This is a genomic window from Sphingomonas sp. GW822-FHT03G08 (assembly GCF_058801135.1).
The window spans coordinates 1-54,075 of record NZ_JBXAMZ010000002.1 but is presented as its reverse complement, the minus strand read 5'-3'; the positions used below and the strand labels follow the sequence as shown (position 1 = coordinate 54,075).

At 66.6% G+C, this 54,075-nt stretch carries 57 protein-coding genes; 23 read left to right on the top strand and 34 right to left on the bottom strand.

Annotated features, from left to right (window positions below):
- Window positions 1–181 precede the first annotated feature (181 nt).
- Together AC1RJ5_RS17710 and hslU are read left to right on the top strand one after the other, a co-directional pair.
- Window positions 182–1,306 carry an FAD-dependent oxidoreductase gene (locus tag AC1RJ5_RS17710; RefSeq protein WP_493114808.1) on the top strand — a complete coding sequence of 375 codons (1,125 nt, stop codon included), beginning with the start codon at window positions 182–184 and terminating at the stop codon, window positions 1,304–1,306.
- A 61-nt stretch (window positions 1,307–1,367) separates the two neighbouring features.
- Window positions 1,368–2,660 carry an ATP-dependent protease ATPase subunit HslU gene (gene hslU, locus AC1RJ5_RS17705; RefSeq protein ID WP_269572816.1) on the top strand — a complete coding sequence of 431 codons (1,293 nt, stop codon included), beginning with the start codon at window positions 1,368–1,370 and terminating at the stop codon, window positions 2,658–2,660.
- A gap of 45 nt (window positions 2,661–2,705) precedes the next feature.
- Here the strand turns inward: hslU and AC1RJ5_RS17700 are convergent, their stop codons facing one another.
- From AC1RJ5_RS17700 to ypfJ, 8 genes are all read right to left on the bottom strand, one after another.
- A complete protein-coding gene (locus AC1RJ5_RS17700; protein WP_493114805.1) occupies window positions 2,706–3,107 on the bottom strand; it encodes a DUF6491 family protein in 402 nt (133 codons plus the stop codon).
- 11 nt (window positions 3,108–3,118) lie between these two features.
- On the bottom strand, window positions 3,119–3,508 hold the full coding sequence (locus AC1RJ5_RS17695; protein ID WP_269572818.1) for a hypothetical protein: 390 nt from the start codon (window positions 3,506–3,508) through the stop codon (window positions 3,119–3,121).
- 51 nt (window positions 3,509–3,559) lie between these two features.
- Window positions 3,560–4,285 carry a hydroxyacylglutathione hydrolase gene (gloB, locus tag AC1RJ5_RS17690; RefSeq protein WP_269572819.1) on the bottom strand — a complete coding sequence of 242 codons (726 nt, stop codon included), beginning with the start codon at window positions 4,283–4,285 and terminating at the stop codon, window positions 3,560–3,562.
- A gap of 81 nt (window positions 4,286–4,366) precedes the next feature.
- Window positions 4,367–5,395, bottom strand: coding sequence for an NAD(P)H-dependent flavin oxidoreductase (locus AC1RJ5_RS17685; protein WP_493114802.1), 1,029 nt, complete (start codon window positions 5,393–5,395; stop codon window positions 4,367–4,369).
- Entirely contained in the window at window positions 5,389–5,844 is a 456-nt protein-coding gene (locus AC1RJ5_RS17680; protein ID WP_493114800.1) for a VOC family protein, read from the bottom strand. The genes AC1RJ5_RS17685 and AC1RJ5_RS17680 overlap by 7 nt, the downstream gene beginning before the upstream one ends.
- A 158-nt stretch (window positions 5,845–6,002) precedes the next feature.
- Window positions 6,003–6,758, bottom strand: a complete 756-nt coding sequence (locus AC1RJ5_RS17675) for a tetratricopeptide repeat protein (RefSeq protein ID WP_269572821.1) — start codon at window positions 6,756–6,758, stop codon at window positions 6,003–6,005.
- Window positions 6,743–7,483 carry an alpha/beta hydrolase gene (locus AC1RJ5_RS17670; RefSeq protein WP_493114798.1) on the bottom strand — a complete coding sequence of 247 codons (741 nt, stop codon included), beginning with the start codon at window positions 7,481–7,483 and terminating at the stop codon, window positions 6,743–6,745. The genes AC1RJ5_RS17675 and AC1RJ5_RS17670 overlap by 16 nt, the downstream gene beginning before the upstream one ends.
- Window positions 7,484–7,544: 61 nt before the next feature.
- The gene (gene ypfJ / locus AC1RJ5_RS17665; RefSeq protein WP_493115805.1) at window positions 7,545–8,441 is read right to left on the bottom strand and encodes a KPN_02809 family neutral zinc metallopeptidase; all 897 of its coding nucleotides are present in this window, start codon (window positions 8,439–8,441) and stop codon (window positions 7,545–7,547) included.
- 118 nt (window positions 8,442–8,559) lie between these two features.
- Between ypfJ and AC1RJ5_RS17660 the strand changes: the two genes are divergently transcribed.
- The 3 genes from AC1RJ5_RS17660 to AC1RJ5_RS17650 are packed head-to-tail and all read left to right on the top strand — an operon-like array spanning window position 8,560 to window position 11,155.
- On the top strand, window positions 8,560–9,699 hold the full coding sequence (locus AC1RJ5_RS17660; RefSeq protein ID WP_269572824.1) for a patatin-like phospholipase family protein: 1,140 nt from the start codon (window positions 8,560–8,562) through the stop codon (window positions 9,697–9,699).
- A 9-nt stretch (window positions 9,700–9,708) separates the two neighbouring features.
- Window positions 9,709–10,494, top strand: a complete 786-nt coding sequence (locus AC1RJ5_RS17655) for a 3-hydroxybutyrate dehydrogenase (RefSeq protein WP_493114795.1) — start codon at window positions 9,709–9,711, stop codon at window positions 10,492–10,494.
- Window positions 10,495–10,525: 31 nt separating this feature from the next.
- Complete coding sequence (locus AC1RJ5_RS17650) at window positions 10,526–11,155, top strand: DUF4893 domain-containing protein (protein ID WP_269572826.1); 630 nt, start codon at window positions 10,526–10,528, stop codon at window positions 11,153–11,155.
- Here the strand turns inward: AC1RJ5_RS17650 and AC1RJ5_RS17645 are convergent.
- Window positions 11,152–11,742, bottom strand: coding sequence for a hypothetical protein (locus AC1RJ5_RS17645; protein WP_493114793.1), 591 nt, complete (start codon window positions 11,740–11,742; stop codon window positions 11,152–11,154). The two genes, AC1RJ5_RS17650 and AC1RJ5_RS17645, sit on opposite strands and share 4 nt — an antisense overlap.
- A gap of 36 nt (window positions 11,743–11,778) precedes the next feature.
- Between AC1RJ5_RS17645 and AC1RJ5_RS17640 the strand changes: the two genes are divergently transcribed.
- From AC1RJ5_RS17640 to AC1RJ5_RS17630, 3 genes are all read left to right on the top strand, one after another.
- Entirely contained in the window at window positions 11,779–13,086 is a 1,308-nt protein-coding gene (locus AC1RJ5_RS17640) for an amidohydrolase (protein WP_493114791.1), read from the top strand.
- Window positions 13,087–13,341: 255 nt separating this feature from the next.
- Window positions 13,342–13,728: an NAD(+)--rifampin ADP-ribosyltransferase gene (gene arr, locus AC1RJ5_RS17635; protein ID WP_493114789.1), complete on the top strand. Its 387-nt coding sequence runs from the start codon at window positions 13,342–13,344 to the stop codon at window positions 13,726–13,728.
- Between the two features lie 116 nt (window positions 13,729–13,844).
- On the top strand, window positions 13,845–14,165 hold the full coding sequence (locus AC1RJ5_RS17630; protein ID WP_342250697.1) for a DMT family transporter: 321 nt from the start codon (window positions 13,845–13,847) through the stop codon (window positions 14,163–14,165).
- A 7-nt stretch (window positions 14,166–14,172) separates the two neighbouring features.
- Here the strand turns inward: AC1RJ5_RS17630 and dmeF are convergent, their stop codons facing one another.
- Genes dmeF through AC1RJ5_RS17610 form a run of 4 tightly spaced genes read right to left on the bottom strand, consistent with a single transcriptional unit; the run spans window position 14,173 to window position 16,161 of the window.
- Window positions 14,173–15,093: a CDF family Co(II)/Ni(II) efflux transporter DmeF gene (gene dmeF / locus AC1RJ5_RS17625; RefSeq protein ID WP_269572830.1), complete on the bottom strand. Its 921-nt coding sequence runs from the start codon at window positions 15,091–15,093 to the stop codon at window positions 14,173–14,175.
- Window positions 15,094–15,101: 8 nt separating this feature from the next.
- Entirely contained in the window at window positions 15,102–15,377 is a 276-nt protein-coding gene (locus AC1RJ5_RS17620) for a metal/formaldehyde-sensitive transcriptional repressor (RefSeq protein ID WP_342250699.1), read from the bottom strand.
- Window positions 15,378–15,425: 48 nt separating this feature from the next.
- The gene (locus AC1RJ5_RS17615; RefSeq protein ID WP_269572832.1) at window positions 15,426–15,827 is read right to left on the bottom strand and encodes a hemerythrin domain-containing protein; all 402 of its coding nucleotides are present in this window, start codon (window positions 15,825–15,827) and stop codon (window positions 15,426–15,428) included.
- A 55-nt stretch (window positions 15,828–15,882) separates the two neighbouring features.
- On the bottom strand, window positions 15,883–16,161 hold the full coding sequence (locus AC1RJ5_RS17610; protein ID WP_184169138.1) for a DUF1294 domain-containing protein: 279 nt from the start codon (window positions 16,159–16,161) through the stop codon (window positions 15,883–15,885).
- Between the two features lie 66 nt (window positions 16,162–16,227).
- On the opposite strand from AC1RJ5_RS17610, the gene AC1RJ5_RS17605 reads away from it, so the two are divergent.
- The gene (locus tag AC1RJ5_RS17605; RefSeq protein WP_184169139.1) at window positions 16,228–17,103 is read left to right on the top strand and encodes a LysR family transcriptional regulator; all 876 of its coding nucleotides are present in this window, start codon (window positions 16,228–16,230) and stop codon (window positions 17,101–17,103) included.
- Here AC1RJ5_RS17605 and AC1RJ5_RS17600 read toward each other — a convergent pair.
- From AC1RJ5_RS17600 to AC1RJ5_RS17570, 7 genes are all read right to left on the bottom strand, one after another.
- Window positions 17,018–17,611 (bottom strand): hypothetical protein, encoded by a 594-nt coding sequence (locus AC1RJ5_RS17600; RefSeq protein ID WP_184169140.1) that lies wholly within the window; start codon window positions 17,609–17,611, stop codon window positions 17,018–17,020. The two genes, AC1RJ5_RS17605 and AC1RJ5_RS17600, sit on opposite strands and share 86 nt — an antisense overlap.
- Window positions 17,608–17,817, bottom strand: a complete 210-nt coding sequence (locus AC1RJ5_RS17595; RefSeq protein WP_184169141.1) for a cold-shock protein — start codon at window positions 17,815–17,817, stop codon at window positions 17,608–17,610. Before AC1RJ5_RS17595 ends, AC1RJ5_RS17600 begins: the two co-directional genes overlap by 4 nt.
- Window positions 17,811–18,095, bottom strand: coding sequence for an antitoxin Xre/MbcA/ParS toxin-binding domain-containing protein (locus AC1RJ5_RS17590; protein ID WP_184169142.1), 285 nt, complete (start codon window positions 18,093–18,095; stop codon window positions 17,811–17,813). The genes AC1RJ5_RS17595 and AC1RJ5_RS17590 overlap by 7 nt, the downstream gene beginning before the upstream one ends.
- Complete coding sequence (locus AC1RJ5_RS17585; protein WP_184169143.1) at window positions 18,092–18,265, bottom strand: hypothetical protein; 174 nt, start codon at window positions 18,263–18,265, stop codon at window positions 18,092–18,094. Before AC1RJ5_RS17585 ends, AC1RJ5_RS17590 begins: the two co-directional genes overlap by 4 nt.
- 172 nt (window positions 18,266–18,437) lie before the next feature.
- Entirely contained in the window at window positions 18,438–19,388 is a 951-nt protein-coding gene (locus tag AC1RJ5_RS17580; protein WP_184169144.1) for a cation diffusion facilitator family transporter, read from the bottom strand.
- Between the two features lie 9 nt (window positions 19,389–19,397).
- Window positions 19,398–19,748: a hypothetical protein gene (locus tag AC1RJ5_RS17575; RefSeq protein ID WP_184169145.1), complete on the bottom strand. Its 351-nt coding sequence runs from the start codon at window positions 19,746–19,748 to the stop codon at window positions 19,398–19,400.
- A gap of 141 nt (window positions 19,749–19,889) precedes the next feature.
- Window positions 19,890–20,648 carry a Bax inhibitor-1/YccA family protein gene (locus tag AC1RJ5_RS17570; protein WP_269572834.1) on the bottom strand — a complete coding sequence of 253 codons (759 nt, stop codon included), beginning with the start codon at window positions 20,646–20,648 and terminating at the stop codon, window positions 19,890–19,892.
- Between the two features lie 95 nt (window positions 20,649–20,743).
- Between AC1RJ5_RS17570 and thpR the strand changes: the two genes are divergently transcribed.
- Window positions 20,744–21,280: an RNA 2',3'-cyclic phosphodiesterase gene (gene thpR, locus AC1RJ5_RS17565; RefSeq protein ID WP_269572835.1), complete on the top strand. Its 537-nt coding sequence runs from the start codon at window positions 20,744–20,746 to the stop codon at window positions 21,278–21,280.
- A 142-nt stretch (window positions 21,281–21,422) separates the two neighbouring features.
- Here the strand turns inward: thpR and AC1RJ5_RS17560 are convergent, their stop codons facing one another.
- Entirely contained in the window at window positions 21,423–23,672 is a 2,250-nt protein-coding gene (locus tag AC1RJ5_RS17560; RefSeq protein ID WP_493114782.1) for an ATP-binding protein, read from the bottom strand.
- A 200-nt stretch (window positions 23,673–23,872) separates the two neighbouring features.
- On the opposite strand from AC1RJ5_RS17560, the gene AC1RJ5_RS17555 reads away from it, so the two are divergent.
- Entirely contained in the window at window positions 23,873–24,727 is an 855-nt protein-coding gene (locus AC1RJ5_RS17555) for a DUF2306 domain-containing protein (protein ID WP_493114780.1), read from the top strand.
- On the opposite strand, the gene AC1RJ5_RS17550 is transcribed toward AC1RJ5_RS17555, so the two are convergent.
- The gene (locus AC1RJ5_RS17550) at window positions 24,724–26,103 is read right to left on the bottom strand and encodes a hypothetical protein (protein WP_342250705.1); all 1,380 of its coding nucleotides are present in this window, start codon (window positions 26,101–26,103) and stop codon (window positions 24,724–24,726) included. The genes AC1RJ5_RS17555 and AC1RJ5_RS17550 overlap by 4 nt on opposite strands.
- 397 nt (window positions 26,104–26,500) lie before the next feature.
- Here AC1RJ5_RS17550 and AC1RJ5_RS17545 point away from each other — a divergent pair, with 397 nt between their 5' ends.
- A complete protein-coding gene (locus tag AC1RJ5_RS17545) occupies window positions 26,501–27,232 on the top strand; it encodes a DUF6683 family protein (protein ID WP_493114778.1) in 732 nt (243 codons plus the stop codon).
- A 3-nt stretch (window positions 27,233–27,235) separates the two neighbouring features.
- Here AC1RJ5_RS17545 and AC1RJ5_RS17540 read toward each other — a convergent pair whose 3' ends face one another.
- The 3 genes from AC1RJ5_RS17540 to AC1RJ5_RS17530 form a co-directional block, all read right to left on the bottom strand.
- The gene (locus tag AC1RJ5_RS17540) at window positions 27,236–27,697 is read right to left on the bottom strand and encodes a low molecular weight protein-tyrosine-phosphatase (RefSeq protein WP_269572840.1); all 462 of its coding nucleotides are present in this window, start codon (window positions 27,695–27,697) and stop codon (window positions 27,236–27,238) included.
- Window positions 27,698–27,714: 17 nt separating this feature from the next.
- Entirely contained in the window at window positions 27,715–28,212 is a 498-nt protein-coding gene (locus AC1RJ5_RS17535; protein WP_260396214.1) for a superoxide dismutase family protein, read from the bottom strand.
- A gap of 91 nt (window positions 28,213–28,303) precedes the next feature.
- Window positions 28,304–29,365 (bottom strand): hypothetical protein, encoded by a 1,062-nt coding sequence (locus AC1RJ5_RS17530; protein ID WP_493114776.1) that lies wholly within the window; start codon window positions 29,363–29,365, stop codon window positions 28,304–28,306.
- A gap of 284 nt (window positions 29,366–29,649) precedes the next feature.
- On the opposite strand from AC1RJ5_RS17530, the gene AC1RJ5_RS17525 reads away from it, so the two are divergent.
- The 3 genes from AC1RJ5_RS17525 to AC1RJ5_RS17515 all read left to right on the top strand — a co-directional run bounded on the left by AC1RJ5_RS17525 (window position 29,650) and on the right by AC1RJ5_RS17515 (window position 32,958).
- Complete coding sequence (locus AC1RJ5_RS17525) at window positions 29,650–30,528, top strand: hypothetical protein (protein WP_184169154.1); 879 nt, start codon at window positions 29,650–29,652, stop codon at window positions 30,526–30,528.
- A gap of 346 nt (window positions 30,529–30,874) precedes the next feature.
- On the top strand, window positions 30,875–31,930 hold the full coding sequence (locus AC1RJ5_RS17520; protein ID WP_493115802.1) for a DUF47 family protein: 1,056 nt from the start codon (window positions 30,875–30,877) through the stop codon (window positions 31,928–31,930).
- 14 nt (window positions 31,931–31,944) lie between these two features.
- Window positions 31,945–32,958, top strand: coding sequence for an inorganic phosphate transporter (locus tag AC1RJ5_RS17515; protein ID WP_184169155.1), 1,014 nt, complete (start codon window positions 31,945–31,947; stop codon window positions 32,956–32,958).
- A 44-nt stretch (window positions 32,959–33,002) separates the two neighbouring features.
- On the opposite strand, the gene AC1RJ5_RS17510 is transcribed toward AC1RJ5_RS17515, so the two are convergent.
- Complete coding sequence (locus tag AC1RJ5_RS17510; RefSeq protein ID WP_493114773.1) at window positions 33,003–33,275, bottom strand: hypothetical protein; 273 nt, start codon at window positions 33,273–33,275, stop codon at window positions 33,003–33,005.
- 113 nt (window positions 33,276–33,388) lie between these two features.
- Between AC1RJ5_RS17510 and AC1RJ5_RS17505 the strand changes: the two genes are divergently transcribed.
- From AC1RJ5_RS17505 to AC1RJ5_RS17475, 7 genes are all read left to right on the top strand, one after another.
- Entirely contained in the window at window positions 33,389–33,541 is a 153-nt protein-coding gene (locus AC1RJ5_RS17505; protein ID WP_493114771.1) for a hypothetical protein, read from the top strand.
- 544 nt (window positions 33,542–34,085) lie between these two features.
- Window positions 34,086–34,502, top strand: coding sequence for a very short patch repair endonuclease (locus AC1RJ5_RS17500; RefSeq protein ID WP_342250709.1), 417 nt, complete (start codon window positions 34,086–34,088; stop codon window positions 34,500–34,502).
- 8 nt (window positions 34,503–34,510) lie between these two features.
- On the top strand, window positions 34,511–35,695 hold the full coding sequence (locus tag AC1RJ5_RS17495; protein ID WP_342250710.1) for a DNA cytosine methyltransferase: 1,185 nt from the start codon (window positions 34,511–34,513) through the stop codon (window positions 35,693–35,695).
- Window positions 35,688–36,464 (top strand): GIY-YIG nuclease family protein, encoded by a 777-nt coding sequence (locus AC1RJ5_RS17490; protein WP_342250711.1) that lies wholly within the window; start codon window positions 35,688–35,690, stop codon window positions 36,462–36,464. Before AC1RJ5_RS17495 ends, AC1RJ5_RS17490 begins: the two co-directional genes overlap by 8 nt.
- 151 nt (window positions 36,465–36,615) lie before the next feature.
- On the top strand, window positions 36,616–39,288 hold the full coding sequence (gene acnA, locus AC1RJ5_RS17485) for an aconitate hydratase AcnA (protein ID WP_342250712.1): 2,673 nt from the start codon (window positions 36,616–36,618) through the stop codon (window positions 39,286–39,288).
- Between the two features lie 289 nt (window positions 39,289–39,577).
- Entirely contained in the window at window positions 39,578–42,607 is a 3,030-nt protein-coding gene (locus AC1RJ5_RS17480) for a TonB-dependent receptor plug domain-containing protein (RefSeq protein ID WP_493114768.1), read from the top strand.
- Window positions 42,608–42,772: 165 nt separating this feature from the next.
- A complete protein-coding gene (locus AC1RJ5_RS17475) occupies window positions 42,773–43,360 on the top strand; it encodes an outer membrane protein (RefSeq protein WP_493114766.1) in 588 nt (195 codons plus the stop codon).
- A gap of 58 nt (window positions 43,361–43,418) precedes the next feature.
- On the opposite strand, the gene AC1RJ5_RS17470 is transcribed toward AC1RJ5_RS17475, so the two are convergent.
- From AC1RJ5_RS17470 to AC1RJ5_RS17455, 4 genes are all read right to left on the bottom strand, one after another.
- Window positions 43,419–46,475: a TonB-dependent receptor plug domain-containing protein gene (locus tag AC1RJ5_RS17470; protein ID WP_493114764.1), complete on the bottom strand. Its 3,057-nt coding sequence runs from the start codon at window positions 46,473–46,475 to the stop codon at window positions 43,419–43,421.
- A 313-nt stretch (window positions 46,476–46,788) separates the two neighbouring features.
- Window positions 46,789–47,253, bottom strand: coding sequence for an FKBP-type peptidyl-prolyl cis-trans isomerase (locus tag AC1RJ5_RS17465; RefSeq protein WP_493114762.1), 465 nt, complete (start codon window positions 47,251–47,253; stop codon window positions 46,789–46,791).
- Window positions 47,254–47,262: 9 nt separating this feature from the next.
- Entirely contained in the window at window positions 47,263–48,132 is an 870-nt protein-coding gene (gene mtnP / locus AC1RJ5_RS17460; protein ID WP_269572848.1) for an S-methyl-5'-thioadenosine phosphorylase, read from the bottom strand.
- A 3-nt stretch (window positions 48,133–48,135) separates the two neighbouring features.
- Window positions 48,136–49,551: an amino acid permease gene (locus AC1RJ5_RS17455; RefSeq protein WP_493114760.1), complete on the bottom strand. Its 1,416-nt coding sequence runs from the start codon at window positions 49,549–49,551 to the stop codon at window positions 48,136–48,138.
- Window positions 49,552–49,678: 127 nt separating this feature from the next.
- Here AC1RJ5_RS17455 and AC1RJ5_RS17450 point away from each other — a divergent pair, with 127 nt between their 5' ends.
- Window positions 49,679–50,167, top strand: coding sequence for a rhodanese-like domain-containing protein (locus AC1RJ5_RS17450; protein ID WP_269572850.1), 489 nt, complete (start codon window positions 49,679–49,681; stop codon window positions 50,165–50,167).
- Here AC1RJ5_RS17450 and AC1RJ5_RS17445 read toward each other — a convergent pair.
- The 4 genes from AC1RJ5_RS17445 to AC1RJ5_RS17430 form a co-directional block, all read right to left on the bottom strand.
- The gene (locus tag AC1RJ5_RS17445) at window positions 50,164–50,988 is read right to left on the bottom strand and encodes a nuclear transport factor 2 family protein (RefSeq protein WP_269572851.1); all 825 of its coding nucleotides are present in this window, start codon (window positions 50,986–50,988) and stop codon (window positions 50,164–50,166) included. The genes AC1RJ5_RS17450 and AC1RJ5_RS17445 overlap by 4 nt on opposite strands.
- Window positions 50,989–51,096: 108 nt before the next feature.
- Window positions 51,097–51,867 (bottom strand): LytR/AlgR family response regulator transcription factor, encoded by a 771-nt coding sequence (locus AC1RJ5_RS17440; protein ID WP_269572852.1) that lies wholly within the window; start codon window positions 51,865–51,867, stop codon window positions 51,097–51,099.
- Entirely contained in the window at window positions 51,867–52,970 is a 1,104-nt protein-coding gene (locus tag AC1RJ5_RS17435; RefSeq protein WP_269572853.1) for a sensor histidine kinase, read from the bottom strand. Before AC1RJ5_RS17435 ends, AC1RJ5_RS17440 begins: the two co-directional genes overlap by 1 nt.
- A gap of 83 nt (window positions 52,971–53,053) precedes the next feature.
- Window positions 53,054–53,869 carry a glutaminyl-peptide cyclotransferase gene (locus tag AC1RJ5_RS17430; RefSeq protein WP_493114756.1) on the bottom strand — a complete coding sequence of 272 codons (816 nt, stop codon included), beginning with the start codon at window positions 53,867–53,869 and terminating at the stop codon, window positions 53,054–53,056.
- Between the last annotated feature and the right edge of the window lie 206 nt (window positions 53,870–54,075).

The following is a 54,075-nucleotide window of genomic DNA, read 5'->3' as shown; positions in this document are numbered from 1 at the left end:
GTCGTTCGAGAGGTTCACGCGCCTAACCAACTGCGTTGAGACTGGGCCCCGGCCTTCGCCGGGGAACCAGGAAGTGGCCGAATGTCGATACGACCTAAGCCCCTCCACCCATGAGCCCAGCTCATGGCTCTCCCAACCAAAACCAGGTTGAGCGCGGCCCCGCGCGCCCTACCCTGCGGCCATGCAGATCGCCCGCCGCCCGCTGATCGCCTCCGCCGCGCTCGCCCTCCCCGCCTGCACGACGACCGCGCCGCGCCCCCGGCTGGCGAGCGCCAGCACCACCCGCGGCCCGAAATGCCTGCCGATCGTCAATGTCGCGCCAAGCCGCGTCATCCGCACCGTCGCGGGCCTGCGCCCCTACCGGTCGCAAGGCTTCGTCGTCCGCGCCGAGGCGCTGGGCGACAAGCGCCTCGTCCATAATTACGGCCATGGCGGCGCCGGCATCACGCTGAGCTGGGGCACCTCGCGCCTCGCGGTCGATCTCGGCCTGCCCGGCCATAGCGGCCCGGTCGCGGTGCTCGGCTGCGGCATTGTCGGGCTCACCACCGCGCGGCTGCTCCAGGAGGCCGGCCGCCAGGTCACGCTCTACGCCGCCCAGCTGCCGCCCCACACCACGTCGAACATCGCCGGCGGCCAGTGGCATCCGGCCAGCCTCTACGATCCCGGCCAGGTCACCCCCGAATGGATCGCCCAGTTCAAGCTGGCGATGGACTATAGCTGGCGGCGCTTCCAGATCATGGTCGGCGAGGAATATGGCATCCGCTGGGTGCCGACCTATCTCCAGATGCGCGACGATCCGGCCGAGGATTCCGCCGAGCCCGATCTCTCCAGCGCCTATGAGGCCGACCGGGTGATCCTCGGCCCCGGCGAGCATCCCTTCCCGGTCCGGCGCGTCCGCCGCTTCAGCACCATGTATGCCGAGAGCGGTCATCTCCTCCGCCAGTTGATGCGCGACATCCAGATCGCCGGCGGCAGGTTCGTGATCCGCGACTTCGCCACCCCGGCCGACATCCTCGCCCTGCCGGAAACTTTGGTCTTCAACTGCACCGGCCTCGGCGCCGGCAAGCTGTTCGGCGATACCGGCATCGAGCCGGTGCGCGGCCAGCTCGCGGTGCTGCTCCCACAGAGCGAGGTCCAATATGCCTTTGCCGGCCGCATGGGCTATATGTTCCCCCGCGCCGATGGGATCATCTGCGGCGGCACCTTCGAGCATGGCGAATGGGATGCCACGCCCCAGCCCGATCGGATCGCGAAGATCCTCGAGCGCCAGCGGGACTTCTTCTCGGGCTTTCACTGCACGGCTTGAAGCGGACGGGGCGGCCCCCAACATCGGGGTCCGAAACGAAGCCAGAGTATCCAATCCCCCAATGAACGAGAATCTCACGCCCAAGGCGATCGTCGCCGCTCTCGATGCGCACATCATCGGCCAGAAGGATGCCAAGCGCGCCGTGTCGGTGGCGCTGCGCAACCGCTGGCGCCGCCAGCAGCTCTCGGCCGATCTCCGCGACGAGGTCACGCCGAAGAACATCCTGATGATCGGGCCGACCGGCTGCGGCAAGACCGAGATCAGCCGCCGCCTCGCCAAGCTCGCCGACGCGCCCTTCGTGAAGGTCGAAGCGACCAAGTTCACCGAAGTCGGCTATGTCGGCCGCGACGTCGAGCAGATCGCCCGCGACCTGGTCGAGGAAGCGATCCGGCTCGAGAAGGAGCGCCGCCGCGCCGCGGTGAAGGACAAGGCCGAGGAAGCGGCGATGGGCCGGTTGCTCGACGCGCTGACCGGCAAGGACAGCTCCACCGCCACCCGCGAAGCCTTCAAGCAGCGCTTCGCCGAGGGCACGCTCGACAATGCCGAGATCGAGATCGAAGTCGAGCAGGCCCCGGCCATGCCCTTCGACATCCCGGGCGGCGCGCCGCAGATGATCAACCTGGGCGAGATGATGAAGGGCCTTGCCGGCACCCCGCTCAAGCGCCGCAAGATGAGCGTCCGCGCCGCCTGGACCAAGCTGGTCGAGGAAGAGGCCGACAAGCGGCTCGACCAGGACGAGGTGAGTCGGGTTGCCTTGGCCGATGCCGAGGCGAACGGCATCGTCTTCCTCGACGAGATCGACAAGATCGCGGTGAGCGACGTGCGCGGCGGCTCCGTCTCGCGCGAAGGCGTGCAGCGCGACCTGCTGCCGCTGATCGAGGGCACCACCGTCGCCACCAAGTACGGGCCGATGAAGACCGATCACATCCTCTTCATTGCCTCGGGTGCCTTCCATGTCGCCAAGCCGAGCGACCTGCTCCCCGAGCTGCAGGGCCGCCTGCCGATCCGCGTCGAGCTGAAGGGCCTGACCGAGGAGGATTTCGTCGCGATCCTGTCGGACACCAAGGCGAGCCTGGTGCAGCAATACGCCGCGCTGCTCGGCACCGAGGGCGTCAGCATCGACTTCACCCAGGACGGCATCCGCGCGGTCGCGCGCATTGCCGCCGAGGTGAATGGCGAGGTCGAGAATATCGGCGCCCGCCGTCTGCAGACGGTGATGGAGAAGCTGCTCGAGGACATCAGCTTCGGCGCCGAGGACCGCAAGGGCGAGACGCTGGTGATCGACGGCGCCTATGTCGACAAGCAGCTCGCCGCGGTGGCGCGGAACACCGATCTGAGCCGCTACGTGCTGTGAAGTTCGAATCCCTCCCCCGCGGCGCCGGGGGAGGATTTTTTGGAGTTATTTGGCCTTCTCGTACGGCGTGAACTTGCCGAACATGCAATAGGCGCTCGGGATGCTCGATCCCGGATCCAGCACCCGGAACCGGTCGTTCCGGCAGATCTGCGATCCATGCACCTCGACGATCAGCGTGGTGTAGGGTCTCAGCCCAGGGCAGGAACTGCCCAGGTCGTTGCGCCACAAGGTCCGGCCCAGCGGCTTGTAGAGGATCGTATGGTCATCGATGATCTGCGGTCCGTCGCTGTCGGTCACCGAGATGCAGTCCCGCGGCGCCCCCGCCACCCGGTCGCCCAGCGCCGAAGCCAGGTCCTTCTGCGCCTCGGCCTGTTGCGAGGCCATCATCTCGCTGCTCGCGGTACAACCCGCCAGCACGATCGCGGCGATCAGCATCACAGCACGCATCGCCGCTCTCCTCACTTGCTGTAGGGCACGAACGGCCCCAGCGCGCAGGATCCGGTCCACATGCCGCCGATCCGCGCCCGCGTCTGAACCGTATCGCCCCGGCAGACCCGACCGCTGACGCTGGTGATCACCGGCAGGTCGCCGCGCGACAGCCCCGGACAGGAGCCGATCAGGTCGCTGCGCCAGACCTTGTTGCGTCCGCCGATATAGAGGATCGTATTGGCATAGCCCTGCATCTCGCTCGTCCGCTGCGGCGGCAGGCAATCCACCGGCGCACCGGGGGTAAGCCCGGCAAGGCGCTTGGCAATCCTGGCGTCGTCGCTGTTCGCGCCCTTCTGGGGCAGCGCGGTATTGGCCGCGCAGGCAGCGAGGATCAGAAGCGGTGTGGCGAAGCGGATCATCATCTGTCTCCCGTCGCCCCCGACACTGTCCGGACTATACGCCCGCGTCGATCAAAAAACATCCTTTGCAGCACGCCGCTCGGCGAGCTGCTCGACGCTTTCCGCGCGCAGGAACGGGTTGGTCGCCAGCTCGGCGCCAATCGTCGTCGGCACGGTCGGCTCGCCGGCTTCGCGCAGTGCATCGACCTCGGTCATGCGCGCCTGCAACGCCGCATTGTCCGGCTCCACGCTGAGCGCGAAACGGCCGTTCGCCTGGGTATATTCGTGAGCGCAATAGACCTTTGTCTCGGGCGGCAGCGTCGCAAAGTACCGCATGTTGCGGAACATCTGCTCCGCCGTCCCCTCGAACAGCCGGCCGCAGCCCATCGCGAACAGCGTGTCGCCGACGAAGATGATGCCCTCGGACGCGAAATGGAAGGCGATGTGCCCGGCGGTATGCCCCGGCACGTCGACCACCTGCGCGACATGCTGGCCGACCTTGATCTTGTTGTTCGACCCCGCCAGCCAGTCGGCGCCCGGGATGCGCGTGCCCTCACCCGAAGGCGCGATGATCACCGCGCCGGTCTCCGCCTTCAGCTGCGCATTGCCGCCGGTATGATCGGGATGCCAATGGGTGTTGAGGATCGCGTTGAGCTTCCACCCGCGTAGCTTGAGCTCCTCGAGCACCGGCGCGGCATCGCCCGGATCGACTACGGCGGTCTTGTCCGCGCGCTTGTCGTGGATCAGCCAGATGTAGTTGTCGCTGAGCGCTGGAATGCGGACGATCTCGAGTGCCATGATACCCTTCCGCTTTCCTTTTAGGCCTTTAACCAGACTTTACACCAATTCCGCGCAATTTTGCTGCGCGGTCGTGCAGCTTCAACGCCGCGCGGCGCGGAGCTCCTCGGCCAGCCGGCGCACCAGCGCCTCCGCCCCCATTGCCCGCACCCGCGCCACGTTCGTCCCCGCCCAGAGCGGCGAATAATCGCCCCGGCCATCGGCCTCCGCATGCGCGCGCAACGGCGCGAGCGCATTGGAGCCATAAGGGAAGGCCGGCACCTCCGTGCGGATCGGCCCCAGCTCGCGCATCAGCCGGTTGCGGATACCTTGCGCCTCCCGGCCCGAGAACAGGTTGGTGAACTGCGTCGTGACCTCGGTGCCGAGCAGCGCGCGGAACGGTGCCGAGATACTGCTCTCTTCCGCCGCCAGGAAGGCGGTGCCGAGCTGCACCGCGCTCGCCCCCGCCGCCAGCGTCCGGGCGATGTCCGCGCCGTCGGTGATCCCGCCCGCGGCGATCAACGGCACGGCGATCTTCTCGGCCAGCAGCTCGGCAAGCGGCACCGGCGCATGCGCATCGCCCAGGAACCAGCCGGCATGCCCGCCCGCTTCCGCCCCCTGCCCGATCACGGCATCCACACCGCGCTCGGCGAGCCAGCGCATCTCCGCGCGCGTCGTCGCATTGCCGAAAACCAGCGCCCCGGCTGAGCGCACCCGCGCGAGCAGCGCTTCGTCCGGCAGCCCGAAATGGAAGCTGACGACCTCCGGCCGCGCCGCCTCGACCGCCGCGCACAGCGCCGCATCGAACGGCCGGCGCAGCGGCGGCGACGTACCCGGCGCCACGCCTTCCCGCGCGTAATAGGGCGCGAGCAAGGCACGCCAGGCGCTTTCGTCCGGCGCCGGATCGGGCAAATGATGGCAGAAGAAATTGAGGTTGAGCGGCCCAGCCGCGCCGGCGCGAACCTCGGCGACCTGCGCGGCGAGCTGTTCGGGGGTCAGCAGCGCGCAGGGCAGCGATCCCACTGCCCCGCCCCGCATCGCCGCGATCGCGAGCCCGGGCCCGCCGGCACCGGCCATCGGCGCCTGGATGATCGGGGCGCGGGCCCCGATCGTCTCGAGAAAGCCTACCACTGCCCCGTGTTCGGCATCGATGCCCAAGGCTCGGCCGGCGGCAGCGGATCGCCCGCCTGGAGCAGCTCGATCGAGATGTTGTCGGGGGTGCGGACGAACGCCATGTTGCCGTCGCGCGGCGGGCGGTTGATCGTCACGCCGCCATCGAGCAGCCGCTGGCAGGTCTCGTAGATATTATCGACGCGGTAGGCCAGGTGCCCGAAATTGCGGCCGCCGGTATAGACCTCGGCCGGGCTGCCGTCCTCGGCCGGCCAGTTATAGGTCAGCTCGACCTCGGCATCGGCGCGCTTGCCCTCACCCTTGCTGTCCTCGTCGGCGGCCAGGAAGATCAGCGAGAACCGCCCCGCCTCGCTCTCCATCCGCCGGACCTGCTTGAGGCCCAGCAGCTCGAAAAAGGCGATCGTGGCGTCGGGATCCGTCACGCGGATCATCGTGTGGAGATAGCGCATGCGGCGGGAGATAGGGGCGGGCGGAGGGAAGCGCCAGTCCTGCCGGAGCCCCTCCCTGGAAGGGAGGGGTTGGGGGTAGGGAAAAGTTCCACCGAGACCGACGCCCGCCGATAGGCCCCACCACAAACCCCTCCCCCGAGGAGGAGGGGCTTAAGGGATCACTTCTCCGTCGCCGAGAACTGCTCCAGCGCCTTGCGCGCCGCGCTGGCCAGGCCGGTGCCCGGCGCCAGCTCGATCACGCGCGCCCAGGCGGTGCGTGCATCCGCTTCGTTGCCGCTTGCCGCCGCGATATTGCCTGCCTCGAGTTGGACCGAGGGATCGTCGCCCGAGCGCCGCAGCGCTTCGGTGATGTCGTGTGCCGCGCGCGGCAGGTCGCCTGCGCGCCGCGCCAGCGTCGCCGAGAGCAGCCAGGCGAGCGGATCCTTGTCGGCATAGGTCAGCGCCCGGTCGATGTCGCTGCGCGCCGCTTCCATGTCGCCCAGGGCGACCATCGCCCGTGCCCGGTCGAGATGCGCCTCGCCCAGGTCGAGCCCGGCCAGCGCGCCGGTCGCCAGCGCCGCATCGATCGCCGCGCGTGCCTTGGCGGGCTGCTGCGCCGCGATCCAGGCGTTGCCGGCAGAAGCCCAATATTGCGGGGCGCGCGGGTCCTTCGCGGTCTCCGCCTCGCGCGCCGCATCCTCGAACGCGCCGGCCGCCGCCGCCCATTTGCCGCCATTGGCATAGGCCACGCCCAGGCACTGGCGCGCTAGCACGCCGCCGCCCTCGGTGCGCCACTGCCCCGCATCGACCACTCCCTTGGCGGGGTCGGTCGTCGCCAGGTCCATGCACTGGGTGAAGCGCGGCGGTTCCTTGGGCGCCGCCGTCGCCTCCTGCACCGGAACGGTCTGGAGGGCGAGGATCAGGATGGGGAGCATAGGGTGAGCACTTCCTCGAGCGCGCGCACGATCAGGGCCAGGTCCTGCTCGCGCGAAAAACGATGTTCCGCGTCCTTGACCAGCAGAGTCTGCACCATGTCTGAACGGATCATCGCCGCCAGCCGCGGGGCATATTCCCAGGGCACTTCCCTGTCCTTCTGCCCCTGGAGCAGCCGCACCGGGCCACCCCAGGCGATCGGCTGGACGAGCACGCGATTGGCCTCGCCCGAAGCCCAGAAGCCCCGCGTCGTCACGGTCGGCTGGTCGCCATAGTCGTTCGGCGTCTCGAGCCGGCCCTGCTGGAGCAGGATCATCTTCTGCTCCATGGTGAAGCCCCAGTCGGTGAAGTCCGGCGCCGCAGCGATGCCGACCAGGCCTGCGACCACTTCCGGCCGCGCCTTGGCGATCATCGCCATGATCCAGCCGCCCATCGACGAGCCGACCAGCACCACCGGGCCCTTCACCACCTCGTCGATCATCCGCAGCGCGTCATCGCGCCACGCCGCCAGCGTCCCGTCCTCGAAATTGCCTTCGCTCGCCCCGCAGCCCGAATAGTCGAAGCGCAGGAACGCCCGGCCGTTGGCCCTGGCCCATTCCTCGAGGTGCAGCGCCTTGGTGCCGTTCATGTCGGACGCATAGCCACACAGGAACATCACCGTCGGCCCGGCGCCGGGGGTGTGGTGATAGGCGAGGTTGGGAGGTGGAGGGGTAGTTTCTTTGGTCATGCCGGAGGCTTAGCGCCTCACCCCAAACCCGTCATCCCCGCCCTCGCAGGGATGACGACTATTAGATCCCGCCCGAAAACGTATCGCACTGGCCAGGATCGCCGGTCTCCAGCCCCTTCTTGAGCCAGGCCATGCGCTGCGCCGAGGTGCCGTGGGTGAAGCTCTCCGGCACCACCGTGCCCTGCATCTGGCGCTGGAGCGTATCGTCGCCGATCGCGTTCGCCGCGGTCATGCCTTCCTCGATGTCGCCCGGTTCGATCCGGTCCTTGTTGCGCGCCGCCCAGACGCCGGCGAAGCAATCCGCCTGCAGCTCCAGCCGCACCGACAGGGCATTGCCCTCGGCCTGGCTCGCCCGCGCCTGCAGCCGCGAGACCTTGTCCGAGGTGCCGAGCAGGTTCTGGATATGGTGGCCCATCTCGTGCGCGATCACATAGTCGCGGGCGAAGTCGCCCTTGGCGCCGAAGCGCTGCTCCAGTTCCTGGAAGAAGCTGGTGTCGAGATACACGCCGTCATCCGCCGGGCAGTAGAACGGCCCGACCGCCGAGCTCGCCGCGCCGCAGCCCGACTGGACATTGCCCTGGTAGAACTTGATCGTCGCCGGGCGATATTGCGCGTTCGATTCCTTGAAGATCGTCGCCCAGGTATCGTCGGCCAGCTTCATCACCCGGCACGATTCGAGCCGCAGGTCGCCCTGGCACACCTGCCGCCCGCTCTGTCCCGCGGTCGGCGACTGGCCGGTCGAGCCGCCGCCGGTGCTGCCCAGCATCCCGCCTCCGCCGCCGCTCATCGCGAAATAGGCGATGGCGATCAGGCCGATGATCGCGATGCTGCCACAGCCCATGCCGCGGCCGAGCAGCAGGGGCAGCAGCCCCAGCAGTCCGAAACCACCGCCACCTCCGCCACCACCGCTCCCCAGGTCCTGGGCGTGGTCGGTTGGGTCGATATCGTCGAGCCGCATGGCGATCCTCATTGTTAGGCCATCGCAACAATGCCCCAAGCGGCGTTGCGTTGCACGTGCCAAGCCATACCAAAAGATGCACTTCCCTCGGCCCCGGCTTTCGGCCACAGCAACCGCCATGGCAGACGCCGAGTCACGTCCCCGCCGCCAAGCCACGGGGCTTCCGCTTCCGGACACGGTCGCGCTGGTATTGCAGGGCGGCGGTGCCCTTGGCGCCTATCAGGCCGGCGTCATCGACGAGCTCCACACCGCCGGGATCGAAGTCGACTGGGTCGCCGGCATCTCGATCGGCGCGGTCAACGCGGCCCTTTTCGCCGGCAACCTGCCCGGGAAGCGCCTCGCCGCGATCCGCACCTTCTGGGAAGACGCCACCGCCGCGCTGCCCGATTTCTCGCTGCCGATGCACGATGCCGCACGCGAGTTGAGCCATGAATGGGCCGCCGGCATGGTCATGCTCGGCGGCGTGCCCGGCTTCTTCCGCCCGCGCCTGCTGCCGCCCGCCTTCGCCGTCCCCGGCACGCCCGAGGCGCTGAGCTTCTACGATACCTCGCCCCTGCGCGAGACGCTCGACCGACTCATCGACTGGGAGCTGCTCAACAATGGTCCCGTCCGCCTCTCGGTCGGCGCGGTCGATATCCAGAGCGGCAATTTCCGCTATTTCGACACGCATGACGAGAAGCTCGATGCGCGCCACATCATGGCATCGGGGGCGCTGCCACCGGGCCTGCCCCCGATCGAGATCGACGGCTGCTGGTATTGGGACGGCGGCCTCGTCTCCAACACCCCGCTCACCCATGTCCTCGACCGGCAATATGCCGAGACGCTGATCTTCCAGGTCGATCTCTTCCCGTCGATCGACGAGCTGCCCCGCACGATGACCGACGTGATCGCGCGCGAGAAGGAGATCCGCTTCTCCAGCCGCACCCGCGCCGTCTCGGACGAGCGAATGCGCCTGCGGCAGGAGCGCCAGATGGTCTGCCGCCTGCTCGACAAGCTCCCGCCCGAGCTGCAGGACGATCCCGACGTCCAGGCGGTCCGCGCCCGAGTCTCTGAATTTCCGGTCAGCCTCGTCCAGCTGATCTACCGCGCCAATGCCTGGGAAGGCGGCGCGCGCGACTTCGAATTCTCGGCGCGTTCGATGCACGAGCATTGGCAGGCCGGCCGCACCGATGTGGCCGAGACCATGGCCAATGCCCAGATCGTCGCCCGCAACATCCTCGACGGCCACACCGCCGCCTTCGACCTCACCCAGCGTTAGGAGTATTCCATGTTCCTCAAGGGCAAGTCCGCCATCATCACCGGTTCGACCTCGGGCATCGGCCTGGCCTATGCCAAGGCACTCGCCGCCGAGGGCGCGAGCGTGGTGATCAACGGCTTCGGCGATGCCGCCGCGATCGAGACGGAGCGCGCCGCGCTCGAGGCGACCAGCGGCGCGAAGGCGCTCTACGACGCCGCCGACATGACCAAGCCCGATCAGATCGCGGCGATGATCCAGCGCTGCCATGACGAGCTCGGCGGCCCGCACATCATCATCAACAATGCCGGCATCCAGCATGTCGCGCCGATCGACGAATTCCCGGTCGAGAAATATGACGCGATCATCGCGATCAACCAGTCCTCGGCCTGGCACATGATGCGCGCCGCGGTGCCGTTCATGAAGGCGCAGAAATGGGGCCGGATCATCTCCACCGCCTCGGCCCACAGCCTCGTCGCCAGCCCCAACAAGTCGGCGTACGTGATGGCCAAGCATGCGATCGCCGGCCTGACCAAGACGATCGCGCTCGAAGTCGCCACGCATGGCGTCACCGTCAACTGCGTGTCGCCGGGCTATGTCTGGACCCCGCTGGTCGAGAACCAGATCCCCGACACGATGAAGGCGCGCGGCCTCACCCGGGAGCAGGTGATCAACGACGTGCTGCTCGATGCGCAGCCGACCAAGCAGTTCGTCACTTCGGAACAGGTGGCGGCGCTGGTGCTTTTCCTTTGCCGGGACGAGGCGGCACAGATTACCGGTGCCAATTACTCGATCGACGGCGGCTGGACCGCTGCCTAAGGCGGTTTGGCGCCTGAAGAAGGGAAGAGGCATGAAGGGGATCCCCGCCGCCGCGGCATTGCTCGCGATCGGCTTCACCACCGGGTGCAGCGTCTATCGCGACGCCACCGCCACGCGCCCGCCCGCCGGCTGGAGCTGGCGCAAGGTGATGACCACGGCGGACGCCGATCGCATCCGCCAGTGGCGCCGCGCCTGGGACGATGCGCTCGCCCCGGCCAAGGCAGCGAACCCCGCGGCGATCGCGGCGGATCCCCAGCTCTTCGATCCCGACGTGGCGCTCGGCACCGCGATGCCCCCGGCCGGCGACTATCGCTGCCGCACCGTCAAGCTCGGCTCGCAGCAGCCGCTCACCCCCTATTACGCCGCCTATCCCGCCGGCCAGTGCCGGATCACCGTGCAGGGCCCGGAAATCCATTTCGTCCGCCTCGACGGCCAGCAGCGCCCGGACGGGCTGCTCTACCCCAACACCGATGCCCGCTCGATGTTCATCGGCGTGATGGTGCTGGGCGACGAGACTGCGCCGCTGCGCTACGGCGTCGATCGCAAGCGCGACATGATCGGCTATGTCGAGCGCATCGGCGAGAAGCGCTGGCGGCTGGTGCTTCCCTATCCGGGCTTCGAGTCAAAGCTGGATGTGATCGAGCTGGTCCCGGCGGGCTAGGTAGCCCGCAACCCGAACTCCCGCACGATGAACGCATAGAGTTCGGGCGCCTTGGCCCGCACATTCTCGCGCCGGAAGGGCGGCCGCGCGGCATCACCGTGCAGCACCACGCTGGCGGTCATCGCGAAGAATTCGAACGCGTTGGTCAGCATATAGGCCCGTGCCGGCCAGCGCCCGCTCGCCACCGCCTCGCGGTAGAAGCGCTGCACGTCCGGATTCTGCTGGCCGCCCGGCATCTTGAGCAGCTGCCAGCGGTGGATCAGCTCGTGGAGCAGCACCGGATTCTCCACCGGCTGCACCACCCGGGCGAAGAACACCCCGCGCGGCCCGGCGCGCGTCTTGGTCCCCGCCTCGCGGTCCACCGTGATAACCTGCGCCGCGAAGAAATCGCGCGCTTCGTCCGATACTCGCAGCGCCTTCACCAGCGCGATCTGCGCGGCAAGCGAAGCCGCGACCTCGGGCGTCTGCGCGCCGCCCTGCCAGTCGATCGCGAAGTCCTGGGCGGCCCAGGCAGGCCGCGCCAGCCCCAGCAGCAGCGCGCCACCGATCAGCTTCCTGCGCGCGAGAGGTTTGACAGGTTCCGGCACCCAAGCGACATTCGCGCCTCCATCAGGGGGAACCATATGCTCCGGTCGCTTCTTCTCGCAACTGCGATGACTTTCACCACGCCCGCTCTTGCCGATCCGGTGCACGACGCGACCCAAGCCGCGCTCCCCCAGCTCATGGAATTCTATCGCGACTTCCATTCCAATCCCGAACTCAGCCTCCACGAAGTGAAGACCGCCGCCAAGCTGGCGGAAGAAGCGCGCAAGGCCGGGTTCAAGGTCACCGAGAAGGTCGGCGGCACCGGCGTGGTCGCGGTGCTCGAGAACGGCCCCGGCCCGGTCGTGCTGATCCGCGCCGACATGGACGGCCTGCCGGTCACCGAGCAGACCGGCCTCGCCTTCGCTTCCAAGGTGCGCACCACCAGCGATGAAGGCATCGAGACCGGGGTGATGCACGCGTGCGGGCATGACACGCATATGGCGAGCTGGATCGGCACGCTGCGCAACCTCGCCGCGATGAAGTCCAAATGGCACGGCACCGTCATCATGATCGCCCAGCCGGCCGAGGAGCGCGGCATGGGTGCCAAGGCGATGCTCGACGACGGGCTGTTCACCCGCTTCCCCAAGCCGCAATATGCCCTCGCCTTCCACGACAGCGCCGGCCAGCCCGCCGGCCAGATCGGCATCACCGCCGGCTATGCGCTGGCGAACGTGGACTCGGTCGACGTCATCGTGAAGGGCGTCGGCGGGCACGGTGCCTATCCGCAGACGACCAAGGACCCGATCGTCCTCGCCGCGCGCATCGTCACGTCGCTGCAGACCCTGGTCAGCCGTGAAGTCGATCCGCAGGAAGCCGCGGTAGTCACTGTCGGGATGATCAAGGGTGGCTCCACCCACAACATCATCAGCAGCGAAGTGACGATGCTGCTCACCGTGCGCAGCTTCAAGCCGGAGGTGCGCAAGCTGTTGCTCGACGGCATCGCCCGCATCGCGAAGGGCGAGGCGATCGCGGCGGGCGTGCCCGACGACCGCCTGCCCGACGTGAAGGTCCGCGACAATTTCACGCCCGCCACTTTCAACACCCAGCCGATCACCGGCCGGATGCAGGCGCTGTGGACCGCGCGCTTCGGCAAGGACCGGGTGGTCGAGACCAAGGCCGTGATGGGCGGCGAGGATTTCAGCCGCTACTGGCTGGCCGACAATTCGATCCAGAGCCTGATCTTCTGGGTCGGCGGCGTGCCGACGGATAAATGGGCCGCATCGGACAATGGCAAGAAGCCCCTCCCCTCGCTCCACAGCCCCTTCTGGGCGCCCGATGCCGAAGCCGTGGTCGGCACCGCGACCGAGGCGATGACGTCGGCGGCGCTGGATATCCTGAAGAAGTAGGCGACGGCTCGCGAGAACAACCTGCTCCCCGGCGAAAGCCGGGGGCCAGGAAGACAAGCGACGCGGCAGAGAAATCCTGTGCCCCGGCCTTGGCCGGGGAACGGGCTTCGGAACAGCGGTTCCGGACGCGGGGCGCCGGCGAGTCTTCGCGGCCTCTTCCCACTATCATTGTCTAACCCGGAACCGGGATTGCGGCAAGCCGGGGTACCTGTTGCATGTAGCTGCCCTCGATTCGCAGACGAGGAGCAACGGCACATGATCTACTATCACGGCACCCGCGCGGACCTTCACCCCGGCGACCTGATCGCCGCCGGATACGCCTCGAACTATGGCGCGCGCAAAGCCAATCCCTGGGTTTATTTCGCCGGCACGCTCGAAGCCGCGATCTGGGGCGCCGAGCTGGCGCAGGGCGAGGGTCGCGAGCGCATCTACATGGTCGAGCCGACCGGCGACTTCGTCGACGATCCCAACCTCACCGACAAGAAATTTCCGGGCAATCCCACGCTTTCCTACCGTTCGCACGAACCGCTGCGCGTCACCGGCGAGGTCGAGCAATGGCAGGGCCATTCGCCGGAGCAATTGCAGCACATGAAGGACGCGCTGGCGCGGCTGAAGGCGCAGGGCATCGAAGCCATCGACTGACCGTCTTGATCCGGTCGCCGCGCCGCCCTAGATGACCGGCGCGGCGACCACGTTCCCGTCTCCCATGCGGAGGTTCAAGACCGGGACGGCCCGGCAGTCCTTTTCAGGAGGCTGCCGTGGTTTGGTTCATTCTCGTTATTGCCGGTCTGCTCGAAGTCGTCTGGGCCTTCTTCATGAAGCAGTCCGAAGGCTTCACGAAGCTCATCCCCTCGATCGTCACGCTCGTCACCATGGGCGCCAGCTTCGGCCTGCTATCGCTGTCGATGCGCGCCCTGCCGCTCGGCACCGCCTATACGGTGTGGACCGGCATCGGCGCGGTCGGCGCCTTCGCGGTGGGGATCGTGGTGCTCGGCGAGCAGGTCAGCCTGATGCGGCTCGGCGCCGCCGCGCTGATCGTCTCCGGCCTCGTATTGATGAAGCTGTCCACCACGTCCTGAGCCGGGCTCAGCGGCACTCCACGGTCAGGTGCGCCAGTTCGTGCACCGGCGCCAGCCGCGCGCGGACGGTATCAGCATCCGCCCCCACCACGCTGACGATCGCCGCCCGCGCCTCGGGCCCGACCCGCCACACGTGCAGGTCGGTGATCCGCACCCCGCCCGCGGCAAGCAGCTCGCGCACTTCCCCGGCGACATGGTCGTCGGTCCGATCGAGCAGCACGGCGGCGGTATCGCGCATCAAGGTCCAGGACCAGCGCGCGATGACCACCGCGCCGACGATCCCCATCGCCGGATCCATCCACGCCCAGCCCAGATAGCGCCCGGCGAGCAGCGCCGCGATCGCCAGCACCGACGTCAGCGCATCGGCCAGTACATGGACGTACGCCGAGCGGAGGTTGTTGTCGTGGCCGTGATGGTGATGATGCCCATGATCGTGGTGGTGATGATCATGCCCGTGGTGATGGTGATGCCCGCCCGAGAGCAGCAGCGCGCTGACCAGGTTCACCGCCAGCCCCAGCACCGCGACGATCGTCGCTTCGCCGAAGGCCACGGTGATCGGCTCGAACAGCCGCAGCACCGATTCCACGCCGATCCCCAGTGCGATCAGCCCCAGCACCATCGCCGAGGCGAAGCCGGCCAGGTCACCGACCTTGCCCGTGCCGAAGCTGTAGGCGGCGCTGCGCGCATGTTTCTTCGCATAGCTGTAAGCAATTGCGGCCACCGCCAGTGCCCCGGCATGCGTCGCCATGTGGAAACCGTCGGCGAGCAGCGCCATCGATCCGGTCCAGTAGCCGGCGACGATCTCGCCAACCATCATCACCGCGGTCAGCGCCACCACCCACAACGTGCGCCGGGCATTCTCGTCATGCGCGGCGCCCAGGAACACATGCTCGTGCGCCAGCGCGTCGATCTCGGGAAGCGTAGCCATGGAAAATCCTATTTCGAATAGCGGCGGATCACCGCCAGCAGCTCTTCCGCGCCCTGTGCGCGCTCGGCATCGCTGAGCCCGGGTGCGGCGACATGCGCCTCGAGATGGTCGGCGATGATCTCGTCGAGCAGCCCGTTCACCGCGCCGCGCACCGCCGCCACGAGCTGCAACACCTCGGCGCAGCCGGCCTCGCCCTGCAGCGCCCGCTCGACGGCGCCGACCTGCCCGCCGATGCGCCGCACGCGCGCGAGCAACACGCTGTTGTCATGGGAAAGATGCGCCATACCTATACCCCCTATAGGTATATTAGCGGCAGGTAAACCCCGCCGCGTTCAGCGCATCGCTTCCAGCAGCGGATAGAGGATCGCCTTCTCGCGCTCGATGCGTCTGCGCATCGAAGCGCGCATGGCCGTCGATGCCGCCCGATAGCCATCCCAGTCGGCGACGACGCGGTCGATCGTCCACCCGCCGACATGCCGGCTGCTGCTGGAGAGCATCTCGGCGCTGTTCTCGCGCAGCCGTTCGATCTCCGCCACCACCTCCGGCGCGTTGCCCTCGCGCAGCCGCGCGCTGGCCTCATCGACGAGCCGCCGGCGCCGGCTGCTCGCCCGGCTCAGCCGCCAGCGGATCGCGGCCAGCGCGCTCGCATCGGGCGCGGCCGCATGCGTCGCGTCCTCCAGTTCCTGGATTCCGGCGAGCAATGCCTCATGTGCCGCGAGAAGCTCCGCCAGCATGCCATCCCCTCAATTGACCTGCTCGATCAACGCATTGCGGTCAGCTGCGATCCGCTCAGGCGCGCACAGCGAGCATGAGCAGGCCGATCGCGGCACTCATCTGGACCAGGACGATCAGCACCAGGTAGAGCGAGAAAGGCTGCTTGCGCGTCTTGTGGCGGAACAGCCGACGCGCGGCGAAAGCGCCCGGCGATCCGCCGAGCAGCGCCAGGCCGAGCAGGTCACGTTCGGGAATACGCCGTCCGCCGGCGATCGCGCGCCTTTTGTCCTGCCAGAAGCGCAACAGGGTCCAGAGATTGATGGCGACGAGCCAGAGAAGCGCAGCGGCAAGCATCGCCCCGCCTTATCCGCTCGTCCCCATCTGGCGCCATGCATGAGATAAACTTATTCTCCGGCCTGCATGGTCCGCCCCCACCTCCCCCTCAATGCCCTGCGCGCCTTCGAAGCCTCGGCCCGCCACCTCAGCTTCACCCGCGCCGCGATCGAGCTCTGCGTCACCCAGGCGGCGATCAGCCACCAGGTGAAGGGGCTGGAGGAGCGGCTCGGCGCCCAGCTCTTCCGCCGCCTGCCGCGCGGCCTGGCGCTCACCGACGAAGGCCTCGCCCTGCTCCCCGCGCTCGGCGACAGCTTCGATCGCATCGCCGAGCTGGTCGAAGGCATCACCAGCGGCACGGCGGCCCAGCTCCTCTCGGTCGCCGCGGTCGGCACCTTCGCCACCGGCTGGCTGCTGCCGCGCCTGCCGGCCTTCCACGCCGCGCACCCGCGGATCGACCTGCGCCTGTTCACCAACAACAACCGCGTCGATCTCGCCGGCGAAGGGCTCGACTATGCGATCCGCTTCGGCGCCGGCGCCTGGCACGGCACGGAAGCGGTGCCGCTGATCGAGACCCCGCTCACCCCGCTGTGCACGCCGGCCCTGGCAGAGAAGCTCTCAACCCCCGCCGACCTGCTCGCGCTGCCGCTGCTCCGCTCCTATCGCGCCGATGAATGGCCGCGCTGGCTGGCCGAGGCCGGCATCGCGCCGGTCCCTTTGCGCGGCCCGGTGTTCGACAGCTCGCTGGCGATGGCCGAGGCGGCGGTACAGGGCATTGGCGTCGCGCTCGCCCCACCGGCGATGCTCGCCCGCCACCTCGAGGAAGGCCGCGTCGTTCGCCCCTTCGACCTCGAAGTCAGCACCGGCCGCTACTGGCTCACCTGGCTCCAGTCGCGCACGCCAAGCCCGGCAATGGCGGCGTTCCGGGAGTGGATAGCGGCACAGGCAGCCCCGTCTCGCTGAACAGCTGCGCGGCGATCGCCCGGTAATAGCCGCATATCTCGTCGAGCTCGGCGCCCGACATGCTCAGCCGCTCGCCGATCGCGACGCGGGGCAGCGCCACGCCGTCCCGCATCGGCCAGCCGACCGTCATGCTGATGTCGCCCCGCCGATCCCCCCGGCGCACCAGCCCCTCGCAGTGGAACAGGCAGTCGCGGCTGCGCGCCAACGCGATCAATCGGGCGTGGTCGCCATGCGGAGCACCGGTCATCGCGCGCAACGAGGCGAGCTTGCTGGCGGTGGCGCGCTCGCCCGCGGGCATTGCGATACCGCGGGCGCCGGCCAGCGCATCGATCAGCAGACTCAGGAAACGATCGAGCTCGCGCAGCCCGTTGCCGAGCACCCGGGCACGATACCGTCCCTCGATCGCACGCGGCGGCCCCTCGCGCGCCAGCCCCTGCGCCAGGAAATCGGCGCCGCGCTGCAGGGTGGCATGGGCCCGCGCCAGCTCGGCGCGGTCACGTCCGGTCAATCGCAGAGCTTCAGGTCATGGGCGCAGGTCTGGCCCCGGCTGTCGGTGCGCAGCGCATAGGTAACGCGCTGGCGCGATTCGAGCCGGTCCAGCCCTGAAGCGGCGAGCGCGCTGGCATGGACAAAGGCGTCGTCGCCGCCCCTGTCCGGCTGGATCACGCCGAAGCCACCGGCGGTGTGGTAGAAGAACACCGTGCCACTCAGCATGGAGCCGCCTTTCGCGCCGCGATCGCCTGCTCCACCGCGGCGAGCCCCTCGGCGCTGGCGACAGCCAGGTCGAGCGGCCGCCCGCCCAGCGCCGCGTCATGGCCGTTGAGGAACAGCGTCGCCTCCTCGCGGCCCAGCGCCTCGAACGCGATGCGCGCCGCGCGGCCCTGGCGCTCGGCAGACTGCGGATCAAGCCGCGCCGCAGTGAACTGCCTGCGGAACGGCCGGGTCTGCGGCCGTTCTTCGGGCGTCGACGCCGGTACGCTCGCCTCGCTCATAGGCTCGCCACCATGGGCAGCGGCGCATCCAGCGCGTCACGCAGTTCGGCGATCCGACGCGCATAGCCCCGCACCAGTCCCTGATGCGCGCAGCGTGCTTCCGATGACGCGGCGTCGCGGGCGCGTACCAGCGAAACCTGATGGCGATATAAGAGATAATTGAGATCCATGATGTGCCTCCGCATTTCGTAAGCGGGAGCGCACAAGTCTCTCAGCCGCGGGCGCCTACATGTCGGAACTGCTCGCGATGCCCGAGCTTTAGCACGGCGACGAGACCGGCGATAGCGCGATGGCACCGGCCGTGCGAGATTGCCCGGGCCCGATCCTCTCCCCGGGGCAAGCTCACCCCATCGCCACGGCGTCCACTGCATCCTCGCGCTTCTCGGGCCGGATATAGATCGAACTCAATTTAGGCTCCTGCGCCTTCAGCCGGTGCTCGATCCGCTCGATCAACGTCTCCGCCTCGCCCATCGGCAGCGTGTCGGCAAAGTCGGCGCTGATCGCCACGAAGATGCGGTCGGGCGCGGTGTGGATCGTGCGCACATGGTTCACATGGGTGATGCACGGCTCGGCCTCGAGCAGCGCCCGGATCCGCGCGACCATGTCCAGGTTCGCGCGCTCGCCGATCAGCAGCCCCTTGGATTCGCGTGCGAGCAGGCCCGCAACCGCCGCCAGGATCACGCCGATCACGATCGACGCCCAGCCGTCGATCCGCGGATCGCCCCAGTGATGGCTCGCCCATATGCCGATGCCGGCGACGATCAGCCCGGCGAGCGCCGCCGTATCCTCGAACAGCACGATGAAACCCGAGGGATCCTTCGATTCCTTGATCGCCTTCCACCAGCCGCAATCGCCCTTGCTGGCGGCGAATTCGCGCATCGCGATCCACCAGCTGGTGCCTTCGAGCGCGAAGGCGATGACGAGTACGACGTAGTTGGGCAGCGGGTCGCGCAGGGGTTCGGGCGACCGGATGTGCAGCCAGCCCTCATAGATGGAGACGCCGGCGCCCAGCCCGAAGATCAGGATCGCGACGACGAACGCCCAGAAATAGAGTTCGCGGCCATAGCCGAAGGGATGATCGCGATCAGGCGGGCGCTTTGCCCGATATTGCCCGTAGAGCAGCAGGCCCTGATTGCCCGTATCGACCAGGCTGTGCACCCCCTCGGTAAGCATCGAGGAGGAACCGGTAATCGCGGCCGCCACGAACTTGGCGACCGCGATTCCGAGATTGGCGGCCAACGCCGCGTAGATGACGATGTTGGCGCGCCATCCCGACGCGGGCGAGGCCGCCATTGCCTGGGCTTAGCCGAGGCCGATCTTCGACAGGATATTGCCGATCACGCCCTTGTCTTCGCCGGCCTTGGCCAGCTTGGCCTCGGCCTTCGGATCATAGCCCGAGCTTTCGGGCAGATCGCTATGGCTGTGACTGTGCACCGGCTGGGTGGATGCCGGCGGGTCCGACGCATCCATCGACTCGTCGAGCCCGCGGTCGAGCCGCGCTTCCTTGCTCTCCGGGTTGCGGTAGAGCCGCTCGGCAATCGATTCGTCGGTGCCTGCGTCCGCGGACTGGGCCGTCGTACGCACGGTTTCTTCGTCTGGGCCCGGTGCCACCGACATGCGGTCCAGCGCCGGGTCGATCGGGTTCGCATTCATGACTTCACTCTCCTGAGCGTTGCCAAGTTGTAACGAACGCAATTCGATTCGCGTTCCCGTGCCGGAAACCATGCGGGCGCAAAAGAAAACGGCCCGGCGAGTTTCCCCGCCGGGCCGCAATTTCTTTTACCTGCCGGGAACTTAGTTCCGCTGGCTGCCGAACAGGCGGAGCAGGAACAGGAACATGTTGATGAAGTCGAGGTAGAGCGTCAGCGCGCCCATCACCACGGCCTTGCCCATCATGTCCGTGCCGGCCACATAGCTGTACATGCTCTTGATCTTCTGCGTGTCATAGGCGGTCAGGCCGGCAAACAGCAGCACGCCGATCGCGTTGATCGCAAAGGCCAGCGGGCCCGACTGCAGGAACAGGTTGATCAGCGAAGCGACGATCAGGCCGACCACGCCCATGATCAGGAACGTGCCGAAGCCCGACAGGTCCTTCTTGGTGGTGTAGCCCCACAGGCTCAGGCCCGCGAAGCCGGCCGCCGTGGCGAAGAACACCTGGGCGATCGAGGTGTCGGTATAGACGAGGAAGATCGTCGACAGCGACAGGCCCATCACCGTGGCATAGACCCAGTACAGGGCCTGCATCGCCGGGGTGGACAGGCGCATCTGGCCGAAGCTCATCAGCAGCACGATGCCCAGCGGCGCCAGCATCACCACCCAGCCGAGCAGCGTCGGCGCATAGCCGACCCCGCGCGAGGTCTGCTGCAGCGCGAACAGCACGTCGATCGCGCCGCTCTTGGCGAACAGCAGCGCGACGATGCCCGTCAGCAGCACGCCCGACGCCATGTAGTTGTAGACGGACAGCATGTACGACCTGAGCCCCGCGTCGCGCGCTTCCACGCCCGCGCCGGCGGTCCCATAGGTACCCGTCCGGGGATCCGACCAATCAGCCATTGCAAAACTCCTTTGTCCGGCACCTGCCGGTCATGGTGTAATATCGCGCTCATACGGGGTGTTTTCAAGCAAAACCGGGGCTATCAGCCCTGAGTATGATCCGCCTGTTTGTCGGCCTGCGTCCTCCCGCCCCGATCCGCGCCAAGCTGCTCGGCCTGATGGGCGGCATCCCCGGTGCCCGCTGGCAGGATGACGACCAGCTCCACATCACGCTGCGCTTCATCGGCGATGTCGACGAGCGCGCCGCCGAGGATGCGGCGACTGCTCTGTCAGGCGTCTACTGGCCGCCGATCGAACTGTCCCTGGAAGGCGTCGGCGCGTTCGACAAGCGCGGCCGGGTGAACGCGGTCTGGGCCGGCGTGCGCCCAAAGGAGCAGCTCGCCGCGCTCCACCGCAAGGTCGATCAGGCGCTGGTCCGCGCCGGCCAGCCGCCGGAAGGCCGCGCCTATCTGCCGCATATCACCCTGGCGCGGATGAACAGCCCCACGGAGGTCGTCGAACGCTTCGTCGAAGCGCATGCCGGCCTCGCCAGCACCCCCTTCACGCTCGACCATTTCTTCCTGTTCGAAAGCAGTCTCGGCCACGAAGGCGCGCGCTACGACGCGGTGGCGCGCTATCCGCTGAACGGCTGAAGCCCCTGACCCGTCACCCCAAACGACCCCGTCATCCCGGCCTTGAGCCGGGGTCCCGCTTCTTCTTCGGCGGGGCAAGACAGCGGGATCCCGGCTCAAGCCCGGGATGACAAAAAAGGGAGGTCAGGGCAGCGACCAGCCGCTACCCCCGCTTCCCCTCGATCACCGCGCGCACCTTCCGCGCCAGCTGCTCGCGCGTGTACGGCTTGGACAGCAGCTCCACGCCCGCATCGAGCCGGCCGTCATGAACGATCGCATTCTCGGTATAGCCCGAGGTGAACAGCACCGCGAGTTCGGGCAGCCGCGCCCGCGCCAGCCGTGCCAGCTCGGGGCTCTTCAGCGCGCCGGGCATCACCACATCGGTGAACAGCAGGTCGATCGCCACTCCGCTCTCGATCACGCTCAGGGCACTCTGCGCGTCATTGGCGCGCAGCACGGTATAGCCCAGCTCGGTCAGCAGCTCGACCACCGTCGCCTGCACATCGGGATCGTCCTCGGCGACCAGGATCGTCTCGCTGCCACCGCGCATCGCCACCGTCTCGTGCGAGGCGACAAGCACTTCCTCGCGCTTGCGCACGCGCGGGAGGTACAGCTTCACCGTCGTGCCGTGGCCGACTTCCGAATAGAGCTTCACATGCCCGCCGGACTGCTTGACGAAGCCATAGACCATCGACAGCCCCAAGCCCGATCCCTGCCCCTCCGGCTTGGTCGAGAAGAACGGCTCGAACACCTGCTCGATCACTTCGGGCGGGATGCCGCTGCCGGTGTCGGTCACCGCCAGCATCACATATTGCCCGGCGGGCACGTCCTCGAGCCGCCGCGTATAGTCATCGTCCAGCGAGGCATTGGCCGCCTCGATCGTCAGCTTGCCCGTGCCCTGCATCGCGTCGCGCGCGTTGATCGCGAGGTTGAGGATCGCATTCTCGAGCTGGGTCGGGTCGGCCTGGCAGTTCCAAAGCCCGCCCGAGGTAATGACCTCGATCGCGATCGCCTCGCCCAGCGCACGGCGGAGCATGTCCTCCATCCCACCCAGGAACTTGCCGACGTTGAGTACCCGCGGCTCGAGCGGCTGGCGCCGGCCAAAGGCGAGCAGCTGGCTGGCGAGCTTCGATCCGCGCTGCACGCCGGCCAGCGCGTTCGCCACCCGGCGCTCGGCTTTCTCGTTCCCCTGCACGTCGCGCGCGAGCAGCTGGAGGTTGCCCGAGATCACCTGGAGAAGGTTGTTGAAGTCGTGCGCCACGCCGCCGGTCAGCTTGCCGATCGTCTCCATCTTCTGCGCCTGCTGGAGCGCCGCGAACACCGCCTCGCGCTCGAGCACGGCTTCCGCGACGCGGATCTCCAGCCCCTCGTTGAGCACGCGCAGCTCTTCCTCGGCCTGGGCGCGGCGATGCAGCTCGCGCTCGACCGCTTCGAACAGCCGGGCATTGTCCATCGCCAGCGCTGCCTGGCCCGCCAGGCTGACCAGGCTCGCCTCGGCCGCCTCGCTGAACCGCCCGGGCTCGGGATGGCCATAGAGCAGCCCGCCGATCACATCGCCCGAGGGCGTGCGCACCGGCACCGCCAGATAGGAGCGCACCGGCAGATGCCCCTCCGGCATGCCGCGGAACGGCGCGTTGTCGCCATAGCGCGGGTCGAGCGTGACATCGTCCACCCGGATGATCCCGGTGCCGGCAAAGGTCGGCTCGAACAGCCGCGTGATCCGCGGCATCGGGAATTTCTCGAAGGCGGATCGCGGTGCCCCGGCCAGCGCGTAGAGCATGTACGCCTCGGCCTGGTCGTCATCGACATGGTTGTAGAAGAAGGCGCCGAACTTCGCCCCGATCAGCGCCACCCCCGCATCCACCGCGGTCTGCGCCACGCGTGCGCTGTCGCGCTCGCCGGTGATCGCCACGCCCGCCTGGTTGACCACCTCAAGCGTCCGCGTCTTCTCCTCCAGCGCCCCGCGCGCCTCATGCTCGCGCTCCGCCGTCTCGTAATGCTCGGTGCGGTCGGCGCTGGTCCCGAAGATGCCGAGCACCGCGCCATCCGCCCCGCGGATCGGCGTCATCGCCAGATCGACCCGGATATCGACCTTCTCGCCATTGCCGCGCACCGCCTGCACGTGCAGCCCGGGACGGACCACCGCCTCGCCGCCCAGCGCCCGCTCGAAATGCTGCCCCACCTTGTCCCAGACCTGCGGCCAGCTCTTGTTGTAGGAGCGCCCGAAGATCCGGGCATTCTCGTCGCGATAGGCCTCGAGGATCCGGTCGTTGTAGAAGAACAGATAGTCCGCCCCCCAGGTGACGAAGGCGCGCTGGGGAGATGCCAGCATCAGGTCGAGCGCGACCTTGAGCTCGCCCGGCCACTCCGCGACCGGCCCGAGCTCGGGCACCGCGAAGTCGGGCGCACGCAATCTTTCCCCTGTTTCCCCGCCGTGGCTTGGCCAGGCGGTGTCGGCTTCGGCCATCCATGCTCCCCATGGGCCCCCGCCCTGGGCAGGGTTATACAGGCTTGTTTCCCGGGGAAAAGACGGGCGCGAAATCATCACAAGCGACAGCTGGCGCCCGCGCCGCAATCGCGCTCTACTCCCCGCGCAACAAGCAAGGCCCGGACATGGCGACACTGGCGCAAGACCTATCCCCGCAACGGCCGGCAGACACCGGCAGCCCCGCGCTGCGCCGGGCATCGATCCTGCTGGTCGCCGCGAGTTGGCTGAGCGCCGCGCTGTTCGGCGCCTATATCCTCGCCTTTTACGGCGGCACGCTGGCGGGCGGCGCACCCGATCGCTGGAACGAGAGCCTCCCCCGCCTGCACGAGGCCGCCACGCCCTTCGCCACGATCGCGATCGGCGCGCATTTCGTCACCGGCGGCGTGCTGCTGCTGCTCGGCCCGGTCCAGCTGATCGCCGCGATCCGCGCCCGCATCCCCGCGCTCCACCGCTGGCTGGGCCGGCTCTACGTCACCGCCGCGGCGATCGCCGGGCTGGGCGGGCTCGGCTTCATCCTGGCCAAGGGCACGGTCGGCGGCCCCGCGATGGACCTGGGCTTCGGCCTCTACGGCGCGCTGATGGTGCTGTGCGCCGGCCTCGCCTTCACCAACGCCCGCGCCCGCGATTTCGAATCCCACCGCGCCTGGGCCATCCGCCTGTTCGCGCTGGCGATCGGCTCCTGGCTATACCGGATGGAATATGGCTTCTGGTTCCTGTGCTTCGGCAAGCTCGGCCACACCGCCGATTTCCGCGGCGGCTTCGACATGGTGATGGACTTCGCCTTCTACCTGCCCAACCTCGCCGTCGCCGAAGCCTTCATCCGCGCCCGCCGTGCCGATGCCGCCCCGGCGCTCCGCATCGGCGCCGTCGCAGCGCTGCTGGCGGCCAGCGCCTTCATCCTGCTCGCCACCTGGCAGTTCGCCACGAAGATGTGGCTGCCCGGCATGGCGACGGGCTTCGAAGCGTTCGGCGGAGCCTAGAAGGGCCGCATCCGCACATAGGCCCGCCCGGTCGCGGTCGCGCCGCTCGGCATTTGCGCGGTATAGCTGAACCAGGTCAGCCCGGTGAAACCGCCCACCCGCGCAATGGTCATGCTGCCGTCCGCATTGACGGTGACGGAGAGCACCGCCGGGTCTTTCGGGGCAACCGCCGTCACCCGGGCGACCGGCTGCCCATCGACGATGTTCATTCCGAGATACCCTTCGGAATCATTGCAGGTCGGAAGCGCCAGGTGGCTGTTGCACCCCGTGAGGACCGCGCGATAGTCCATCGCCGCGATCGGGTGGTTGCTGAGCTCGCGATAGTCCGTCGTCGTGAAGAATGCCGTGCCGACGGGTGCCGGCGCGTCCATGAAGGTGGCGGCCGTGGCCCGGATCGCGGCTTCGTCGGGCACGACCAGCCCCGGAGCCGAGAAGCCCGGCGCCTGGATGTCCGCCAGCACCCCGAACTGGAAGGCGTGCATCCACGCCCGCGCTTCGGCGGGATTGCCGAGCAAGGCGGGGATCGCCCGGAAATAGGCGGATATGTAATCCGCCATCCGGCCGAGCCGCTCGTCGCCCGAGACCTTATAGGCAGTCTTGCGCAGCGCCGCGAGGATCACCGCCCGGTCGGTAAGCCGCAGCCCCACGCCCTCGCGAACCAGCTCGGCCAGATAGCGCGACGAGAGGTCGATGGGCCCCGCGGTATCGGGGCGGTCGCCATTGGTCGCCTTGCCCAATATGCCCATCACGAACAGCTGCAGGTTGACCGACGTCATCCGCGCCGCGTCCCGCGCCACCGCCGCGTCACTGTTCGCCAGGTTCTGCGCCGGGTTGAACGTCAGCGGATTCAGCGTCGCGCGGATCGCGTCGGTCCCGCTGGCGAGCCCGAGCGCGCTGCGGACCGCAGCCTCATTGCCATGCGCGAACACCAGCGCGCTATAGGGCGAGATCACCGTGGCGCCCGCGGGAGCATTCATGATGGTGAGCGGAAGCCCGGTAACGCTGTCGCGACCCCAGGCCTGCATGGCCATGCTCGCGGTCGCGGGCACCGTTCCGGATGTCCAGCGGGGATCGACTCCCGAATCCCGGCCGAACTCGCCTCCGGCAGTCGTTGCGGTCGAGGAATCGCCCGCGTCGAACGGATTGCCGCTCCCATTGGTGTCGAAGGTCACGGTTGCGTAAAGCGTGCCGATGCCGACCGCGCTGAACATCGTGGCGGCGGGCGTCGGGGTCGCCGTCGGGCTGGGGGTGGGCGTGGGGGTTGCCGCAGTCGGCGCGCCGACACTGCCGCCGCCGCCGGATCCGCCGCCGCTGCACCCAGCCAGACAAGCAGCCGCCAGCAAGGCGCCCGTACGCAACCCGGTCCCGAAATGCATGTGATGTTCCCCCTTGGGCGGAACTGTATCTTGTCCCGATCACGCCGATCAAGCGCGATCGTATCCAGGACGGCGCATATCTCCCTCGTTTGTCGAAGAAAACCTGCCTACCCCGAACCGGGTCGGCGCAACGACCAGAACCGGCAGCGGCGGCGTGTCGATCGTTGGCCGGGCCGCCGGCGAGATCACAGCCCCCTGATCTCAGCACCGCAGCGACATCGCCCTTTACTTCCCCCATCCGAGGCAGGTGCTTATCCCCGAGGTCGCGGAGGGTACCTGCGCGGCACGCGGCAGAACGTGGCACGCGCCCGCCCAGCCGCCCCCTCACGCCCTGTCGCGTGGCTTCCCAATGTCACGGTAGCCCGCCAGACTTGCTGCAAAGACAGGAGCATCCGCAATGCAACAGCGCCTCACCATTCTCGCTGCCCTGCTTCTCGCTGCAGCGCCGGCGGCAGCGCAGGATTTCCCTGCCATCGGCGGTCAATATATCGACTTCGGCGCGTCCATGGCCTCGGTCGGACAGATGAACAATGTGCTGGGCGCGACGGTACGGAGCCGCGGCGGCGAACGCCGCGCTACGGTCAGGCCGCCAGCCCCAAAAGCTGCCTCCGGCACGCGCTACCAGCCGTCCCCCGCGATCTCGGTGCGCGTGCGCGCCCGGTTCGCCGATTTCGTTGCCAGGGCCGATCCGGCCAATGCCGCGCGCCTGCGCCAGGTGATCCAGCAGAACGATCTGCTCGGCCTGTGGGAACGGCATGTCGCGACGGATGGCCTGCGCCGCGGCGACGTGGCCGATGCGATGACTGCCTATTGGGTCCAGAATTGGCAGATCGCCAACAAGGTCCCCTTCACCAGCCGCGCGCAGGTGCAGGCGGTGCGCAGCCAGATCGCCGGCGCGCTCGGCACCAGTCCCGGTTTCGTGCGAATGGACGATGCCGCCCGACAGGAGCTGGCCGAGACCTATATGCTCAATTTCATCGCGCAGGGCAGCGCCTTTTCCGACGCGATGGGCCGCAAGGACGCGGCGCACGCCGCGCGCCTGTCCGACGCCGCAGCGGCCCGCTTCCAGACCGACATCAAGCTCGACCTGCGCCGCCTGCGCCTGACGCCGACGGGCTTCGCGGACTGAAGCCTAGCGCCCGCCCAGCCGGGTCACCAGCACATCCGCCGCGGCGCTTACATCGTCCCAGGTCACGTCGAAATCGCTGTCCTCGCCATAATAGGGGTCGGCCACCGAACTGCCCTCGCGCCCCCGCACCAGGTCCATCAGCAGCCCCAGCTCGGCAGTCGCATCCGCCGGCAGGATCGCCTGCAGGTCGCGCAGATTCTGCCGGTCGAGCGCGAAGACATGGTCGAAACGCCGGAAATCCTCGGGCCGCACCTGCCGGGCACGCTGCCCGGAGATATCGGTGCCGTGCCGGGTCGCCGCCGCCTGGGCGCGGCGATCCGGCGGCTCGCCGGCGTGCCAGCCACCGGTGCCGGCCGAATCCACCGTCACTTCCAGCCCGGCACGCGCCGCCGCCGCCCGCAGCGCGCCTTCGGCGAGCGGCGAGCGACAGATATTGCCCAGGCATACAAACAGAACCGACGTCACTTTGCCCTCTGCACGCGTCACATCGCGTGGAAAACGCCGCAGGCGATGCGGCCGCCCGAATTGCCCGAAGGATCGCTCTTGTAGTCATCGGCATTGGCATGGACGACCAACGCCGCGCCATCCTGGTCCATCAGCCCTTCATAGGTGCCGCCCGGCAGCACGAAGATCGTGCGGTCGCGGCCATCCTCGCCCACCGAAAGATTGGGCATGTCGCCGGCATGCGGGCCGGCCGGATTGTCCTTGCCGTGCTGGTGCGCGGTCGGGTTCCAATGGCCGCCGGCGCTGGCGAAGTCCGGCCCCTCGCACTTGCCGACGGTGTGGACATGGGTGCCGTGCACGCCCTTGGTCATGCCGTGCACTTCCACCATCACGCGGATCGTGCCGTCCACTTCCTCGGCGATCGCCTTGCCGACATCGGTGCCGTCGGCCATCTTCAGGTCGGCCTGGGCGCGGAAATGGCCGGCCATGTAGCGCGCATTCTTCTCGGGCTTCGCGCAACCCGCCACCGCCAACATACTCGCAACAACCAGCAAACCGCGCATTGCCCGCACTCCGGATAAATGTTCCCGTCACGTAATGGCTGTCGGGGCCGGCAGTTCCAAGGGGTCAGCGCAAACATTCTCCATCCGTCCTGCCGGAGACGCTGCCCACCCCAAGGATGATCTTGGCCCGCCGTTCGAAAGTAAGCGCCTGCCAGCGCCCGGAATTGCCGATCGCAGTGCGGCTGCGCAGGAAGGTCAGGTGCAGCATCTCATATTGCTCCGGGTCGATCCGGCCGGTGTCGAGCATGCAGCCCCAACGATCGAGATTCCACGCCCAGTCGCGCTGCACCCCGTCCTGGTCGATGCTGCGGGCCAGCGCGCCATACCAGGCGAAGATCGCCGCCAGCCGGTCGCGCCGGTCGGCCTCGGGCATCGCCGCCAGCTTGCGCCGCAGCCGGGCCAGGTCCTCGTCGAGCGGGAAACCGCCCTGCTGCACCTTGGTATCGACGGCCCATCGCACCTTGCGCAGCGTGATCGTCTGACCCGGGAACACGCGCAGCAGGTCCTGTCGCACCGCTTCCAGCAGCACCAGATAGGCGTCGAGCTGCACCTGCAGCATCGCGTCGCTCTCGAACAGCGCGTTGAACTCGCCCCGGATGACGGGGTTGAGCTTCGCGTCGGCGCCGTGCGCCGCCAGTATCTTCTCCCGGCATTTCGCCTTCACCGGCACCGCCAGGCAGTCGCGCGAGAAGATCGTCTTGCCATAGACCGGTAGCAGCGCCTTGCGCTGGCGGCGGAACTGGCCGCGCTGGCCCTTCTTCCAGCGCTTCAGCAGCGGCTGCAGGCTGCCTGTGCCGAAATTCCACTGCGACATGCCGACCGAGACGAGCTGGCTGTCGAAATTGCCCGCCGGCTCGGCCCAGCAGCCGGAGGTCTCGGGGATCGAGGTCTCGTGCATCTGCGCGAAGATCGCCGCACGATCGAGCCCGATCGCGCCCAGCCGGGCAGCGCTTCCCGGATCGATGACGAGCACCGGCACGTCCCCCACCGGCCGGCAGGGCGCACGCGGTGGAGCGGGTGGGGCCGGGGCGATCGGCGCCACGGGCGGGCCAGCCTGTTGCTGTGCCGCCACGGGCAAGGCGGCCAGCATTGCCATCGCTGCCGCCAGACTCGCCAGAACCCGCATCGCCTTCCCCCTGCCCGGACCGGTCTCCAGCCTAGCCGATTGCGCGGCCATGTCCGCTACGGATCGCTTCCGTCCCTATGCCGCCAGCCTAAGGGCGAGCCAGGAAAACATGGTTACCCGTTCCGGCGATTGGAGACGATTTCCCCAACGGAAACCGACATTTCCTTCTACTCAAAATGGCGAAATAGGGAATCCCCGGGGTAGCTGTCCGCGCCGCTAGCGGCGAAGATCGCGCGCAGAGCATGTCGATCCGCCTGCCTCATGATCCCCCGCCGATCCGGCTCATGACTCGCTTGCTTGCCGAGCTGCAGACGACAGTGCTGGCCCGGGCGATCCGGCTGTTCGACGGCGATCTCGATCGGGTCACGATCTTCTCGGTCATCACGCGCGACACCTATTCCTTCGATGCCGGAGAGGGGCTGGCGCAGAGCGTCTCGGCCCATTCGCTCGCCATGTCGCTGTCGCGGCCGTACGAGACGGTGCGTCGCCACGTCCACGCGCTGGTCGATGCCGGCTGGTGCGAGCGTGGCCCCGATGGCGTGCGCGCCAGCCATGCCGAGCTCCGCTCGCCCGAGATCGCGGCGCTGCTCGTCCTGATCCACGATGCCGCCGTGCGCTTCGTCGCCGACATGGCGCGGGCCGGGGTGCAGATGCCCGCGGTCGGCATGGCCCGGTCCTATCATCACGCCGCCGGGGTCCAGGCGGCGATCGACCTGATGCTCGCGGTGGTCGATACCAACCGACGCACCCATGCCGACTGGCTCGAGCTGGTGCTGTTCTCGACGATCTATGCCGCCAATTCGCGGCTGCTCAACGCCGATCGCGAGCTGGCCTGGCATTATGCCGATGGCCGCAAGGAGCCGCCTTTGTCGCTGCGCGTGCCGGTGCGGACCAGCGCCGTCGCCCGCGCGCTCGGCCTGCCCGAGGCGACGGTGCGCCGCCGCCTCGCCCGCCTGCTCGCCGATGGCCGGGTCGAGCGGCACGGCAAGAAGCTGCTCGTATCCGAGGCCTGGCTCAACCGTCCCGAGTCGGTGGCGACCAGCATCCAGAGCTTCTCCACCGTCCGCCTCCTGCTTGCCCGCCTGGGTGTAAACGGTTTCCCGCTGGAGGATCCGGCGCGGGCCTATATCGCCGGCCGGCCGGCACCGGTCGCATTCGACTAGACTTCCGCCAAAATGGGCAACGTCCCGCTTGAGGACGGTGTCCCGCACGCCAATAGCGCCCCGAAATCAATGGACTCGGGCGACTCACCCTCGCCCCATGTCGCATGGCCCTCGTCCCAATGCGGGGGTCAGGCAGGTCCGCCGGCTCCCTCCGGCGGTACCCATCGGTGGGCGCGGGCTCTCCCGCCCGCGCCCTAATGGTCCAGCCCCCGCCGATGTTTACTTGCGCGTACCAGTCATGAACTTGTAACGCCCACGCCAGCCTTTTCCCGGAGCCGCCACCATTCGCCAGATTGCCGCCCTGCCCTATCGCACCGAGGGGACCGCGATCGACGCACCCGTGCGGGTGATGCTGGTGACCTCGCGCGAGACCGGACGCTGGGTGATTCCCAAGGGCAACCCGCCCGCCGGCGTCGCCCTCCACAGCGCCGCCGCGCTCGAGGCGAAGGAGGAGGCGGGCGTGCTCGGCCTCGTCTGCCCGACCACGCTCGGCACCTATCGCTACCGCAAGAAGCGCCCCAACGGCGCCTCGCTGATGTTCGACGTCGAGGTCTTCCCCCTCGCCGTCACCGCCGAACTCTCGTCCTGGAAGGAGCAGTCGCAGCGCGAGCGCCGCTGGTTCAGCCTCGCCGAAGCCGCCGAGGCGGTCGACGAGGAGGATCTGCGCGACCTCATCCGCTCCTTCGGCCCCTCCGAGTTCAAGGCAGCCACCCAGCGCATCGGCATCCTCGCCGCTGTCGCCGAAAAATCGAAAGTGAAGTCCATGTTCGCCTGGTTCCAGCGCCTGCTCCCCAAGACGGGCAATTTCTTCGAGCTCTTCGAAGCGCATGCCGTCACCGTCGCGGCCGGCGCCGAGGCGCTCGCCCGGCTGGTCCAGGACGGCAACCGCGATCATGTCCGCGAAGTCATCGAGCGCGAGCATGACGCCGACGAGATCATCCGCGAGATGCTGCGCACCGTCCGCGAGACCTTCCTCACGCCGTTCGACCGCGGCGCGATCACCTCGCTGATCGGCTCGATGGACGACGCGATCGACGAGATGCAGGCCGCCGTCCAGGCGATCGACCTCTACGAAGTCGCGAAGTTCGAGCGCGAGATGCAGGACATGGTCGCGATCATCGTCGATGCCTCGCGCCTCGTCGTCGAGGCGATGCCGCTGCTCCGCGACGTCGGCCGCAACGGCGCGCGCCTGCACGAGCTCACCGAGCGCCTGGTCCGCATGGAGAGCCATGCCGACGAGATCCACCGCGACGGCCTCAAGCGCGCGTTCAAGGAGCTCGGCCCGATCGACGCGCTCAACTTCTCGGTCCAGCGCGAAGTCTACAAGCATCTCGAGCGCATCGTCGACGCGTTCGAGGATGTCGCGAACGAGATCGACGGCATCGTCATCGACCACGCCTGATAGAGCCCAGAGCGATGCACGAACTCGCCCTACCGCTGCTCATCGGCCTGATAATCGTCGCGCTCGCGTTCGATTTCCTCAACGGCCTGCATGACGCCGCCAACTCGATCGCCACCGTCGTGGCGACGCGCCTCCTCAAGCCGGTCCACGCCGTCGCCTTCGCCGCGGTGTTCAACTTCGCGGCCTATTTCCTGACCATCGCCTTCCCCGCGCTCCACAAGGTCGCGGACACGATCGGCCAGGGCCTGATCGACAAGAACTTCATCACCCCCGCGGTCGTCTTCGGCGCGCTGGTCGGCGCGATGTTCTGGAACGTCGTCACCTGGCTCAAGGGCATCCCGTCCTCCTCCTCCCACGCCCTCGTCGGCGGGATGATCGGCTCGGGCGTCGCCCATGCCGGCCTCACCGGCGTCAAGTGGACCGGCCTCAACAAGACCCTCATCGCCATCGTCCTCTCGCCGACGATCGGCATGATCCTGGCGATGCTGGTGATGCTCATCACCTCCTGGCTGTTCATGCGCGCCACCTCGCGCACCGCCGAGCGCAGCTTCCGCATGCTCCACCTCGTCTCCTCGGGCGCCTATTCGCTGAGCCACGGCCTCAACGACGCGCAGAAGACGATGGGCATCATCACCGTGCTGCTCTACTCGACCGGCTATCTCCACGGCGAGTTCCACGTGCCGCACTGGGTGGCGATCTCCTGCTACATCGCGATCGCGCTCGGCACGCTGAGCGGCGGCTGGAAGATCATCGAGACGATGGGCAGCCGCATCACCAAGCTCTCCCAGCACCAGGGCTTCAGCGCCTCGCTGGCCGGCTCGATCGTGCTGTTCGGCGCCTCGGTGCTCGGCATTCCGGTGTCGACCACCCACACGATCACCGGCGCGGTGATCGGCGCCGGCACCGCAAGGCGAGCCTCGGCGGTCCGCTGGGGCGTGGCCGGCAACGTCATCACCGCCTGGATCATCACCATCCCCGCCTCGGCGGCGGTCGGCGCCCTGTTCTACGCGCTGACCCTGTTGTTCTAACCTGATCCAATCCCCCTCCCTGAAAGGGAGGGGAGTAGGCCGGACTACATCCCCGTAATCCGCGGCTGCCCGAACGTCTTCGGCACCCACTCCGCCGGCGCATCCTCCTCGTCCTCGCCGTCGTCGTCCTCGTCCCAATCCTCGTCGTCGTCCTCCTCCCCGAACCCTTCGCCCAGCGCCGCGGCCTCGGCCGCAGCCTTCTCGGCCGCATCCGCCGCCTCGCGCGCCCGCGCCCGGTCGATCGCGTCGAGCTTGCGCATGATCGCGGCATCGGTTTCCTCGGAGGTCGCGCGCAGCTCGAAATAGCCGCCCGGCATAGGCGGCCGCCCGCGCCTGCGCGATCAGTTCCTTCTCGCTGAGCTTACGGTGCGGCTGGCCGGCGCCGGCATGGTTGATCAGGAAGCGGAGCAGCGCATCAGAGAAGCGCCGCTTGCGCGACACTTCCACCCCGTCCTTCCACACCACTTCGTCCCAGCCCATCACCGCGCGTTCCCAGGCCGCCTGCTCGAGCGTCGGCAGCGCCCGGTCGAGCGCCTTCGCCCAGGCCTCGGCGAACTTCGCGTCGCGCTGCCGCATCCGATAGGCGGAGGTGCTGGAGATCCGCGCCCGCTGGCAGGCATCGCGCACGCAGCCGGTCTCGGAGAGCCCGCGCAGGAAGATGCGCACCCGCACCTCTGTCCAGCCGTCCCGCCGCCTGCGATAGGCACCGAACATCCCGTCGCGCCGCGCATGCTTCGCCGCCGCCTCACTCAGCCGCGCCGCCCGAGCCTCCCCGGCCCGCGCCACCGCCCGGGCCCAGAGCCGGGCAAAATCAGGATCGAGCCTGCGCGCATGATAAGCGCCGGCCGTACTCATCCCCGTCTCGCGGCACGCCCGCCGCACCGAACCATGCGCCGCCAGCCCGCGCAGAAAAGCCTCCCGCACCGCCCCCGACCAACGCAACCGCCCGAATTCGCCCGCCATGCGACTCGCTCCTCTTCCCAGGAGCCGACTCAGTTATGGGGGATTTTCCTACATTGTAAGAACAAATGTGGAACATAAATTTGAGCGGATACGTTCGCGCTACTCCCATGTTGCCATCATCAGCTACCAAGCGCGCATTAAGAGCCATTTCGCTAGAAAGATTCATGGCCGATACCTTGTCCCCTGCTGAACGAAGCGCCCGAATGTCGCGCGTTAAGGGCAAGGACACCAAGCCGGAGTGGGTCGTTCGGCGCCTCGTCCATCAGATGGGCTTTCGCTACCGACTGCACGACAGCAGCCTACCCGGAAAGCCGGACTTGGTCTTTCGATCGCGGCATAAAGTGATCTTTGTGCACGGCTGCTACTGGCATCGCCACCCTGATGCCGGATGCAAGCTGGCTAGATTACCTAAATCAAGGCTGGACTTTTGGGCTCCCAAACTTGAAGCCAACGCGCAACGTGATGCGCGTCATGTCGCCGCATTGGAGGCTGATGGGTGGCAAATTTTGGTTGTGTGGGAATGCGAGATTCGCGATATAGAACATACGCGGAACAAACTGCGCTCATTTCTTATCGCGTGAGGGGCTAGATGCAAGCCGTAGAGCTTTTTGCCGGTGCCGGCGGACTTGGCATGGGAGTCAGCCAAGCTGGCTTTAAGCCCGTGAAGATTGTCGAGTGGGACCGTTGGTGCTGCGACACGATCAATGAGAATCGCAGGAATAAAATCCGACCGGTTTCCGCTTGGCCAGAGCCGATTCATGGCGACGTCCGAAGCGTGGACTTTTCGTCTTTTGAGGGGAAGGTGTCGCTCGTCAGCGGCGGTCCGCCATGCCAACCATTCTCGCTAGGCGGAAAGCATAAAGCCCACGCTGACAAACGGGATATGTGGGGTGAGGCGGTGCGAGCCGTCCGAGAAATTAAGCCCGACGCCTTTATTTTCGAAAATGTGAAGGGGCTCACGCGTGCGGCGTTTGCGTCGTATAAATTGTATATCGAGCTGCAACTTCAATATCCAGAAATCCATCCCGCGGCGGATGAGAATTGGGATGATCACCTGCGCCGCCTTGAGCGCCATCACACCAAGACAAAGGGCGGAGCCAATTACGAAGGCCTTCGCTATACCTTGCTTGCCGAGGTGTTGAACGCTGCAAACTACGGGGTCCCACAACGACGCGAACGCATTGTATTTGTCGGCTTTCGATCGGACTTGGATATCGAGTGGAATTTTCCCGCCCCCACTCATTCAAATGATGCGCTCCTGTGGGAGCAATGCCGTTCGAACACCTATTGGGATCGCCATAAGGCTTCCCTTGGAGAGCGCACCGTGGATGCACGTGCCCTGAGCAAGGCTCAGCTTTTGCGCGAAAAGCCGCTTACGAAAGCATGGCGAACAGTGCGAGATGCGATCTGCGATCTTCCCGAACCGACAAGCGCGCATGCATCTAAAATCTTGAATCATCGCTTCCAAGCAGGCGCTAAATCATATCCCGGTCATACCGGTAGCCCTCTCGACGAACCCGCAAAGACTCTGAAAGCTGGTGTCCACGGAGTTCCTGGGGGAGAGAATATGCTGACGCGAGCCGATGGAAGCGTCCGCTACTTCACCGTTAGGGAGAGTGCGCGTCTGCAAACTTTCCCCGACACCTACGAATTACACGGCTCGTGGTCGGAAGCGATGCGCCAGCTAGGCAATGCCGTTCCGGTCGACTTGGCCGCCGTAGTTGCTAAGGATGTCGCGAAGCATCTTAAAGCGACTACGAGAAGCAATGCCTGATCAAGCGCCCGCAATTACCGGTTTCGAGTCATTTGAGTTCGCCCTCGCGCCAGCCCTTCTGAAGCAACTTGTAAGTTTGCTTGATCGGATGCCGCAAGGGCAACTCACACCCGCCACCGCCGATCAGCTTCCAAATGCTCAGGGCGTCTACCAACTATTCCATCGGGATAGGCTGGTCTACGTGGGCAAAACTGACGCGGAAGCAGGACTTCGTCAGCGCCTCTCTAGGCACGCTTGGACGATTATGAGCCGTCACAACCTCTCGGTTGACGACATCTCATTCCGTGCCGTCGAAGTTCTTGTTTTCTCCGCAATGGATCTCGAGACCGCGCTGATCGAGCACTACAGGAGAAGGGATCAGAAACCCGCCTGGAATGGATCCGGATTTGGCAGCAACGATCCTGGCAGAAAACGGGATACGACAGCCCTGAAGGCCGACGGGTTCGATGCGAACTACCCCATTAACATCGACATCGACGTATCCGCGCATCTGCCCTTGGATCCGCTATCCGCGCACAACCTGCTCAGCAGGATAACGCCACAACTCCCCTACACGCTTCGTTTCGAACGTAGCGCTGGCGCCATACAGGAATTGCATGACGCGACGGTGCAATTAACTGCAGCTGAAAACACCGTGCGATCGATAATTTCTCTTGTATGTCAAATGCTTCCTGCAGGCTGGCAGGCGACACGCCTTGCTGGCAGGGTCATTATGTACCGTGAGGCTAAGGACGATTATCCAGGCGGAGAGATCATCGCGCGATCGTAGCGCGATGCCTCCCCTTCCCCCCGCCCCCCGCCCGTGCTAGCGGCACCCGCGAATCTTCGCATTCGCAGCACTCCGGTGCGCCCGCGCGGCTCTATAAAGGTGCCACGTCCCCCGAGCGCCCGGCCGGACAAAAGAAAGGACCCCGCGCCTCATGACCGCGATCGGCAACGATACCCTCGGCACCCGCGACACGCTCACTGTCGGCACCGCCAGCTACGACTTCTTCTCGCTGCCCAAGGCCGCGAAGAAGCTTGGCGACATCAGCCGCCTGCCCTTCTCGATGAAGGTGCTGCTCGAGAATATGCTGCGCTTCGAGGACGGCGTCACCGTCACCAAGGACGACGCCCAGGCGATCGTCGACTGGCAGAAGGATGCCCGCTCGAACCGCGAGATCCAGTATCGCCCGGCCCGCGTGCTGATGCAGGACTTCACCGGCGTGCCTTGCGTGGTCGATTTGGCGGCAATGCGCGATGCGATCACCAAGCTCGGCGGCGATGCGCAGAAGATCAATCCTCAGGTCCCCGTCCACCTCGTCATCGATCACTCGGTGATGGTCGACGAGTTCGGCACGCCCAAGGCGTTCGAGGATAACGTTGCCCTCGAGTACGAGCGCAATGCGGAGCGCTACGAGTTCCTCAAGTGGGGCTCGAAGGCGCTCGACAATTTCTCGGTGGTGCCGCCGGGCACCGGCATCTGCCACCAGGTGAACCTCGAATATATCTCGCAGTCGATCTGGTCGTCCAAGACCGCCGACGGCGCGACGATCGCCTATCCGGACACGCTGGTCGGCACCGACAGCCACACGACGATGGTCAACGGCCTGGGCGTGCTCGGCTGGGGCGTGGGCGGCATCGAGGCCGAGGCCGCGATGCTCGGCCAGCCGGTGTCGATGCTCATCCCCGAAGTCGTCGGCTTCAAGCTGACCGGCAAGCTCGGCGAGGGCATCACGGCCACGGACCTGGTGCTCACCGTCACCCAGATGCTGCGCGCCAAGGGCGTGGTCGGCCGCTTCGTCGAGTTCTACGGCCCGGGCCTGCACGCGATGACGCTGGCGGACCGTGCGACGATCGCCAACATGGCGCCCGAGTACGGCGCGACCTGCGGCTTCTTCCCGATCGACGACAAGACGCTCGATTACATGCGCCTCACCGGCCGTCCGGACGAGACCGTTGCGCTCGTGGAAGCTTATGCCAAGGCGCAGGGCTTCTGGCATTCGGTCGATGGTCCGGAGCCGATCTTCACCGACACGCTCGAGCTCGACATGTCGACCGTGCGTCCGTCGCTCGCCGGCCCGAAGCGCCCGCAGGACCGCGTCAGCCTCGACAGCGTCGACGAAGTGTTCAACGGCGACCTGACCAAGGTCTACAAGAAGGACCATGCCGTGCGCGTGCCCGTCGAGGGCAAGGACCACGACATCGGTGACGGCGACGTGGTGATCGCGGCGATCACTTCGTGCACCAACACCTCGAACCCCTCGGTGCTGATTGCGGCCGGCCTCGTCGCCCGCAAGGCGCGCGAGAAGGGCCTGACCCGCAAGCCGTGGGTGAAGACCTCGCTCGCGCCGGGCTCGCAGGTGGTGACCGACTATCTCAACAAGACGGGTCTGTCCGCGGATCTGGACGCGATCGGGTTCAACCTGGTCGGCTATGGCTGCACGACCTGCATCGGTAACTCGGGTCCGCTCGCCGAGCCGATCTCGGCGGCGATCAACGGCAACGACATCGTCGCTGCCTCGGTGCTGTCGGGCAACCGCAACTTCGAGGGCCGCGTCTCGCCGGACGTGCGCGCGAACTTCCTGGCCTCGCCGCCGCTGGTGGTGGCGTACGCGCTCAAGGGCACGGTGACCGAGGACATGTACGAGACGCCGATCGGCCAGGGTTCGGACGGCGCGGACGTGTTCCTCAAGGACATCTGGCCGACCAACGAGGAAGTCGCCGGGCTGATCAGTGCCAACATCGACGACCAGATGTTCCGGTCGCGCTACGCGAACGTGTACGCCGGCGATGCGCACTGGCAGAAGATCGACGTGACGGGCTCGGACACCTATTCGTGGCCGACCAGCTCGACCTACATCCACAACCCGCCCTATTTCGAAGGCATGTCGATGACCCCCGCTCCGGTCACCGACATCATCGAAGCCAAGCCCCTCGCCATCCTCGGCGACTCGATCACCACCGACCACATCTCGCCGGCCGGCTCGATCAAGGCCGACAGCCCCGCAGGCACCTTCCTGCAGGAGCATCAGGTGGCGAAGAAGGACTTCAACAGCTACGGCGCGCGCCGCGGCAACGATGAAGTCATGGTCCGCGGCACTTTCGCGAATATCCGCATCAAGAATGAAATGGTGCCCGGCATCGAGGGCGGCATGACCCGCTATGGTGGTCAGGTAATGCCGATTTACGACGCCGCAATGCGTCACAAGGCCGACGGCACTTCGCTCGTGATCGTCGCGGGCAAGGAGTATGGCACCGGCTCGTCGCGTGACTGGGCGGCGAAGGGCACCAACCTGCTCGGCGTCCGCGCCGTCATCACCGAGAGCTTCGAGCGCATCCACCGCTCGAACCTGGTCGGCATGGGTATCCTGCCTCTCCAGTTCGCCGAAGGCGTGACCCGCGAGACGCTGAAGCTCAAGGGCAGCGACACCTTCACGATCAAGAACGTGGCCGGCCTCCGCCCGCGCCAGGACGTGGAAGTCGAGCTCACTCGCGAGGACGGCACCAAGGAAACCTTCCTCACCCGTTGCCGGATCGATACCGTCAACGAGCTGGAATATTTCCTCAACGGCGGCATCCTGCACTACGTGCTGCGCAAGCTCGCCGCCTGATAGCCAAGGCGAAGAAAATCGGGGGAGGGCGGCAACGCCCTCCCTTTTTTTGTGCCTGCACCCCACCGGCAGGCGGGCATCTCTCCACGCCGCACAGGTGTGGCATTTCGGAAACACACGTCCGGAAACGGCCCGGCAACAATCCTTTCCGGCGCGGAGATGCTTTACACGAGTAAAACACTCTCTCATCCTCTCCTCCGCTTCGCCGTTGCTGCAGGGACGCCGGCGAGGAAGTGCGGGGGGTCTCCGGTCTGCCGAGAGCAGAGCCGGGGAGATTGAGGAAAAATACATGAAGACGACCACCGCACGGCTGCGCGCAAGCGCGGCCTTGTCCGCCGTTGCGCTGGCGGGCTCGCTCCTTGCTGCGCCCGCCTTCGCCCAGGAAGCTCCCACAAGCACCGAAGCCACAACCGCTACGCCGCCACAGGATAGTCCGTCCAATGACGGTGCCATCGTGGTCACCGGCTCGATCTTCCGCCAGTCGGATACCCACACCGCGTCGCCGGTGACGGTCATCACCGCGGAGAATCTCGAGCGCGCCGGCATCACCAACGTGACGGACGCCATCCGCTCGGCCTCCGCCGACGGCGCCGGCTCGATCGGCAACGGCTTCACCAGCGGCTTCTCCGCCGGCGGTGCCGCCGTTTCGCTTCGTAACCTTGGCGTGTCGTCCACACTGATCCTGGTCGATGGTCTTCGCTCGACCAACTTCCCGCTCAGCGACGACGGCCACAACTCCTATGTCGACCTCAACAGCATCCCGCTGGTGAATGTTCAGCAGGTGCAGGTTCTAAAGGACGGCGCTTCATCGCTGTATGGCGCGGACGCGATCGGCGGCGTGGTCAACATCATCACCCGCAAGCAGATGACCGGTCTCGAAGCGACCGTCGAAGGTGGCGCGACCGAGCAGGGCGACGGCGCAAAGTACCGCGCGAAGCTCCTCTTCGGCTTCGGCGACTATGACACGCAGGGCTTCAACGTCTATGTCGGCGGCGATTATGAATATGGCGGCCGCATTTCGGCTGACTCGCGCGGCTTCCCCTTCAACACGCTCGATCTTCGCGGCGTCGGGGGCAACGACAACAACCGCGCCGACGATACGCTCGGCACGCCGACGACAGATGCCGTCGTGACCCGCACGACCCAGAGCGATCTGAACAATCCGCTGGCGGGTTCAGTGACGAACGCCACGTCGCCGGCGCTCTACACCTCGCTCACGCCGCTCGCGAATTGCGCCTATGGCACCTATTCGGAGAATGGCACCCGCGTCGGCACCGCCTGCAAGCACGATCTCACCAGGGAGTATGGCCAGATCACGCCGAAGCAGCAGCGCTATGACGCCGTCGCCCGGCTGAGCTACCGCATCGGCGACAATATCGAGGGCTATGCTGCGGCCAGCTACGCGAACAGCCAGGTCGATATCATCAACGCCCCACGCACGATCCGCCAGACCCAGGCATTCGGCGGCTCGCCGTCGACCTCGACCACCAATCCGGGCATCGTACTGCCGGTCTATATCTGCGCATCGGGCGTCAACTGCGCGACCGCGGCGGATCGCCAGCTCAACCCGAACAACCCCTATGCGGCAGCCTATGCCGCAAACCCGAGCCAGGGCGCCGCACGCATCTATTACCTGTTCGGTGACATCCCCGCGGGCAGCAAGCGCACCAACGAAGTGTTCCGCTTCACCGGCGGCCTGCACGGCACCGTCGGCGACAGCTGGGACTGGAACGTCGAGGCGGGTTACTCGCACGCCCGGCTCAACTTCACCCAATATGGCTGGGCCAATCTCAACGGCCTGGTGAAGGCGATCAACACCGGCGCCTATAACTTCGTCAATCCGAGCCTCAACTCCCAGGCGGTCCGCGACATGGTGGCGCCGGCGATCACCGCGATCTCCTATTCGAGCGAGCTGACGGTGGACGCGTCGCTCAGCCGCAGCCTCTTCACGCTGCCGGGCGGCGACCTGAAGTTCGCCGTCGGCGGCCAGTATCGCAAGGAGAAGCTGACCAACAACAGCCTGAACCCGAAACTCGACGTGCCCGGTCTCACCACCGCGCAGGCCTATGGCGACCGCACTGTCTGGGCAGGTTTCTTCGAAATCGACGCCCCGGTGCTCGACATCCTCGATATCAACCTGTCCGGCCGTTACGATCACTATTCGACCGGGATCGGCCGCTTCTCGCCCAAGGCGGGCGTGAAGTTCCAGCCGATCAAGCAGATCGCGCTTCGCGGCACCTATTCGGAAGGCTTCCGCGCGCCGACCTTCGCGGAATCGGATGCGCGCAGCTCCTATTCGGGCTTTGTCGGCTATACACCGGTCGGTGATTTCCTCACCGCGCATGCCGCCAATCCAAGCTACACGGCGGCGTATAGCCTGGGTCGCGGCTATGTCGGCAATCCAGCCATCAAGCCCGAAACCGCGCGCAGCCTCACGCTCGGCGCGATCTTCGAGCCGACCTCATGGCTGAGCTTCACCGCCGATTATTTCAACGTGAAGAAGTCAAACCTGATCGTCACCGGCCCGAAGACGCCGGAGGCGATCAACGCCTACTACTCAGTCGCGGGCCAGACCTTCGCCAGCGCTGCTGCTGCCTCGGCGGCAGGCTGCGCCAAGGTCGCGGCAGTCGGTGCCGGCTATTCGTGCAATGTGATCGACGGTGCCGATCCCTTCGCGCCCAACGCGTTGCCGCGCCTGCTCGTGCTCAACGCACCCTATGTGAACACGGCCTATTCGATCATCGCCGGGCTCGAGTTCACCGCCGATGCGCGTATCAAGTTCAGCGAGGACTTCCGCTGGGAGAGCCGCATCGATGTGCAGGAGACGCTGAAATATGATCTCCACCCGGGCAGCGGCGGCGCCGTGCAGCGTTATGCCGGCACCGTGGGTCCGGAGGATCTGTCGTCGGGCGGCGGCACCCCGCGCTGGCGCGGCAACTGGCAGAACACGTTCACTTATAACCAGTTCTCGCTGAGCACGACGACCTATCTGGTCGGTTCCATGAAGGCCGTCGCGGCCGACCAGGCGAGTTCGGGGGCGAACGCCGATATTTCCTGCGCCAAGTCCGCCATCTACAAGCCGACCATCGGCAACGCCGACTTCTGCCACATCAACAGCTTCATCTACACGGATGTGAACCTGTCGGTGAAGGTCAACGACCAGTTCAGCTTCTTCGGCCTGGTGGGCAACGTCACGAACGCGCGCGCGCCGCTGTTCGCGAATACCGCCTATCCGAGCCAGGTGAACACGCTGACCTCGTGGCATGCACCCGGCCTGATCGGCCGGACGTTCCGCGCAGGTGCGAACTTCAAGTTCTAACTGCCGGCGTCGGTGATTTCTGGGGCGGTACCTTCCGGTATCGCCCCCTTTTATTGCGTCCTCGCAACGCAATCCGATCGAGCTGCAATCGCCCGAAACCCGGGCGCGATTCCGTGCCTCCAGTACCGCCTCCGCGCCCTGTGGCGCCAGTACATGGAGTAGACAATGAACAAGCTGCATATCGCCCTCATCGCCGCCACCTCGTGCGCGGCCACGCCCGCGCTGGCGCAGGATGCGGACCAGTTCACCGGGGCCCGTGCCGAAGCGACGATCGGCTTCGACCAGATCCGCTTCGACCTGGCCACTGCCAGCGACGGTCGCGAGAAGCAGGGAGATCTCGGCTATGGGGTAGCGATCGGCTATGACGTCGCGGTCGCACCCAAGCTGATCGCTGGCATCGATGTCGGCCTCAACCTTGCCGACACTGGCTACAGCTATGGCGACGCCACCGATGGCGGCGAGTTGCGCAAGCGCCGCGAGATCACCCTCGCCGGCCGCATCGGCACGCCGATCACGCCCAATACGCTGCTTTACGGCAAGCTCGGCTACGCCAATCTCCAGCTCCGCCAGGACGAGACGGTCGCGGGTGTCACCAGCAGCGCACGCAACAATCTCGATGGCGTGCTGCTCGGCGCCGGCGTCGAGGTGAAGCTGCTCCCCAACGCCTATTGGAAAAGCGAGTATCGCTACACCGACTATGCCCGCGGCGTGGTGGGCAACAACGTCACTACCGGCGTCGGCATCCGCTTCTGAACGAAAAAGGGCGGCCTCCCGAAGGAGGCCGCCCCATTTCACGAACTTCAAGCCGCTGTCAGAACTTGAAGGTCGCGCCCGCCCGGAACTGGCGGCCGATCAGGCCGGCATAGTGCCAGGTGGTGAGGAAGTTCGGCGCGCTCGCATAGGCCGCCGGAGCGATCGGTGCACGGGCATCGAGCAGGTTCTTCACGTTCACGAAGAAAGTGAAGTCGTCGTTGACGCGGAAGGTCTGGTTCAGGTCAATATTGATGAAGCTATTGACGTAGCAGAACTTCTCATAACCCGGCGCCGATGCCGGCACCTTGTACAGGTTCGCGGAGCACGACGTGGATAGGTTGCCCTGGTCGGTCGAGACTTCCTTGATCCGGCCGACATAATAGGCCGTCGCGCTGATCGTGTAGTTGCCGAAGTCGAGCGTGTTCTGCCAGTTACCGCGGATGCGCGGCGTACCGTTACCCGACGACAGGTCGTAGGGGCCGAAGCTACCGGCAAAGCGCTGGATGCCCGCCGCCGTGTCGCGGTCGTAGCGCAGCACATAGGTCGCCTCGACACGGCTGGTGAACTTCACCCCACCGCCGAACGGAGCCGAGAAGGTCGCCGAGAAGTCGAGACCCTCCGTCGTGTCCGAGTTCACGTTCACGAACGGCGCGTTGACGATCAGCACGCGCGGCAGCGCATTCGGGAACAGCGGATCGACGCCGTCGATCAGGTTACACGAATAGCCTGCCCCGACCGCGGCCACTGCGGCACAGCCTGCCGCCGACGCCGCGGCCGCCGATGCGTAGCTGTTGCCGGCAACCGAGTAATAGGCGTTGATCGCGGCCCCGGCGAGCGGACCATTCGCCACCAGGTTGGTCTTCTTCACATTGTAATAGTCGATCGTGGCGCTGAACCACTTCGCCGGCTGGAAGATCGCGCCGGCGGTGAAGCTGCGCGACTTTTCAGGCTCGAGGTTCGGATTGCCGGCGAAACCGCGGCCCACCGAATATTGGAAGTTGTACGGGTTGCCGCCGTTGGCGCACGAGCCGGAATTATTGCTGCCACCATGCTGCGCGCAGAACGCGCCCGGCGGCGTGATCGTCACGAAGCCGGCATATTGGCTGCGGGGACCGGCCTCGGCGAAGGTCGGGGCGCGGAAGCCCTGCGAGTAGGTCCCGCGCACCGCGAACTCGCGGATCGGCGTGAACTTGATACCCACCTTCGGCGAGAAGCGGCCATAGCCTTCCGAATAATGGTCATAGCGGCCGGACAGGTTGATATCGAGCGACGACAGGATCGGCGCGTCGAGCTCGGCGAAGGCGGCGTACACGGTATGCGAGCCGAACGCCGAAGAGGTCGTCAGACCGTAGGTATCGAGTGCGGCGTTCTGGTTGTTGTTCTCCAGCGTCTCATGCCGCACCTGGCCACCCACGGCGAGCTGCAACGGTCCGCCCGGCAACTGCGCCAGCTCGCCGGTGAGCGAAACGTCGGCCGAATACATTTCCGAATAGGACGGCGTGGTCTTGTCCGGCGCCAGGAAGCTGCGAACGGCCTGGGTGTTCTGGCTCGGATTGACGAAGTTGTACGCGCCGGTGTTGATCACCTGGCGCAGCGCGGCGATGTTGATCAGGCCGTGCTGGGTGATCTCCAGATTGTCGCGGGCATAGACGCCCTCGACCCGCCAACGCCAGCTGTCGTTGGCGAGGCTGCCATTGAGGCCCGCGCTGAAGCGATACACATCGTTGGTACGCTCGCTGCCGCCCGGGATGTCGCCGAACAGATAATAGATGCGGGCGGCGTTGGCGGCCGCGATCGCAGGAGTTGCGGCCGCGTTGGTGGCATAGGGATTGTTCGGATTCAGGCGCCGATCCGCGGCCGTGGCGCAGTTCGTTCCCGCCGAGCAGACGAAATACGGGAGGACGACGCCCGGATTGCTTGTCGCGACGAGCGGGCTGCCGCCGAACGGCTGGGTCTGGCGGATCGCCGACGGGAAGGCGCTGGTGATCGAGACGTAGCTGCGGCTGAAGCTGCCGGTGACATAGCCTTCGATGTTGTCGCTGAGGCGGACGCTCAGGCGGCCATTGACCGAGTAGCGCTCCTGCAGCGGCTGGATCTGTCGGTACAGGTCGGTCAGGTCATACGGGCAGCCGACGCCGCGAGCAGCGCCGGTGGTGACCGTGTAGGTCGGCCGCGCGCAGTTGGCGATGCCCAGCGCGGTGTAGGTCGCATAGGTCTGGCCGGGATCGTTGGTCACGGCGGTGCCGCCGCTCAGCGGGTTGTTGAGATCGCTCTGCGTCGTGCGCACGACATAGGCAGTGGGCGTGTTGACCGTGAGGCCGCTGTCGGCGGTGTTGTTGTCGTTGCCGCCGATCGCAGTCAGATCCTGCGTATTGTACGGGAAGCCGCGGTCATGATTGCTGACGCGATCGTCGCGCTGATATTCGCCGTTGAGATAGAAGTTGAAGCCCGACTTCTCATAGTCGCCGAAGCCCACCGTGAGATCGGCGCGAAGATGGCCCGCGTCTCCGCGCTCGGCCACGCCGCCCTCGACGGTGCCCGCGACACCGTTGAACTGCTTCTTCAGAATGATGTTGACCACGCCGCCGATCGCGTCCGCGCCATAGGTCGAGGACGCGCCGTCCTTCAGCACTTCGACGCGGTCCACCAGGCTGAAGGGTAGCGAGTTCAGGTCGACATAGGCGTTGTGGCCGTCATCGTTGATCGGGAAGTTGGTCGAGCGCAGGCCATCGACAAGAACGAGCGTCGACGAGACGCCCAGGCCGCGCAGCGACACGGCGGAGCCGCCCGCCGAGAAGCCGGTCTGGAAGCCGGTGCCGATCGAGCCGGCGCTGTCGGCCGAGATCGAGCGGATGGCGTCGCTCATCGTGGTGATGCCCGCCTTGGCCAGCGAGTCCGAGGTCAGCACGGTAACCGGCGACGGCGTCTCGGTGTCGGTGCGGCGCAGCAGCGAGCCGGTGACGACGATCGAATCGCCTTCGTCGGCTGCGGCAGGCTTGTCCTGCGGCGTCGTGCTCGTCTGCGCATAGGCAGGCGTCGCGATCATGCCGAGCGCAAGCGCCAGAGGCGCCGCGCTGCGGGCAAGACGGTGCAACTTCGTCTTGTTGTACAGCATGTTTGTTTACCCTTCGCTCCCCCGGATCGCGCCCGGGATGTTTCTGAGCGGGCTTCCTCCCAAGAGGCCCCTCTGGGAGCAGGGTGTTTCACTCCGCTTCGGTTGTAAAGAAGCAGAAACATATTCGGCAAAATGGTGAAACATTTAACGCGCCGGTGTGCCACAAAGGCAACACAGCGGCAGGCGAAGCCTGCCACCCGCGCAAGCCATCCTCACCCACGGGAAAATACCTAGGCACACGGCGGCAACCGGCGAGGATGGCGCCGGCTTCAAGCCTGGCCGGAAATATTTCCAGCCTATTGCGCGGGCCAGCCTATTGCGCGGGAATGTCGAGCAGTTCGATCTTGAACAGGAGAGTCGCGCCGCCCGGGATCGGCCCCTTGCCCTTGAAGCCATAGCCAAGGTTGGCGGGGATCGCGATTTCGAACGTGTCGCCCACCCCCATCAGCGGCACGGCGACCTGCCAGCCCCTGATCAGCCGATTGAGCGGAAACGTCGCCGGCTCGCCACGGTCATAGGAACTGTCGAACTTCTCACCGTCGATGAAGGTGCCGGCATAGTGCAGCGTCACCGTGTCGGCGACGGTCGGATGCTTGCCAGAGCCGTCCCCCTTGATCCGGCGCCAGCGCAGCCCCTCGGCCGTGCTGTGCCAGCCATCGGCGCCGTTGAGCTTGGCCAGCGCGAGCATCTGCTGGCTCTGCCAGGCCATGTCCTGCGAACGATCCGGCGCGGGCGCGTCCTGTGCAGCGAGCAGGGCGAGAGCGGCGAGAAACGACATGGGTTATCCTTAGTTGGAGAGGGCGCGGCCGGCGACGGCGTCGAGCTTGCGCAGCAGATGCGGATCGCGAGCATTGGCGGCGGTGATCAGCGCAAAGTCGAGGCAGGTGTCGATCGGCGAGGCCGGACGCTCCTCGGGCAGGTTCCGGAGCAGGTGCATCACCATCTTGCGTGCCTTGTCGGCATTGGTGCCGAGCTGGGCGATCACCGTGGCGACATCGACGGCTTCCTCGCCCTCACGCCAGCAATCATAATCGGTGACCATGCCGACCAGCGCGTAGGGCAGTTCCGCCTCGCGGGCGAGCTTTGCCTCCGGCATGCCGGTCATGCCGATGATATCGCAACCCCAGCTGCGATAGAGGTTGCTCTCGGCGCGAGTGGAGAATTGCGGCCCCTCCATCGCCAGATAGGTACCGCCGACATGGGTGGTGGCACCCGCCGCCTTGGCCGCGTCCGCCGCCAGCGCTGAGAGGCGCGGGCAGACCGGATCGGCCATCGAGACGTGCGCGACCATGCCTTCGCCGAAGAAGCTCGAGGGGCGGCCCTTGGTCCGGTCGATGAACTGATCGGCGATGGTGAAGGTGCCCGGCGCCCGCTCTTCCTGCAGCGAACCGACCGAAGAAACCGCAAGAACATCGGTCACGCCCAGGCGCTTCAACACATCGATATTGGCGCGGACGTTCAGGTCCGACGGCGAGATACGGTGCCCGCGGCCATGGCGCGGCAGGAAGACCACGCGGACATGGCCCACCCACCCGACGAAGCAGTCGTCAGAAGGCTTGCCCCAGGGGCTCTCGGTCGAGATCCATTCGCCATCCTCGATGCCCTCGACATCGTAGAGCCCCGATCCGCCGATGATCCCGATCGTCCAGCCTGCCATCACTTACCCCTTTGCTGCGTTGCGGCGTGCATAGGCGAAATAGACGACCAGACCCAAGAGGTTCCAGCAGCCGAACCAGATCTGCGTCTTGGTCGGCAGGCTGGCGAACAGATAGAGGCAGCCCAGGATCGCACCCAGGCCGACTACCCAGGGCAAGGGCGTGCGGAACGGGCGGACCATGTCGGGCGCGCGGCGGCGCATCACGAGCAAGCACAGGCCAACTGCGGCGAAGGCAGTGAGGGTGCCGGCATTGGCCAGCGCCGCGATCTCGTCGATCGGCAGGAAGGCAGCGAACACGCTCACCACACACGCCGTGAAGATGGTGATCCGCACCGGCGAGCCGCGCCGCGAGACCTTGGCCAGGCTCTTGGGCAGCATGCCGTCGCGCGCCATCACGAAGAAGATGCGGCTCTGGCCGAACAGGAAGCCCAGGATAACCGTGGGCAGCGCGACGATCGCGCTCAGCGCCAGGAACTTGGCAACGCCCGGCTGGCCGATCTCGCGCAGGATCAGCGCCAGCGGCTCGGGGCTGTCGGCGAAACGGGTATAGGACAGCGCGCCAACTGCGGCGAGCGCGACCACCATGTAGATGATGACGCAGACCACCATCGAGCCGACGATGCCGATGGCAAGGTCGCGCCCGGGATTCTTGGCTTCTTCCGCCGCGGTGGAGATCGCATCGAAACCGTAGAATGCGAAGAAGATGATCGCAGCGGCGGCCATCATGCCGCGCTCTACCCCACCCTCGCTCGCATGCTTGGCGAATCCGAAGGGCGCGAAGGGATCGAAATTGGCCGCGTTGAAATAGGGCAGCGCCACCGCGACGAACACCGCGAGCGCGATCAGCTTCACCACCACCAAGAACGCATTGATCGTCGCACTCTCGCGCGTGCCGGCAATAAGCAGTCCGGAGACCAGCCAGACGACGAACAATGCCGGAACGTTCACGCCCCAATGCGCCACCTGCCAGCCCAGCATCTGCGGGCCATGGGTCAATTCGGCAGGCACGCCCAGCCCGGTGAGAAACGGCGTCGCATAGCCGGACCAGCCGACCGCGACGGTGGCGACCACCAAAGTATATTCGGCAAGCAGGCTCCATCCGACGACCCAGGCAACGATCTCGCCAAGCGAAGCATAGCTATAGGTATAGGCACTGCCCGAAGCCGGGATCATCGTTGCCAGCTCGGCATAGGCCAGCGCGGCACAGGCGCAGATCGCGCCCGCGACGACGAAGGAAAGAATGACTGCCGGCCCTGCACGATCCGCCCCAACGCCGATCAGGGTGAGAATGCCCGTGCCGACGATCGCGCCGACGCCAAGTGCGACGAGATGCGGCCAGGACAGGGTGCGTGCGAGGCAATGCTCGGGCGGCCGGTCCTCATCCGCGACGATCTGCTTCAACCGGAACAGGCTTGCCATCTCTTATCCCCTCTCACTTCGGGAGATGGTGTAGCGCCGCTTGGCGGGCACGCAACTTTGTTTCGTTCACCACTGGTGCAGCCTGGATGCGCAATCGTTACGCATCCAAATTGCGTGGAGAAAGCCGATGCTGCTGCTCACTGCCCTCGCGCTAGGCCTCGCCGCCCCCCAGGAAGCCGCCGCCAATCCCCAGATCGACTATGCCGGCTTCGCCACGCTAACGCGCGATGTCCGGGCACTGCGCGCAAAGCGGCTCCTTCCCTTCGCGCGCTTCCAGGCGATGGCGACGACCAAGGATGCGCTGGTGCTGGATGCGCGATCGAAGGACGCCTTTGCCCGCGGCCATATCGCCGGCGCGGTCAACCTACCGCTCACCGATTTCACCGCTGAAGCGCTAGCGGAAGTCATAGGGCATAACCGCGATCGCCCGATCCTGATCTACTGCAACAACAACTTCTCGAACCATCGCCCGCCTGTGCCTCTAAAATCGGCACCGCTGGCGCTGAACATCCAGACCTTCATCAATCTCGTCGGCTACGGATATTCGAATATCTGGGAGTTGCGCGACGTCGTCGATTTCGACGACCCCAAGGTCGGCTGGGTAAGCACCACCTAGCTTGCCGGCGGCGCCTTTCTCGGCAGCGGAGCGAGTTGATCGACGAGCAACCGCCACCCCGCAGCCTCGTGGAGCCACATCCGAACATAGTGCCCGATCAAGGCGCCGTCCGCCCCCGTGATCTCGCCATAGCTATAGGCGAGATCACCAGCAGCGGATTGGCCGCCACCGAGCCGCTTGCCGGTTGCCTTCATGCCTCGCCCCGCAAGCATCACGCCCGCATCGCCGATGGCGGGCGGACCTCCCGACCGAAGCACGCGCCCTTCGGCCGCAAGAAATCCGGCTAGCGACGACGCATCCGCATCGAGGCGTCGCTCAGCCGCTTCAAGATCGTGCTTGGCCCCGGCCTTGCCCGGATTGCCGATCCTGACAACCTGCGACGGCATCGACACCTCTCCCTTGGCGAAGGGAGCCACGCCCGAATCAATCACCCACCGCCAGGTTCCATCCACCTTCCGCCAGATGGTGAAATACTGGCCGTGCGCGACGCGGTCCCCCTGGCGCATGACATAGGGCCCGGTGGTAAAGCCAAGATCGCCGGACTTGGCGATGGCCCCCGCCTCCGGCTGCCATTCCAGTTTGGCCCCCGGTGGATCGGTCTGCGTCGCCAGTTCAGGCGGGGCAGGGCGCGGCGTTGGCGAAATCAGCACCGCGTCGGGTGCGACATGGGCCCGGAAGGCCGGCGTAACCCCAAGCGCCGAGGCATCCGCGGCAAAGCGGCGTTCGGCGGCGATCAACGTATCGAAATCGTCACTGGCGGGCTTCATCGCCATCGCCATCAGGGCAGCGGCGCCCAATGCAAATATCTTCAGCTTCAACATAGATGCTCCACGGCGACGCATCGCTCATCCAGCATCCGCTACACGCGCCGCGCACCCGCACATGCCCGGTGCGATCGGGACCGCCGCGCCTGCGACAAGTCCCCAGCCCTAGAGCTTGAGCGTGGCCTCGACGCTGGCCTGGTAGTTCGGTCCGACCTGCAACACCGCCCCGTCCGACAGGACAACGCGCAGCGCTCCCTTGCCCGGGCGCTCGACGCCCACCACCGCACCGATCCGCACGATATGCGACCGGTGGATGCGCAGCATGACCGCCGGGTCGAGCCGCTTCTCGATGTCGTTCATCCGCGCGCGCAGGATATGGCTCTTGAGTGAGGTGTTGAGCAGCACATAGTCGCGTGCCGCCTCGATCCAGTCGATCGTGGTCACCGGCACCAGCACCGCGCCCTGGCGACCCGGCACCCAGATGCCCTGGTCATAGGGAATTTCCTCCACGGGCGCGGGCCGCGCCTCGGCGCGCATCGCCTCAAGCTCGGCTACCCGCCCCTCCGCATCGCGCAGCGCGCGCCGGCGCCGGGCGCGTTCGACGCCAAGCCGCAGCCGATCGAATGCGACCGGCTTGAGCAGATAGTCCGCGGCCTCGACTTCAAAAGCGTCGGCGGCGAAGCGTTCGAACGCAGTGACGAAGATGATCTCGGGCCGATGCTCACCGGGGCGCAGCGCGCGGGCAATCTCCATGCCGCTGCGGCCGGGCATCTGGATGTCGAGGATGACCAGGTCCGGCTTCAACGCCCGGATCTGCTCGGCCGCCTCGATCCCATCGCTGGCGGTGCCGGCAACCTCGACGCCCTCGATCGCGCCGAAGCCAACCTTCAGCCGGTCCAGCGCCAGCGGCTCGTCGTCGACCAGAAGTACCCGCATCACTCCGCCGCCTCCGCGCGTTGCGCCCGGTGCAGCGGCAGCGTGATAAGCGCGACGAAGCCCCGCTCGCGCGCCGTGGCAACCAGCTCGCCACCAGGACCGTAAAATGCGTCAAGCCGGTGGCGGACATTGGCAAGGCCCAGACCGGTGCCGCCCTTGGGTGCCCCGCCAAATGCCTGGCCGCCGTCATCCTCGACGCAAAGCAGGAGCGCGTCCTCGCGCGTCGCCGTCGCGCGCACCACGATCCGCACAGTGCGCCGTGATGGCGCGACCGCATATTTCACTGCATTCTCGATCAACGGCTGCAGGATGAAGCTCGGCACCAATGCGTCGAGCAATTCGACCGGGCAGATGAACTCCGCCTCGAGCCGGTCGCGGAAACGCACCGCCTCGATATCCAGATAGGACTGGATGGTCGCGAATTCCTCGTCGAGCGTCACTTCGCGCTGCGGATCGGCCTCAAGGCTGGCACGCAGGAAATCGGAGAGCTTGCCGATCATTCCCTCTGCCTCGTCATTGCGGCCGGTAACGATCAGCGAGGAAATGGCGTTCAGCGTATTGAACAGAAAATGGGGATTGAGCTGGAAGCGCAGCGCGGCAAGCTGCGCCTGTTGCGCGGCACTCTGCGCGGCAGCGAGCTGGCGCTCGCGCTCCTGCGCGACCATGCTGCTGAACACCAGCCCCAGCCCCGAAGCGTAGAGGCCATAGACCAGCACGAACGGCATCAGTCCGAAGACGAACTGCCGCCAGAGCGGTGCAGTCTTCATCCCGGCTTCCACCCGCGCTTCGTTGATGAAGATCGCGTCGAGCCAGCCATGGGCAAGCGCGAGCACCAGCGTGAACAGAGCCGCCGCGATGATCGGGGGGCGATGATCCCAGCGCTCGACCCGCATCAGCGCGGCTGCGATCAACGCGGAAAAGACGATGCCGACAACGAAGGTCTTGAGGAGCAGCACGGCCAGGCCGAACGACATGGGGTCGCCGGCGGCAAAGCCCGGCATTGACCAGAGCACCAACGCTCCGGTCCACAATGCCAGCGCAAGAAGCGTGGCGGCGCGCACGTCGCGCCTGCTCAGCAGACCCGTCATATCTTTCAGCCCCATCAGGGCCTCATATCATGAACCGCGCAACGCGGCGTCCGGTTTCGTCGCCACGAAGTCCGATCTGATCGCAAAGAACTGCGGGGTTAGCCGCCGCAGTTCGTCAGCTTCGCCGCATCGGCATTGTTGCTGACGGCCGCCCCCTGCTTCACTTCGAAGAGTTGCGGCCAATGCTTGCCGGTCACCATCACGCGCTTGCTCGCGGCATCATAGGCGATGCCGTTGGGCACGACGTCGGGGTCACTGGTCTTGGGACCGAGCGCGCTCACATCGAGGAAGCTCGTCACCTTGCCGCTGGCGGGATCGATCCGGGCGACCAGGTTGGTCTGCCAGATGTTCGCCCAGATCTCGCCGTCGATCCATTCGAGCTCGTTGAGCTGCTGGACAGGGCAGCCATTCGCCGTGACCTTGAGCGTCGAGACCGGTTGCATCGTCGTGGGATCGAGGAAGCGGAGCTCGTCGCTGCCGTTCGACATGATGATGTTCTTGCCGTTCTGGGTCATGCCCCAGCCCTCGCCCTGATAGGCAAAGGTATCGCCAAGCGTCATGTCCTTGAGGCCGTAGGTGAAGCCGGTCTGATCCTTCCAGGTCAGCTGATAGAGCTTGTCGCCGAACGCGACGATGCCCTCGCCGAAATAGGGTGCCGGCAGATCGACCTGCTGGAGCACCTTTCCGGTCGCCGGGTCGACTTTGCGGATGAACGAGGTCCCCGCCTCTCCCGTGCTTTCATAGAGCGCGCCGTCCTTGAAGAAGAGCCCCTCGGTGAAGGCGGTCGGATCGTGCGGATGGGTCGCGACGACCATCGCCGTATAGACCGGCACGCCGCTGGTGCGCAGGAGGAAGAACCACACGCCGGCCGCGATCACGGCCAGGGCGATAACTGCGAGGATAATGCGCTTCATCGCGGCGGAGAAAGCCGCGTGCGGCCGCCGCTGTCAAACCCCTTCGCGGATCGTCCGCCGCAAAAGCGGCATCACAAGGCCCAAAACACAAAAAACCGCCGCGGCGGTTGCCGGGCGGGGCGCTGTTGTGTTGGTTGCGGGAGCAGGATTTGAACCTGCGACCTTCAGGTTATGAGCCTGACGAGCTACCGGGCTGCTCCATCCCG

Excerpts from the sequence above, each read along its gene's own strand:
- AC1RJ5_RS17710 (WP_493114808.1), top strand. The coding sequence starts at position 182 with ATGCAGATCGCCCGCCGCCCGCTGATCGCCTCCGCCGCGCTCGCCCTC.
- hslU (WP_269572816.1), top strand. The coding sequence starts at position 1,368 with ATGAACGAGAATCTCACGCCCAAGGCGATCGTCGCCGCTCTCGATGCG.
- AC1RJ5_RS17700 (WP_493114805.1), bottom strand. The coding sequence starts at position 3,107 with ATGCGTGCTGTGATGCTGATCGCCGCGATCGTGCTGGCGGGTTGTACC.
- AC1RJ5_RS17695 (WP_269572818.1), bottom strand. The coding sequence starts at position 3,508 with ATGATCCGCTTCGCCACACCGCTTCTGATCCTCGCTGCCTGCGCGGCC.
- gloB (WP_269572819.1), bottom strand. The coding sequence starts at position 4,285 with ATGGCACTCGAGATCGTCCGCATTCCAGCGCTCAGCGACAACTACATC.
- AC1RJ5_RS17680 (WP_493114800.1), bottom strand. The coding sequence starts at position 5,844 with ATGCGCTATCTCCACACGATGATCCGCGTGACGGATCCCGACGCCACG.
- AC1RJ5_RS17675 (WP_269572821.1), bottom strand. The coding sequence starts at position 6,758 with ATGCTCCCCATCCTGATCCTCGCCCTCCAGACCGTTCCGGTGCAGGAG.
- AC1RJ5_RS17670 (WP_493114798.1), bottom strand. The coding sequence starts at position 7,483 with ATGACCAAAGAAACTACCCCTCCACCTCCCAACCTCGCCTATCACCAC.
- ypfJ (WP_493115805.1), bottom strand. The coding sequence starts at position 8,441 with ATGCGGCTCGACGATATCGACCCAACCGACCACGCCCAGGACCTGGGG.
- AC1RJ5_RS17660 (WP_269572824.1), top strand. The coding sequence starts at position 8,560 with ATGGCAGACGCCGAGTCACGTCCCCGCCGCCAAGCCACGGGGCTTCCG.
- AC1RJ5_RS17655 (WP_493114795.1), top strand. The coding sequence starts at position 9,709 with ATGTTCCTCAAGGGCAAGTCCGCCATCATCACCGGTTCGACCTCGGGC.
- AC1RJ5_RS17650 (WP_269572826.1), top strand. The coding sequence starts at position 10,526 with ATGAAGGGGATCCCCGCCGCCGCGGCATTGCTCGCGATCGGCTTCACC.
- AC1RJ5_RS17640 (WP_493114791.1), top strand. The coding sequence starts at position 11,779 with ATGCTCCGGTCGCTTCTTCTCGCAACTGCGATGACTTTCACCACGCCC.
- arr (WP_493114789.1), top strand. The coding sequence starts at position 13,342 with ATGATCTACTATCACGGCACCCGCGCGGACCTTCACCCCGGCGACCTG.
- dmeF (WP_269572830.1), bottom strand. The coding sequence starts at position 15,093 with ATGGCTACGCTTCCCGAGATCGACGCGCTGGCGCACGAGCATGTGTTC.
- AC1RJ5_RS17620 (WP_342250699.1), bottom strand. The coding sequence starts at position 15,377 with ATGGCGCATCTTTCCCATGACAACAGCGTGTTGCTCGCGCGCGTGCGG.
- AC1RJ5_RS17615 (WP_269572832.1), bottom strand. The coding sequence starts at position 15,827 with ATGCTGGCGGAGCTTCTCGCGGCACATGAGGCATTGCTCGCCGGAATC.
- AC1RJ5_RS17610 (WP_184169138.1), bottom strand. The coding sequence starts at position 16,161 with ATGCTTGCCGCTGCGCTTCTCTGGCTCGTCGCCATCAATCTCTGGACC.
- AC1RJ5_RS17605 (WP_184169139.1), top strand. The coding sequence starts at position 16,228 with ATGGTCCGCCCCCACCTCCCCCTCAATGCCCTGCGCGCCTTCGAAGCC.
- AC1RJ5_RS17595 (WP_184169141.1), bottom strand. The coding sequence starts at position 17,817 with ATGCTGAGTGGCACGGTGTTCTTCTACCACACCGCCGGTGGCTTCGGC.
- AC1RJ5_RS17590 (WP_184169142.1), bottom strand. The coding sequence starts at position 18,095 with ATGAGCGAGGCGAGCGTACCGGCGTCGACGCCCGAAGAACGGCCGCAG.
- AC1RJ5_RS17585 (WP_184169143.1), bottom strand. The coding sequence starts at position 18,265 with ATGGATCTCAATTATCTCTTATATCGCCATCAGGTTTCGCTGGTACGC.
- AC1RJ5_RS17580 (WP_184169144.1), bottom strand. The coding sequence starts at position 19,388 with ATGGCGGCCTCGCCCGCGTCGGGATGGCGCGCCAACATCGTCATCTAC.
- AC1RJ5_RS17575 (WP_184169145.1), bottom strand. The coding sequence starts at position 19,748 with ATGAATGCGAACCCGATCGACCCGGCGCTGGACCGCATGTCGGTGGCA.
- AC1RJ5_RS17570 (WP_269572834.1), bottom strand. The coding sequence starts at position 20,648 with ATGGCTGATTGGTCGGATCCCCGGACGGGTACCTATGGGACCGCCGGC.
- thpR (WP_269572835.1), top strand. The coding sequence starts at position 20,744 with ATGATCCGCCTGTTTGTCGGCCTGCGTCCTCCCGCCCCGATCCGCGCC.
- AC1RJ5_RS17555 (WP_493114780.1), top strand. The coding sequence starts at position 23,873 with ATGGCGACACTGGCGCAAGACCTATCCCCGCAACGGCCGGCAGACACC.
- AC1RJ5_RS17550 (WP_342250705.1), bottom strand. The coding sequence starts at position 26,103 with ATGCATTTCGGGACCGGGTTGCGTACGGGCGCCTTGCTGGCGGCTGCT.
- AC1RJ5_RS17545 (WP_493114778.1), top strand. The coding sequence starts at position 26,501 with ATGCAACAGCGCCTCACCATTCTCGCTGCCCTGCTTCTCGCTGCAGCG.
- AC1RJ5_RS17535 (WP_260396214.1), bottom strand. The coding sequence starts at position 28,212 with ATGTTGGCGGTGGCGGGTTGCGCGAAGCCCGAGAAGAATGCGCGCTAC.
- AC1RJ5_RS17530 (WP_493114776.1), bottom strand. The coding sequence starts at position 29,365 with ATGCGGGTTCTGGCGAGTCTGGCGGCAGCGATGGCAATGCTGGCCGCC.
- AC1RJ5_RS17525 (WP_184169154.1), top strand. The coding sequence starts at position 29,650 with ATGACTCGCTTGCTTGCCGAGCTGCAGACGACAGTGCTGGCCCGGGCG.
- AC1RJ5_RS17515 (WP_184169155.1), top strand. The coding sequence starts at position 31,945 with ATGCACGAACTCGCCCTACCGCTGCTCATCGGCCTGATAATCGTCGCG.
- AC1RJ5_RS17510 (WP_493114773.1), bottom strand. The coding sequence starts at position 33,275 with ATGCCGGGCGGCTATTTCGAGCTGCGCGCGACCTCCGAGGAAACCGAT.
- AC1RJ5_RS17500 (WP_342250709.1), top strand. The coding sequence starts at position 34,086 with ATGGCCGATACCTTGTCCCCTGCTGAACGAAGCGCCCGAATGTCGCGC.
- AC1RJ5_RS17495 (WP_342250710.1), top strand. The coding sequence starts at position 34,511 with ATGCAAGCCGTAGAGCTTTTTGCCGGTGCCGGCGGACTTGGCATGGGA.
- AC1RJ5_RS17490 (WP_342250711.1), top strand. The coding sequence starts at position 35,688 with ATGCCTGATCAAGCGCCCGCAATTACCGGTTTCGAGTCATTTGAGTTC.
- acnA (WP_342250712.1), top strand. The coding sequence starts at position 36,616 with ATGACCGCGATCGGCAACGATACCCTCGGCACCCGCGACACGCTCACT.
- AC1RJ5_RS17480 (WP_493114768.1), top strand. The coding sequence starts at position 39,578 with ATGAAGACGACCACCGCACGGCTGCGCGCAAGCGCGGCCTTGTCCGCC.
- AC1RJ5_RS17475 (WP_493114766.1), top strand. The coding sequence starts at position 42,773 with ATGAACAAGCTGCATATCGCCCTCATCGCCGCCACCTCGTGCGCGGCC.
- AC1RJ5_RS17470 (WP_493114764.1), bottom strand. The coding sequence starts at position 46,475 with ATGCTGTACAACAAGACGAAGTTGCACCGTCTTGCCCGCAGCGCGGCG.
- AC1RJ5_RS17465 (WP_493114762.1), bottom strand. The coding sequence starts at position 47,253 with ATGTCGTTTCTCGCCGCTCTCGCCCTGCTCGCTGCACAGGACGCGCCC.
- mtnP (WP_269572848.1), bottom strand. The coding sequence starts at position 48,132 with ATGGCAGGCTGGACGATCGGGATCATCGGCGGATCGGGGCTCTACGAT.
- AC1RJ5_RS17455 (WP_493114760.1), bottom strand. The coding sequence starts at position 49,551 with ATGGCAAGCCTGTTCCGGTTGAAGCAGATCGTCGCGGATGAGGACCGG.
- AC1RJ5_RS17450 (WP_269572850.1), top strand. The coding sequence starts at position 49,679 with ATGCTGCTGCTCACTGCCCTCGCGCTAGGCCTCGCCGCCCCCCAGGAA.
- AC1RJ5_RS17445 (WP_269572851.1), bottom strand. The coding sequence starts at position 50,988 with ATGTTGAAGCTGAAGATATTTGCATTGGGCGCCGCTGCCCTGATGGCG.
- AC1RJ5_RS17440 (WP_269572852.1), bottom strand. The coding sequence starts at position 51,867 with ATGCGGGTACTTCTGGTCGACGACGAGCCGCTGGCGCTGGACCGGCTG.
- AC1RJ5_RS17435 (WP_269572853.1), bottom strand. The coding sequence starts at position 52,970 with ATGGGGCTGAAAGATATGACGGGTCTGCTGAGCAGGCGCGACGTGCGC.
- AC1RJ5_RS17430 (WP_493114756.1), bottom strand. The coding sequence starts at position 53,869 with ATGAAGCGCATTATCCTCGCAGTTATCGCCCTGGCCGTGATCGCGGCC.